Raw genomic sequence first — 56,025 nt, forward strand, 5'->3', positions numbered from 1 at the left:
ACCGCGAGTCGGTCTTCTTGTTGCGCGCGACTATGAGCTCGACGTGAGGCTCGGGGTCTGAGGGGTCCCAGCCGTCCTCGTCGAGGTCGGGGATATACAGCCTGCCCTCGTACCGCCGGATGGCGACTATCAGGTCGGCGGTGAAGTTGTCGCCGCCTGGCTGGATAGGCTCCATGAAGTTGACCCTGATGGCCCGGTGCCCCCCGGTGAAGAAGCTTACCTTCGGGTATTTTTCTTTCAGCCGGGTCCGGAGCACGCCCCTAACCGTTTCCACCATCGCGCGAGGCCCCTCCCCGTCGGGACCCAGGTCTTCGTAGACCCTCCGGTCGAGGACCACCCCTGCGTCGGCATCGTTGAGGGGGTCGTTCTGGGTGGCGTGCGCCAGGGAACCCGAACCGAAGGTCCGCAGGGTGTCGAATTCTTCCTCGACTATCACCCAGAGCTCGTCCCGCCGCTTTCGGCCTCCTTGAGTACCCCGTCCGGCACGGCGATGCGCCCGCGGGCCCCTTCGAACAGTTCGTTTACGGTCATATGACCCTCCAGGTACTAGGTTTCAACACAACTCTTCCATAAATGTTCATTTATGGTACCATAGGGAAGCGGAAGACGAGAGTGGCGGAAACGGGAGGCACGGGATGGCGAAGACGCCGAAGAACCACGGCAAGGACTGGACGAAGAGCGAGGTGAGTCAGCTTCAGAAGCTCGCCAAGGGGAACACCCCAACCGGGCTGGCGGCTTACAAGCTCGGCCGTACGGAGGACGCCGTCAGGTCGAAGGCCAGCGACGAAAACATCTCGCTTAAGCCGACCAATCAATCGCCGTACAACAGGCGCAAGAAATAAGCCGGCTATCTAAGCCTTTCACCACAACTTACGGCAAATCCACAGCCCTGTAGCGGGCTCGCCCGAACAATGGCGAGGCCACACCGCGGTGCCCACGGGTCCGATGCTGGATCGGGTTTGACTGCGGGGTAGACGGGGCACCAGCAAACGCACGAAAGGAGGGTAGGTCGTGGCCATCACGCACGAGGAGCTTGCCGGGCGGCTCAAGGCGGCCCGGGAGAACGCCGGGCTGACGCAGCAGGAGGTCGCCGAGGAGGTTGGGATGACCCGACTCGCGGTGGTGCGCATCGAGGCCGGCAGGCGCGCCGTGAACAGCCTCGAACTGGCGGAGATGGCGCGGCTCTACGGGCGCGGCATCTCCGAGTTCCTCGAAGAGGGGGTATTCGAGGAGGACCCGCTGGCCGCCCTGTTCAGGGCGGCCCCCGGCTACGCGGAGGACCCCAAGCTCAAGAGGGAACTGCTGCGGTGCGTCGAACTGTGCCGCGAGGCCACGAATTTGGAGGGGCTTCTGGGGCTCTCCTCCTCGTCCGCCTCCCTCGTTGGGTACGAGTTCAAGGGCCTTTCTAGTCGCTGGGACGCCGTCAACCAGGGGCGGTACATCGCGGAGCAGGAGAGGAACCGCCTGGACCTGGGGACGTCGCCCACTTGGGAGGTGGCCGAGATCGTCGCCCGTCAGGGAGTGCGGGTGACCGAGTACGATATGCCGGACGCCGTGTCCGGGCTCTTCTTTCACAGCGAGGACACGGGGTTCGCGATCGTTATCAACCGGGGGCATTCCCGGAGCCGCAGGCTGTTCTCCTACGCCCACGAGTACTGTCACCTGCTCGCCGACCGCGACCGCTTCGGCGGCATAAGCCACGCGGGGAACAGGAGCGAGCTGGCGGAAGTGCGCGCCAACGCGTTCGCGGCACATTTCCTGATGCCCGAGGCCGGCGTGAGATCCTTCCTCAAGACGCTCGGCAAGGGCGAGGGAACCCGGCAGAACCTCGAGATCTACGACGAGTGGGAAGGGGTGCCGGCGCAGAGGCGGACGCCCACAGGCAGCCAGGAGGTGCGGGTCCACGACGTCGTCGGCCTGTCCCACCACTTTGGCACGAGCTACGAGGCTGCGCTCTACCACCTCCTCAATCTGGGCATCATCAGGAAGGACACCTTCGATGCCCTCTGGGAGAGCAAGGGAGCCCAAGGGCCCATCCGTCGGGCCTTCCGCATACCGGAGTGGGACGAGGCGTTCCGCTTCGACCTCGCCGAACAGCTGCTGTCGCTGGGTTTCGAGGCCTACAGGCGGGAGGAGATCTCGCGCGGCAAGCTCATGGAGCTGGCAGAGAAGACGGGGGTGGAACGCGAAGAGATAGAGGAGGCGCTCTACGACGCCCAGCCGCGGCCGGAGCCGATCGAAGCGATACTCCCGGGCGAATAGCAGGCGTGGGGCCTGCCTCGGACGAGCGAGTGCTGGTCGTCGCCGACGCCAACGTGCTCATCAATTTCTTGCGGGCGGGGCGCCTGGACCTGCTGCGCCACCACGGAGGCTACAAGATCGTCGTCACCGAACACGTGCGCGGGGAGGTGGCCTATCCCGACCAGGCGGCCGAGTTGGCGGCGGCGCTCTCGGCGGGGGACATCGGGGAGATCCAGGTGACCGACCCCGTCGAGCTGGAGATCTTCGCCGAGCTGAACGCCGTCTTGGGACGCGGAGAGTCGGCCTCCATCGCCGTGGCGTCGAACCGCGGCTGGGTGATCGCGATGGACGAACTCGGCCGCGCAAGGCGGGAAGTCCACGAGCGGGTCGGAAGAAACCGCCTCATCAACACGCCCGGCCTCATCCTCAGTTGCGTCCGCGACGGCGCCATCACCGTGCCCGAGGCGGACGGCATCAAGGAGAGGCTCGAGTCCCAGGGGCAGTCCTTTGCCGTTAACTTCGGGAGCTTCGGCGACCTGCTGTGAATTCTGAGTTCGTCCTGCGAGGCTACAAGCGCCTCGACCCGAGGCGTCTCACCCGTCGCCATCTTCGGCCGGATACCCGTACAAGGTGGACCTGTCTACCCAGAGCATCTCGCCCACCGCCGTCGGGGAATACGCTCCCTCCCCCTTGAGCCTGCCGGCCAAGCTCACCTTGTACTCGCCGAGCATCCTGGGCCCCGCCGTGGCGCTCCTGCCGAAACGCAAGTCGGAGCGAATATCGGGCCCAAGCGATCGAGACGTAGTTTCGGGACCGCTACCCGGAGTTGCGAGACGTCTTACCGAGAGAAATACTTTCCGTCCTAATACTCTCCCCCTAATATTGACATCGAAACTCTAAAGGATTCGGACGTCGGCATAATCCGGTCGTAGAGGATCTCGTAGGTTCGGCGGTCCATCCCGAGCGTCTGGGGGTCTCGACCTCTAGGCAGATCCCGCCGTCGGCGGCCTCCACGAACCGACCCACGTCATCGGACATGTACACCGCGCCGCCGCCGGAGGGTATCTTGCCGATCGTGTGTTCAACGGCCGACGCTTTGTCCCGCCGGTAATCGGGGACCGGCTTGGACAAAGAGGACTCGCCCGCCGGCAGCGGGCGGAGGAGATCACGCGCTCCCTCTGACCCACCAAGTCTTCGGCTCCGAAAGGGGCTCTATCGGGCCGGCCGTGACGAGGGAGGTCGCCACCGATTCGAGGATGTCGCCAACCCAGGCGACGTCGAAATGGATCAGGCGACGCACCCGCCGATCGGGCGGCCTGATGAAGTTGACGTAGCTCACCCGCGCCGGCCAACTCGTCTGCGCGAACTCGCTTGCGGGCTCCGAGAGATGGTACTCGTGGGTGTAGGCCGACCGGACGTGCTCGTAGAACACCCGCCCGTAGCTTAAACGCCTGAGCCCCTTGGTAGCGAGATCGGGGTCTAGCGCGACTAGTTCGGCCTCGGCCTGGTCGATCTCGTCGCCTACGAGCACCCGCGAGTCGTTGCCCGGAGCGAAAATGCCGGGGCGGCTGGCCCGCACCTTCTCGATGATTGCCGTCTCCCCCTCCTCCCGCAGAGCGTCGAGGAGGAGCGGCACGCTGACCCTCCCCGCGTTCAGCGCCGGATCGGAGAGGGTGAACCAGGCCTCCACGAAGCGGACCATGTCCCGTCCCTTGCCTGGCGAGGCGTCCGAGGCGAAGCCGCTGAGCACCGCCGAGAGGACGAGGATGGCGTCGGCGTAGGTGCCGCCGCACTCGTCGGCGTCCAGGCGCTTGGCAAGCTCGACGCGGCCGTTCACCCACTCGTGGAACTCGGCGATCCGGTCTGCTTGGGACATGCCTGCTGATTATATAGCCCCGCGTTGCGCTGCCCGACGCCTAGTTTGAACCACCGACACGATTCTCTTTCGCCCGCGAACGGCCGCGGGTGCTACGCTTCCTGGACGGGACAGCGCGCCGGAGACCGTTTCGGACCCGGCAGGGCAGAGGAGGATCAAGGATGCCGATGAGGGCTATTTACCGTGAGGGAAGGTTCTACCCCTCGGCGGTCTGCGACCATTGCGACGCGGAGATCGAGGACGCGGGCAAGGCTACCGCCCTCTGGGACCCGGACTCCGGGGAGGCTTTCTTCGTCCACAAGCCATGCAACCGGGCCTTCGAGTCCTCCTTCGGCGGGCGCTTGTGGTGGGAGCCCCTGGACTCGTTCTTGCAGCGAGTCCTGCGCAACTCCGGGTTCCGGCCCGACAAGGCGAAGGAGAAGGCGGAAATGCTGGGGCAATTGCCGTGAGGGGAGGAGCGTCGTCTTGAGCGAATCGTCGGGTGACAACAGGCCATTGGTGCGCAAGCGGTGGCGGGTGGTGTTCGAGGTGGAGGCGACCGGGCGCGAGCTCACCGACGAGGTGGCGCGCGAGCACGCCCGCTCGTACTCGAACGCCGAAGAGGTATTAAGCCGTGACAGCTACTGGGAGGACGTCGAGCGCCAGCGCAGGCTGCTCCGGGCGATGCTCGCCGATCCTGGGATGATCGACGCGTGGCTCGGGCACGAATCCTACGCCCTCTTCGAGGGCGGCGACGCCGCGCGGGCGCTCGAAGAGTCGGACACCTTCATAAGAAGCGGCGGGCTCGACGGCGACTGGGAGATCCTCCGGAACGCGCTCGGACGGTTGTCCGACGAGGACCGGGCGGTCCTCGAGCGGGCGAAGGACGCGGAACTGGTCTACGAGAGCACCGACGTGCTCTCGGAGTGCTTCGACGCGAGGATCGTCGGCGTCGAGGTCGAGGAGGGGACGGACGGGACTTGACCTGGCTCTACGACAGGTTGCTCGCGGAGGAGACGCGCACCATAGTCGCGGGGTACGACTCCGCCGAAGACCGCGCGGAGTCGGGGCTGCTCCCCGACCTCGTGGTGCTGCGCGCGCCGAGGGACGTGGCCGGACTGGTCGTGTCCGATGGCGAGAGAGGACCCGACTTTCAACCTCCCGACGAGGAGCGACAGAGGGCGCAACCGATGCGGTTCGCCTGCGCCGACGACGCGCCCCCTTTCGCCCCGCCGCTAGCGGAGGCAAGTGTCTACTTCGTAGAGCACCTCGACGAAGACGGCACCGCGGGCGGCCACCTGGTCGCCTTCACCGACTTCGCGCGCCACGCCTCACCCGGCTACCTGCGCGGACAGATCGGTCAGGCGGGAGCGGAGGGGGTAAGCGAGGAGGACGCGAGGAGCGCGCTTTCGGCGGTCGTCGCCGGGGCCGAGGGCGCCGCGGAGCTGGACGCCCCCGATGGTAGCCCGTTCCCGGGCGTCGAGGCGGCCACGGAGGAGATAGCGCGGCTGGACGACGAAGGGTTGGCCGAGCGCGCAGGACGCCTCGCCCGGGCGGTCCGCTGGACCGCGCTTCTGAGCACCTACACGGAGACCGAGAGCAACGTCCTGGGGCCGGTCTACTCCTGGCAGGCCTACCTGGCGCCCGACGGCAGGATAGCGAGGGTCGGGGAGGGCGATGACGCGCATTTCTTGATGAGGGGGTTCCCGGTGGGCGGCCTGTCGGGGGCCGGAGAAGATGCCGCGGAGGCCGAAGAGATGCTGGAGACGGTGGCCAGCTGGAACCTCACGCCGACGCTCTTCACGCTGGGACTCTACAACTGCGAGAACGTGGTCGCGCGGGCCGCCGCGCCGGACCACGCCGAAGGGCAGGCGTTCTTCGAGCGCTACGGGCGGCGCGCGTCCGCGTACTTCCGGCCGGAGGTGCGTGCGGTCGCCGGGCAGGAACGCTACTCGAGGCCACGCGGCGAGGCCCTGATCGCGTCGCCGTTGGCGGGCGGGGAGTTCTGGCGCCGCCCGCTGGCGGACGACGAGTACGAGGCCTCGGGCACGGTCTGGGTGCCACGCGCGCGGGAACGGGCCGGTAGTAGCGCCGCGCGAGGCGAGATGACGTGAGCCGGCTCTACGACAGGGTCGTTACGGCCGCGGGAAGCCGGGACCTAGGGGACCTCGACGCCGCGGAGATGGACTCCCTGGAGCGGGCCAGGGGGAAGGTGGTGCGCGCCGACGAGATCGCCGAGTACATGCGGGGCCTCGCCGGCGGCAAGGGTTGGGACCTCTTCGGCGACTTCCCCCGCGTCGTGCCGCCCTTCGACAGGACCTTCATCGAGTTCCGCCACCGCCAGGACGGCCAGGTGTGGGCGCTCGGGCTTCTGTTCGAGCGGGAAGACCTCTTCCACGGGGTCCCGTTCGAGGAGGCGCTGGCCACCGTCGGGGAGGGGCGCCTCGACAGCGTCGTGAGCTGGGCGAGGGCGCGACTCTCGGGGGGCATCGAGACCGTGGAGGACCTCGAACGGATCGCCTCCCACGGGAGGCCGTCCGGCCTGTCGGCGACCGCGGCGGGCGCCGAGCAGGACGGGCCCTCGGGGAGCGGCGGGGCGCCGCGGGGGCTCAGGCGCCGCTACGAGGACGTCGCGGCCCGTGCCCGGTGGGCGTGCCGGGCGAGCCTCTTCTTCGAGCAGCACAAGGGCAAGCCGGCGGGCCCGATGCTGCGGTGGAGGATGCTCGTCGCGCCTGACCAACGCGCCGTCGGGCGCGACGACGGGGAGCCCGCGCTGGACTCGGAAGCCGCGACGGGCGGCGAGGGGGCCAAAGACGGTCTCGGCGCGGCCATTCTCCCCGCGCTTTTCGCCATAAGCCTCATGCAATGCGACAACGTCGTCGAGCGCGCCCACGAGCCGCCCAATAAGCTCTCCAAAAAGTTCGAGAAGCGGACGGGCAGGCCCCTCACCCGCTACTACACCCTCGAGATAGAGCCCATGAAACGCGTCCTGAGGCACGAAGGCCGGGTGGAGGACCTTGGCCTGAGGAGGGCGCTGCACATATGCCGCGGACACTTCAAGACGTACACAGAGGAGAGACCGCTCTTTGGCAGGTACGCGGGCACCTTCTTCTTCCGGGACCACGCCAGGGGCGCCAAGGAGAGCGGCGAGGTCGAGAAGGACTACGACGTAAAGACCCCATAACGGCCCGTTACGGGAGCGTCAGGGGCACCGCGGCCGTGAATGTTTATTCGCCCTCGTAACACCGCCCCGAAACCGGCCCCGGATCACGCGCTGGCGACGGCAAGATGGAGGCCATCAGCGCCCTGCGGGTGGCCCGCCGCTCGGCGGTGAAGGCCAGGACCCAGGCGGCAAACTAGCTCAAGGCGCTGCGCGTCACCGCCCCGGACGAGCTGCGCGACCGGCTGCCCGTCCTCCGGGTGGCGGACCTCGTGAGGATGGCCTCCCGCTTCCGGCCCGACGGGGATCCCGAGGGCGCGGCCGAAGCGACCAAGTTCGCCATGAGGTCGGTGGCCCGCCGCTGCCGGGAGGCTACCCGCCCACGCCGACCCTGTGCGTTCGCCGAACGAGGCGTTGGTCTTCGAGCCACCCTGGCCCGGCGGAAGGTTCGAGACGCCTCTGACTCAACGCCTCCCGTTTCGTGCTCCTCGGACGATCAAGACCGGGCAACGGGCGTTCCGGACCACTCTGTCGGAGACGCCGCCCGTCAAGGCGCGCCGTAGCTTACCCCGCCGTCGGCCGCCCAGGACGATGAAGCCGGCACCGATCTCCTCGCTCACCTCCAGAATCGCGTCGGCGGGACGACCGCTCATTCTGAGGTGGGTCCTGGCGACGATCCCACCGGCGTCCTCGATCTTCGCGACCTGTTGATCGAGGCATCCCTGCGCCTCTTGCCTTAGCCATTCGACCAGGCCCTCGTGACGTTCAAACCAGGGCGGGTGCCCCCGCCCGACGTGGACCACGTGCAGCGCCGAGTCGGTCGACGCGGCGAGGGTCATCGCCACCAGGGGAGCCGCGTCCGATTCCCTCGAACCACCGGCGGCCAGGAGGACCCTCCCGGGTGAGACCGCCATCCCGTCTTTGCCCTTCCCCTCGAGCACCTCAACCGGTGGACGACGGAGAGTCGTTGCGGTGCCAACGCCCCGGTGGCCGTGACGCGGGAAGCCCGTGTGCTTGGGGCGCACGCCGGCGGGCCCACGGGTGGCCGAAACGGCGCGCGCGAAAGGGGCGCCGTTTCCGCCAACACCTTTGTCGCCCTTCGCGTCTCTCTCGTCCCTCACCCGTGCCTCCTACCTGACCCAAAATGTCATCTCGCCGTCCCCCGCGCTGTAGGACCAGTGGGCGGGGTGCAATGCCGTCTCGTGCATCCCGGGGTCGGCGAACCTGACCAGCAGCGTGTGACGTCTCTCCTCGCGCGAGAAGAACCCCAAGCTCCACAGGTCCTCGGCCTGGGGCGAGGTTGCGGACTCCACGAAGCGGTACCGCACGATGTACGCGCCCGCCTTCGCGAAGTGCCGCACCGCCTCCCTCAGCAGCGAGCGGGCGACGTCGCGGCGTCCCGGCCGCACCGTGAGGTCGAGCACGTGGCCGTCCCCGCCCTCCCGGGTGACCCGCAGCACGGCGTAGCCGAGCAGGGCCTCCCCCGCCCTTACGCCGAGGACGGTCACGGGGACGGCGGGCGAGCCGGGACCGTAGCGCCACCGCAGGAACGCCGCGTCCTTCTCCGCGAGGCAGGGGATGGCGGCGGCGACCCCCTCGAAGAGGTCGTCGAACGACCCGTCGAACCCGCCCAGGGCATCGACCTCGTGCTTGCCCGCGAAGACCCCGCCCAGGACGCCGTCGAGCGCCCGAAGCCCCCGGGTGGCGGACCCTAGCAAGGGCCGGAGCCGCGCGGGGGCTCTCGGCACCCTCGAGAGGTCCAGCAGCTTCGCGTCGTACCGCAGCCTGCCCGCCTTCTCGGCCCCGAGCCGCGTCTCGACGGCCATGGCCTCCCCCACCTGGTCCAAGGAGACACGGTTCTCGGCGACGCGGAAGAAGCGGCGCATCAGCGAGATGGCGTGGAAGCCGTACCCCGGCAAGACCTGGAAGTCCGCCGGGGTGTGGGCGACGACCCGCTCCCCGTTCACGCGGTAGTATTGGGGCACCGCCGCGAGGTGTCCGACCACCTCGTCTTCCTCCGTCGCCACCACCCAGCGGCGCATGTGCTCGTCCGCCAGCGGGTGGCTCGCCAACCACCCCCAAACGGAGCGGTGCCACGCGGTATCGTGGGCCTCGGGATGGTCGGGGTAGACGAGCGTGCGCAGCCTGTCCACGCCGCGCAGGAGGTCCTCGCCCTCGAGCGGCCTGACGGTCGCCTTCATCGTCCTGCCCCCCTCACCCGCGCGCCTTCCCGTCCCCCACCCTCGACCTCGGCCCTGCCGACGGGCTCGGCCCGCGCCATGAGCCCGTCGGTGTAGTAGTCCGGCGGCGCGCAGTCCCGCGGCGCGCAGGTCCGCAACCCAGGCCCGCGCCCGCCACCTCCGGCCCACCGTCTTTTTCGCGTCCTCGAGTCCCAAGCTGTCACACCCGCTGTCGGTGGTACGGTCTTCTCTTGCCGCGGGACCCGCCGGTTCTGGCGGGGGGCCGTCACGCCTTCTCCTTCGTCTCGGCCAACTCTGCCCGGACGACCAGCCGCTCCGAGTAGTCCGGGAGGGTGCAGGTCTGCAGGCTCACTATGTTCTTTCCGGGGATGGGCTTCTTGACGGAGACCCTGTCCGGCGGCACCACCATCCTATCGAAGACCCGGTAGACGTAGCGCGTGCCCTTCGAGTCCTCGAGCAACACGCTGTCGCCGCGTCTGAGGGTGTTCAGGTCCCAGAAGACGAGGAAGCTCCTCGTGCGCGGGTAGCCCAGGCGGTGACCGGCGATGTACACGTTGGCCTCCTCCCACGGGAAGCCGGTGTCCTCGACGTGGAGGGCGCCGCCCCGAAGGGCCACCTCGTCGTCCGCGGCGGCGTCGGAGACTGGCACGTCGCGCACCCGGTCCATCTTGGGGACCGTCAGGGTGAGGGCCTTGTCCCGGGAGACTTCCGCTGCGGCGGCGCCCCCGCCCGGTTCGGCGGGGCCCCGCAGCTGGGAGAGCGTCGCGAAGAGGGCCGAGATCACGAGGGCAGACCCGAGGGTAAGGAGCGCGATGCGGCCGAGGTCGCGCCCTCCGGGGCGCCGCCGCTTAGGCCGCCGGGTGTTCTCCGAGAAGGACGCCGGGTTCCGGGCGGACTGGCGACCCGCCCTCACCCTTCCCCGCATCCCTCTTCGGATTGCCGCTCGGGTTCCGGGGCGGATTCCGGGTCGGGCGCTCGCACTGGTTCTCCGCCGCTGCTCCCCGCGATTGCGCGAGGCTGTTGCCCGGCCGAGCCCGGAACGTCCCCGACGGCCTCCAGCACCACGGAATCTTCCGCGACCTTCACGGTCACAGACTCCACCCCCGCCCAGTGCTCGAGCCAGATCGGGTCCTCGAGGATCGCAGGGTCGAGCCAGAGTCCCCACCCGTCACGCTCGCCGTGGTCGAGGTTGCCCTCGAAGACGCTCTCGGGCTCGCCGGGCCCGCTGCGGTGGATGCCGTTGCGGGAGCGGAACGATTGCACGGAGGAGGGGCTCGTCCCGAGTGCGTCGGCGATCCACTCGTCCGTTTTGTTCGCCGTCACCCACTCCTGTATCCGCCCTGCGTGTGGCTTCAACGCTACGCGCTTCTTGGGAGCCGTCATGACGTCGCCCTCGCCTCCTCGACTTGCGGTGTTCGTTGCTGGGATTGCCCCGGGTCCGCCCCCGTGCGTCCCTGATCGGACGGCCCGCCCCGCGCGTCGACGGTCTGTACGAGCTCGGCCTGGACGATCAGGCGCCGGGAGTAGTCCGGCAGCGTGCAGGTCTGGAGGGTGAGAATGTTCTTGCCGGGTTCGGTGTCGGTGACGGAGGTGTCGGAGGGTCCGACCGTGAACTCCTTGAAGACCTTGTAGGTGTACTCGGTACCTTCGGCGTCGGTGACGAAGACCTCGTCGCCCACGGCCACCTCGTTCATGTCCCAGAAGGTCAGCCAGCTCTCGGTGTTGGGGTAGCCGAGGCGGTGGCCGGCGATGTAGACGTTCGCCTCGTCCTGCCAGGGGAAGCCCGTGCCCTCGAGGTGGATGGCGGCGTACTTCTTCAGAGAGGCCTCGTCGTCCCCCGTCGTAGTGGGGATCTCGTCGTCGTCAATGCGGCTCATCGCGGAGACGGTCAGCTTCAGGGTCTTGTCCTCGGGCCCCGCCTCGGTTGTCTCCTCGTTGCCCTGCGTGGTCTCGAGCCTGGGGACGTTGAAGCCGCCGGGGTCCTCGCTGTTGGTCGCCGTGCTGTCCAGGCGACCGGCCAAGAAGAACGAGGCGACGAGGGCGATCCCGGCGAGGAGCATGACCGGGCTGAGCACCCAGAGGATTATCTTGCCGACCCGAGATCCGCTTCGCGATCCGCGCCCGGCCCGCCCTTCCTCGGCCGTCTGCGCCGCCATCCTGCCGTCGCCGCTCATGCGGGGGCCTTTGCCATGCCGTCGGCCCGCGCCACGCGGCGGTCGCGCCGCGCGGACGTGCCGCGTCCGCCGTTCTCCGCCGGACCGCCGCGCGGCGGTCTATCCGACGGCCGTAGCTGGAGGGACGGCCCGTGGATCACGCGACCGACGCCGCGATCCGCGCCCGCCACGAGCGTCCTCTGTCGATGCCCTCTTGCCGGTACGAATTTCTTGCCCCCGCGGGCAACCCGCCCGCCGCGATTTTTGCCCAACGCGCGCACCTCTCTTTCTGGGTTTCGGTGGTCGACCGGCGCCCGGGCGCGACGACCGCGCCCCAGGGCTATGCCGACGGCTCAGGGATCCTTGCTTGGAGAGCCTTGCCTAGCGGCTCAAGAGAGCACGGGGGAGCCGCGGCGGCGGCGGCTCGGGGGGGAGGTAAGCCTCGAGGGGCCTCCGTTGACGCGAGGCCCGCCGGCAGCCGACGAACGCGAAGAAGGCGGGCGCCGCGGCGCCCGCGGCCGCCAGCACGGCGGCCGGGCAGCTCGACGACGGCTCCGCGTGGGTGGCGTGGGACAACTGGGTGGCAGGCGGGCACCCGCCGTCGTCGCACAGGCCCGCCCCTTCCAGGTAGGGATGCGAGACCAGGAACACGAAGACCAAAAGCACCGAGGCCGCCAGCAGCGCGGGCCGGACGAACGACGTCCGTGCCAAAGGGGCTCCAAGGGGGATTCGTGCGGGCGACATAACGGGACGGATTATACAGGTCGTGCGGGTGCGGAGTGGCCGGCGCGGGCCCGCGGACTCTACGCGGGGCGGATCTCCGAGGTGGTGGCCGCCGCGTCGTCGTGGGCGACAGCCCCTCCGAAGTGACACCATCGCGTCAGTCGGCGCGGGGGCGCAACCCGGTCACGGTAACCGCGACGAGCCGGCGGACCGCGGCCTCGGACGGCATGCTGCCTGCCGCCCCGAGGGCGTGGAGGCAGTAGCTCGCGAGCTCCTCGGGCGCGACATCGTTTCGGACGTCGCCGGTCTCCGCGCCCTCGCTCAGCAGGTCTCTGATCAAGTCGCGGAGTTGCTGCCGCGTCCCGGCGACGTGCTGGCCCCGATGCAGGAACGCCGCGAGTTCGCCGGCGTGGTGCCCGTGGGACTCGCTGGAGATGAGGGCGTAGGCCCCGAGCACCGCTTCGAGCCGCCCGCCGGCGTCGACGGCTTGGTCCCGGACCTCGGTGAGGTGTCCGAGGTGGCCGGCGACCTGGCGCTCGTGCCAGGCGAGCAGGATCGCCTCGACGTCCGGGAAGTACTTGTACAGCGTGGCGCGTCCGATGCCGGTCTCCTCGGCGATCCGCGACATCGTCACCGATAGCAGCCCGCGCTCGGCCACCAGCGCCGCCGTGGCGTCCAGGGTCGCCTCGCGCACCGCCCGACGGTGCGCCTCGATCGTCTCGTTCCACAGCTTCGGCACCACCCCATTATACATAACGACGATATTAAGACAATATGAATTGACATAGACGAATTGTCTCGTTAAGCTGCGCCCCCACGGAAACCTTGACGTCCACGCGCTACGGAGGACATGAACATGGACGACCCAACCCGCTACCCCGACACCGGCGACGACACCGGCGTAAGGCCAGATCGCGGATCGACCACCGGCACACCGCGCTGGGTGAAGGTGGTTGGGATCGTCGCCCTCGTCCTGGTCGTGCTGGTCGTCGTGATGCTCCTCGCCGGCGGTGGCAGCCACGGTCCTGGTATTCACACACCGGGATGACCATGAAGCCCCGCGTCCGCAAGTTCGCGCTCACCGCGCACGTCGCCTCCTCGGTCGGCTGGCTGGGCGCGGTCGTCGTCTTCCTCGCCCTCGCCGTGGTCGGGTTGACCGGCCGGGATGCCCAGACGGTGCGTGGCGCCTACCTCGTGATGGAGCCGGCCGCCTGGTTCGTCCTCGTCCCGTTGGCCTTCGCCACGCTCACGACCGGGATCGTCCAGTCGCTGGGCACCAAGTGGGGCTTGTTCCGGCACTACTGGGTCCTGTTCAAACTCCTGATAACCGTCTTTGCCACCGTCGTGTTGCTGGTGTACATGGAGACATTTGGCTACCTGGCGGGCGTCGCGGCAGATCCGACTGCCGATCTCGGCGTGGTGCGCAACCCATCTCCCGGGCTCCACGCTGCACTCGCCCTGCTGGTGTTGCTCGTGGCCACGGTGCTTGCGGTGTACAAGCCGCGGGGCATGACCCCGTACGGGCGGCGTAAGCAGCATGAGGATGGCCACGAAGGCCGCTCCCGCTAGCTTCGAGACCCGGCTGCACGACGACGGGCCCGCCCCTAGCCCCACCTCTGCCACGGAGGCTACGAACCTTATCTCCCCTACCGCTCCCAGTAGGCCTCGCAGATCAGCGACAAACGCGGGAAGTGGGAAGACACCTCTCCCGTGATCCCTACCCGGAGGTCTCCGGCGGCGAGGGCGGCATCACGGTACTCGTCGCCGAGCGTTTCCGAAGTCAGAGTGGCGCCGTGGCATCGTTGTGACGGACGCTGACGGGCGCCGGATGCCTTTTCCGGACGACGGCTTCGATGTGGTCTTCCTCGTCGACGTGGTCGGTGAGATACCGGACAAGCCAGCGTTTTTCGGGGAGTGTGCGCGGGTGCTCAAACCGGGCGGCGTCCTGGCAGTTACCGAGCAGATCAGCGATCCGGACTTCCATCTGCCGAGTTCCGTTCGGACGCTCGCCGCCGCCGCGGGGTTGATGGAGGATGGCCTGGAGGGGCTCCCCTGGTGGACATACACCGCACGTTTTCGCAAGTAGACCGAACGCGGGGCCTGGTCGGGCATGGACACTGGCCGCTTCGCCCAAGCCCCCTTTTCCTAGCCTACTCACCCGACGTAGCCGTAGTGGGGTTCTCGCTTGTTGGGCTGATGATTATTTGTTTGGGTGGACGGCTATGCGAGTTTCGGGGCCTCCGACGGAGCGTTCGGCCGAGATCCGGGACCGGATTTCGGAGTGGTGTTACAGGGTCGCATAAAGATTCAGCGACGCCAGAGACCTGCTCGGCGTTCTCGGCCGACCAGCACCCGAGCGCTTTGGAGACTGTAAACCTCTAACAAAGGGCGTCGTTACTGCCAGGCTGATGGCACGCATACGCCGGGCCATCGATGGCGAGATCTGGTACGGGCGGCGTAAGCAGCGCGAGCGGTGTCGCGGCCGTAGGTGCAACGATTCCTGTCCTGACCTTGCTGAGGCGACGGCGGCACGGGGGCGCAATCGGTTGTCTCCGAGACTGTGTGAAAACCCTCGAAGGGGGAAAGTCCCGGGCGTCCTGCTACTTCTCCCGGCGCATAATCGTATACTCTGGCGTCGTGTTGCGGACGGTTCACAGGCGGGCTGGCGTCGGGGCGCGGGCGGGCGTTGCCCTTCTACCGACGCTCCTGATCACCGCCCTGCTGCTCTGTCCCGGCGCCTTGGGTTTCGCGCACGGGCTCTCCCCCTGCGGCCCGTGCGAGCCCACGGACGCTCCTGACTTTCTGCTAAAGCATCACGCCCCGGCGGACGAGGCGGCGTTGGGGGGGGGTGACTCCGGGTACTACGCCGCCGTGATCGAGCTTGCTGGGGCGACGCTTTTGGTGCTGCTCCTCGGCGTGCCGCCTCGGCGCGAGGCCCCGTATCGCGGACCACCCCTCCAGCGAACGCACCCGCGGGCGGTCGCCCACTACGCTCGGGGGCCATCGCCCCCCCTCTTGCAAGCGTTCCGGCTGTAGCGCTCTGCGGCCCCGCGCCACCGCGGAGCCGCGGCGAACGGTCGGGCTTCGGCTCTCTCGGCCCCCTTTGGTAGTCCCGCTACCGCCTGCCCCCATCGGGCCCGCCACAGGCCGGAGACCGCGACGGCAGAAGTTGCCTTGAAAAGGCGAAAACGAGGAAATCGCGGGGCCACGGTGGGACGAGGAGGGATGAAACGGGTGCGTATCTCGGGAGGCTCGGGGACAGTGGGCGGGCGGCGGAGTACTGCCTACCTGCCCGCCAACCCGGGCGATGACGTAGTCGAGGCGAGCGAGGAGGGAACGACGTTTTGAGCGAGAAGATCACGCGGCTGGGGTTGCTGCGGGCGGCGGCCGGTGGCGCGGCGCTGGTCGCGGTGGGGGGCGCTTTGGGTTGCGGTGCGGCCCCGCGTATCAGGGCGTCCGCCTCTCCCGCGCGACCGGGGCAGACGTGGGAGTTCCGCTCGCGTCCTGACCTTGCCATGCCCCCGGTTGAGGTGACCACACCGGCGCGCGGCGTGGCCCCCGGCTACCTCTTCGCCGCCGCGAAGAACGGTCCCGGGGAGTCGTACCCTGCCCAGGACGGGCCGATGATCCTCGGCAACGACGGCCGGCCCGTGTGGCTGCGCCCCGTGCGAAACGAGGAAGAGGATGCCATGGACTTCAAGGTGCAGCGTTACCGTGGGGAGCCGGTGCTCACCTGGTGGCAGGGCACCCACGGCGGTTTCGGGCGGGGAGAGTTCCTGATCCTCGACGGATCCTACCGCGAGGTTGCCCGGGTCCGCGCGGGCAACGGCTACGCCGCGGACCACCACGAGTTCCTCATCACCGAAAGGGACACCGCGCTTATCGGTATCTACGGCGAGGCGACCAGAGACCTCTCGTCCCTGGGGGGGCGCACGGACGGCGTCGTATTGGAGGGGGTCGTCCAAGAGATCGACATAAGGAGCGGCGAGGTCCTCTTCGAGTGGCACAGCCTGGAGCACGTTGGCTTCGACGAGTACGCTTACGAGCTGTCGCCCGAAAACGAGGACGCCTTCGACTACTTCCACATAAACTCCGTAGACGTGGACCGCGACGAGAACCTCCTCATTTCCGCCCGCAGGACCTCCGCCGTCTACAAGATCGACCGCGAGACGGGCGAGGTGATCTGGCGCCTCGGCGGCGAGAAGAGCGACTTCGAGATGGGCGAGGGCGCCAGGTTCGCCTACCAGCACGACGCCCGCCGCCGATCTGACGGCACCATCACCCTCTTCGACAACAGGGGCGAGAGGATGAACGAGCCCTCCCGCGGCGTCGCGCTAGAGCTCGACGAGGACGCGATGACCGCGACCCTCGTTCGCGAGTACACCCACCCGACCGATACGTTCGCCATCTTTCAGGGCAACGTGCAGGCTTTGCCGAACGGCAACGCCTTCGTCGGCTGGGGCAGCTCACCCTACCTCTCCGAGTTCTCCCGCGACGGGGAGCTGCTCTTCGACGCCCGCTTCCCCGACGAGGCCGAGTCCTACAGGGCCTTCCGCTCCCCGTGGAAGGGCCAGCCAGCGGACGTCCCCGCCGTCGCCGCCGAGTCCGGGCCCGAAGACCAGGTTACCCTCTACGCCAGCTGGAACGGGGCGACGGAGATCGCCTCCTGGGAGATGCTCGCCGGGCCAAACCCCGACGGGCTGGAGCCCGTGGGCTCGGCCCCCCGCAAGGGCTTCGAGACCGCCATCTCCTTCAGAACCGGCGAACCTTTCGTTGCCGCGAGGGCAAAGGATCGCTCCGGGCGGGTGCTCGGCACGTCCGAAGCCGTCAGGCCGGGGGGCTGAGGATGGCGGGATCCGAAGGCTCGGCGAACACCGATAAACTTCGCAGGAGTTAACACGGCACATAGCCTTGCCCCCCTAGGGTAATAGCGTATAAACTCTCGCCATGGTTCTTAAAGAGAAGCGATCAAGCGGGCGGCGGAGCAACCAACGGGGCGACCGACGGGCGGGCATGCGCGTGTACGGCCGCAGGTACAGGAGGAGGCGACGGGGCGGCCTTCTTCTGCTCTCGATGCTCACCATTCTGGCCCTGGCCAGCGTGGGGGCCGGCGCCTTTCTCGACGGCTCCCCATTGGCTGGGGGCGGCGCCCCGGTGGGACGGATCGACGCACCCCGCGTCGGCGCGGCCCCCGAGGCCGCGGACGAGCCTGCCGGGCAGCGGGCGGACGGCGGCCTGACCGCAGCGCAAACCGGACAGACGGCCGCGAGGCCCGAGGCCGGCGGCACCGAGGAGGCAGAGGACGCGTCCAGCGCGACCGGATCGGGCGCTTCGGGCTTCGACGGCGAGAAGGCAGGAGAGCGGCCGGCCGAGAAGAGCGCGGAGGGGAGCCAACGGGAGCAGGCTGATGCGGGGCCCACGGTTCCCACGCCCGCGACGAACGATTTGTGGATGTCCATCCCGAAGATGGACCTCTACGACGACTACGTGGCAAACTCCGACTCGCTGGCGGCCATGGACCAGGGGGCCATAAAGCTTCCCTCCACGGCCTTCCCGTGGCAGGAGGGCGCCAACACCTACATCGCGGCGCACAGGATCGGCTACCCTGGCACCGAAAGCGACTACCAGTTCTACGACCTCCCGAACCTGGCCTTGGGCGACACGATCTACCTCGGCGACTCCAACGGGACCACCTACACTTACGAGGTGACCGGCTTCAAGGAAGTGCTGCCCAGCGAAACATACGTCACGGCGCCACAGGCGGGCCGGGACATGATCTCCTTGCAGACCTGCATCGAGGACTACGGCGACTACTGGACCATGGGCCCCAACTGGTACGTCCGCTACGTCGTCCAGGCTGACCGCGTGGCCGTAGACCCAGCATAGATAGGCAAGGGATTGCAGCACCATGGGGTGGTCTGGCGACCCTCACGGACCGCTTCCTGCCGGAAACCGTCTCGCTTGCGGCCGAGGTGGCTATTGGGTGACGAAGTCCGAACGAGCGAGGAGCACGGACTGCTATCGCGATACTGCGGATCTTCGCGTGCCGAACCCGGGTATCGCTCGGACGGCTCGGTGAGGCCGCAATGGATCCTTACAAGGCGCAGGCGACGACCACCGCCTCCGGTTTTCGGTTGGGGCGCGCTGGGCAAAGCCCCGTCGCCTCCGGCGGTCCCGCTTCGAATTCCTCCTTCCCCTGGTCTGATCGTTCCTCTGCATCCATATTCCAAGCGAGTATCTTCCGCGTCTCGCAGTCGATTACGGCCTTGCCGAAGTAGAGGAAGCCGCCCGATTCGGCACGGCGCGCGTCTGCGAGTACCGGTCCCAGGTCGTCGGCGCTCCGGGCCACAAGGTAGGTAACTTCCGCCGTGTCTTCCCGCCCGCTGGCGGTCACACCTACCTGGAACAGCCGCAGCCGCTCCCCATCCCGGTGCCTGTCGGCGAAGTAGCGGAGGAGCTCCTCTCGTCGATTGGCGCCGAACGCGCCACGTCCGTGCTCACCGGTGCCGACGCCGTACAGGGGCGGGGAGGAGTTCCCAGGCGCAAAAGTTCGGCGCAGCTCGGGACCGTTCCCAGCGTTGAAGGCCCGAAAGAAGTCAGCGATCAGTCCGGCCACCTGCCCCGGCCCGCAACCGTCGGGCAGCGAGCCATCGTTGCGGCTCACGGCGACGTCCGCGGGCGGCCCGTCTGGTTGGGCCTCGGTCTGAGGGCTTTCTCCTCTGTCTCCCTTTGGCGGAGACGCGGGAGTGTCGCCGCCGCACCCCGCGAGCGCCAAAGCCATCGCCAGGAGCACTAGTAGGGTCAGCGCCGCGCGGTCCGGCTTTCGGTCGCGGGCTGTAGTTTTGGCCTCCACGTGGGCAGTGTACGATGGCGGTTGGCACATGGCCAGAGCCCCTCGCACTTGACCGTCCGCGGAGGATCAAGCCTTTTCGGCCTCCTATCCACTCCCGAAAGCCGGACCAAGTAGAGTACCTCCTCCACCCTTTTCGTCGGCAACCTCAGCAGCCATCGGTGCATCTTCAGGTTCTCCTTCAGGTTCTCCTTCCCTGCCAAGATGCACTCCTTTCCAGTCCTCGACGAAGAGCCGCACCCACCTATCCGTGGGCCGCAACAGCCGGTGATTAGCTTGAGCAGCGTCGTCTTGCCGACTCCATTCGGTCCCAGGAGCTCTAACGCCGAGCCCGACTCTACCCTGACATCCAGCAACCTCACGGCTACCTGCCTGCCGAAACGCTTGCTCAATCCGATCGTCTCCACAATCGCTCTCGTCACGCTTGCCTCCGCCCCGTTCTCATGTCCGGCCTCTATCGTGAGCGAGCCTATACCACGTCTCCGAACGGATTCCAAACAAAGCGGACGAGGCTCAAAACTCCCCATAAATTTCTCCGAAACCTCTTATGCTCCTGCGCTGCTCCCGGCAGATCATTGTTGGGTCGAAGGACTCACAAACCTTTCGAGGCATAAGCCAGGAGCCGGCTGTATCGTCTTCTCGTGAACATTTCTGGGCGTGGGCGCTACTAAGCTTGTAGATGGATGAGACGCACGCACTGCACACGGCGACGGGGTACGTACTTCGGGTGAAGAGCTCGGCCGACGAGGCAAGAACGGTCGTCGCACGGCTCGCGCGCGGGGACGTTCGGGCGCTGGACGAGCTCTATGCCAGCTTCGGGGCGGCGGTCTTTCGCTACCTGCTGACGTTCGTCCCGGACCGGCGGCTCGCTGAGGAAGTCTTGCAGGACACGTTCGTCGCGGCCTGGCGCGGCGCAGATGGCTACGGGGGACGCTCCGGGGTGAAGACTTGGCTGTTCGGCATCGCCCGCCGACGCGCTCACGACTCCCTGCGTCGGCGCGGGCTGGAGTTGGTCGCCGAGAACGAGCTCGTGGCGCTGGTGGACCCGGAGCCGAGACCCGAGGAGTCTCTTCTGGCCGCTGGGAGGAGGGACGAGCTGAACTCTTGCGTGGAACATCTGGCGCCGATGCACCGGGAGGTGGTGGCCCTGATCTTCTTCCATGGCCTCTCCTACGCGGAGGCGGCGGAGGTACTCGAAGTCCCTGTCGGTACGGTCAAGAGCCGCCTCTACGGCGCCCGGCGGGCACTGAAGGCGATGTTGGAAGATTCGGAGTACGGAAGATGAGCGACCTGGCCAGAGATCATGTAACGAGGCTCCTGCCGGCTTATGTGGCCGACACGATCGGACCAACGGGCCGACGGCGCGTGCGCGAGCACCTGAAAAACTGCGCCGCCTGCCGGGCCGAGCTGGCTTCCTGGGAGGCGATGGCGGAGGCAGTCGCCGCCGCCTCGGAGCGGATGCCGGCGCCCCCGGCGGACACCATGGAGAGGGTGCGGACGCGCATAGAACGGGAAGGAGCGACCATCCGGCCCGGATCCCAACCCCTCTCCTCGAAGCTCTCGCTGGCCTGGCAACTGCTCGTCGGGCAGTTGCCGCTGGTGCGCAAGAAGATATGGGCCGCCTCGACCGTGACGATGGCGCTCGGCCTGGCGGTCTCCCTGTTGCTCTCCACGGGCGCCTCCGCCGCCGAGGCCACCTTCGCTCTCTTCGCGCCCGTGGTAGCCGCCGTCGGCGTAGCGTTCGTCTACGGTCCTGAGAACGACCCCTCGCTGGAGATCGCGCTCTCCACGCCCACCCCTCCGAGGCTGGTCCTCCTGGCGCGCCTTACGCTCGTCTACGGCTACGACCTCGCGCTGGCGCTCGCGGCGACCGCCGTTCTGGCTGTGGTCAACGGGACCATAAACTTGTGGCCCCTGATCTCGCTGTGGGCAGGGCCGATGCTCTTCTTCTCGGCGCTGGCCCTCCTGCTCTCGCTGCTCTTCGGCTCGTCGGCAGCCGTGCTGACCGCGATGGCGCTGTGGGGAGTAAGGCTCGCGGCCGCCACCTACTCCGCTCCGGGCCTGGACAAGCCCGCCTGGGCGCAGACGGTGGAGACCCTGTGGCGGGCCAACGCAACGCTCCTTCCGCTGGCGGCCTTGCTGCTTGCCGCGGCCCTCCTCCTGGCGCCGTACCGGTCGGTGCTCGCTCGGAGCCGGACGATCTGATGTCGCTCGCCCGTTACGAGCTGCGCCTGCTCGGAAGGTTCGGGCTCGCGACGCCGGTCCTCGCCCTGCTCCTCTTCGGGGGCATGGCGCTCCTGATGGCCTTCCTCGGGGCGAACGACGGGCAGGTGGCGCGGGTGCTCGTCGCCGCGCTGGAGCTCGGGCTTCCGCTCGCCGCCGGGGTGATCGCCGCAACCATCGTGAATGACGACCCGGCCATCGGCCTACAGCTCTCTCTCAAGACTCGCTACCCGAGAACGCTTGTTAGGAGGCTCGTCGTGCTCACCCTCTGGACGGCGCTCATCGCGTTTCTGTGGACCTCGTCCCTGCACCTGAGCGGTCTGTGGGAGTTCTGGGTGCCGGAGCCGTTCCTAGTAGGGCAACTGGTGTGGCTCTCGCCGCTGTTGTGGTTCGTGGCCGCGGGGGCGCTCCTGGCGCTCCTGCTCGGTGGCCGCGCGACCAGCGGGGCGATCATCGGCGGCCTGTGGGCCTTCGAGAACTTGATGCGCGGGCTGTTCCTGACCAAAGAGTGGCTCAGGCCGGAGTTCCTCTTCGCCACCACCTATGCCGCAGGCGCGGACTTCTGGCTTACCAACCGGCTCGCCCTGATCTCGACCGCCCTCGTAATGGGCGCCGTCGTCTGGGTTCTGTCTTCGAGGATCGAATCCCTCGCCAAAGGAGGCGAAGCGTGAGAAAGGAGACACCTTCGGCGCTGGGGGGCGCCATGAGTTACGAGTTCCGCATGCAGCTAAGGCGCAAGGCGCTCTGGATCACCTTCATCGTCTTCAGCCTCGCGCTCCTCAACCTCACCTTCAGCCCGTGGACCCGCTGGAGCGAGGGGCTTTCGGTGCCGCACCTCGTCGCCAACTGGTCGCTGGCCGTACAGTTCTTTCACCCCATAGCCTTCGGCATCCTGCTCGCGGACCGCTTGCCGAGAGACAGGCACACCAGGGTCGAAGAGCTACTCGACACCCTGCCGGCCTCACTGGGAAGCCGCTTTCTGGGCAAGTACCTCGGCACCACCCTGGCGACGCTCGTGCCCATCTTCCTGATCTACGCGGCGGGAGTAGCCTACATAGCGGCGGGCCGCGGCGACCTCTCGGCCATACCGCTCGCCCTCGGGGCCTTCGCCACGATCAACCTACCGGGGCTCTTGTTCGTGGCGGCCTTCTCCGTCTCCTCCACCGCCGTCCTGTGGGTGCCGCTCTACCAATTCCTCTTCGTCGGCTACTGGTTCTGGGGGAACCTCATCCCGACGGACCCGACGGGCGGCAACATGATGCCCACCCTGAGCCGCACCATCCTCACGCCCTTCGGCGAGTACATGGCCAACGGCTTCTTCGGCACCGAGCAGACCACCGTACGCGCCACGGCGTTGGAAGGGATGGCGAGCATGAGCTTGCTCTTGGGTCTCGGAGCCCTGGCGCTCTACAGCGGTTACCGGGTCTTACTCTGGCAAAGAGACAAACAGTGACGCATGGATACCCCTGAAACGGACTCGAGGAGGAATAGGCGGGAAGGACATCCCCCGGTGAAAAGGAAGGCTTTAGAGTTGAAGAGCACGATCGGCCCGGAATGGCTCCCCTACGAGCTGAGGCAGCTCGGAAAGGTCGGATTGGCAATGCCGATTTTCGTGGCGCTCGGGTTCGTGGGAATAGCGGTCGCGATGGCCCTCACCGGGACTGGGACGGAGCAGATCGCCCGACGGCTCACGTCCGGCCTAGAGATAGCCCTGCCCTTCGTCGCCGGTTTGGCGGCGGCCTTCGTGGTGGCCGACGAGCCTGCGCTGGACCTGCAACTCACCGTCCTGACCCGCTACAGGACCACCGTACTAAGGAGATTGGCGCTGATCGTCGGGTGGACGGCCCTGGTCGCGATCCTGTGGGCTGTGGCGTTGCGCCTTCTCGGCTTGTGGGCCTGGCCCGAACCGTTCCTATTGATGCAGCTCGGCTGGCTCTCGCCCTTGCTGTGGTACGTCTCCTTCGGGGTGCTCCTAGCGCTCTTGCTTCGCAGCCGGATGGCCAGTGGTGCCGTCCTAGGCGGCATCTGGGTGTTCCAGTACGTGCTCGGGGGAGCACTCGGTTTCAACTACTGGACATCGCTGCTCCTGAGCCTATCCACAACCACCTACCAACTCCCGTTCTTCGGTATCGAACAGTGGCTGTACAATCGGCTCGTCTTAATCGCTACGGCACTCCTGATGACGCTCGGTGCAGCTCTGATCCTGCGCAACAACGAGACCCTCGTTCGCGGAGGTGACGGATGAACGGGAAAACCTACGGTGAGACGTGGTCAGCGATAACAGGCGCTACCCGCTACGAGTTCCTGATGCAGTTGAGGCGCCGGGCCGTCTGGACCGTGGTCGGTCTGTTCGTTGCGTGGGGCTTCGCAGCCTTCCGCTTCTACGTTGCCTTGGGCGGAGACGAAGCGGAAACGCTGTCGCTCGCTCAGTGGATGGCTTCGTGGTCCCTCGTGGCCCAGTACTTCGCGCCCATAGGCTTCGGCATCCTCGTCGCCGACCGCCTGCCCCGTGACGGGGGCACCTGGGTGGGAGAACTGCTGGAGACCTTGCCGGGTTCTGCCGGCGGACGATTCTTTGGGAAATACCTGGGTAGCGTGGCCGCGACACTGGTGCCACTGCTCCTGATCTATCTCGCGGGTGTCGCCTACCTGGTGTTCGAGCGCGGTAACTTGATGGCGATACCGCTCGGGCTGTTGACCTTCGCGGCGATCAACCTGTCCGGGCTCCTGTTCGTGGCCGCGTTCTCCATCTCTTGTCCTGCAGTCTTATGGGTGCCGCTCTACCAGACTTTGTTCGTGGGCTACTGGTTCTGGGGAAACCTTCTGAGTCCGGACTCGACCATACCCACCATCAGCGGCACGATCCTTACGCCGGTCGGCTGGTACCCGGCCGCCGGTTTCTTCGATCTAAAGGGTACGAACGCTGGGGACGCTACGGCATGGGAGGCGGTCGTGAGTATCGCGTCGCTGCTCGCCCTGGCCGCGCTCGCGCTGTACGGTGCGCACCGCTACCTGCGTTGGCAGCGGGCAAGACAATAAAGAATGACGGAAAAGGAGAGAAGAATGGAAATAACTATCGAAAGGCTGACCAAAGTCTATGGCGGCAAGGTGAAGGCGCTCGACAGCGTGGACCTGGAGATCCCCACCGGCATGTTCGGGCTTCTGGGACCGAACGGAGCGGGCAAGACCACCCTGATGCGTATACTGGCCGGCATCCTCAGGCCCACCTCCGGTTCGGCGCGCGTCGGCGGCAACGACCTCTCGACCGAAGCGGGACGGCTGGCCGTCAAGAGGGCGCTGGGGTACCTGCCACAGGAGCTCGGGCTCTACCCGGACCTCTCGGCCCACGAGTTCCTGGATTACATAGGTATCTTGAAAGGATTGGAGGATAAGCAAACCCGACGCCGGCGGATCGAGGAACTCCTGGACGTAGTGGGCTTGAGAGACGTCAGCAAACGAAAGCTAAAAGGCTTCTCGGGCGGGATGAAGCGGCGGGTGGGGATCGCGCAGGCTCTGTTAAACGACCCGCGATTACTAATCGTGGACGAGCCGACGGCGGGCCTCGATCCCGAGGAGCGCATCCGCTTTCGGAACCTCCTCTCGGATCTGGGCGGCAACCGGACGGTGCTTCTCAGCACCCACATAGTCGAGGACGTCGCCCAGACCAGCCGCAACCTGGCGGTGATGAACAAGGGGACGGTGCTCTACCAGGGGACGGCCGCTGACCTGATCCGGGCATCACAGGATAAGGTGTGGACGATAGAGACCGAAGGTCCAAAGCCGGACGGTGGGCTCACCGTTGTCTCTACGCTGCACCTCGGAGATTCCGTGCAGTACCGCGTTGTGGGAGAACCTTCTGCAAACCTCAACGCGAAGCCCACCCCCCCCAGCCTGGAGGACGGATACGTGTGGCTGATGCGCGAGAATCGGGTGGTAGAGGCAGCCTGAACGAAACGCGAAGTCTCGTCTCCACTCTCGAACAGTGAGGTTCCATGCTCCAGCGACCGGTTACCCCCTCCTTCGGTCGCTGGAGCATGGAACCCACAGAAAGGTCTGCGCGTCCCCGAGATCTCCCGTACCCCTTCCGAAGGAGGGCAGAGTCTCGGAAGGTGCCCCCTGTGCCACTGTGTTTGTAGCTGTCTGCTTCTGGGCGTAGGTCCTCCCCGGGTGCAAACTAGGGCGCTCCTATAATTTGTCTGGGGTAGCCCGTCTTCGGGTCACGGCTCAATGTTCGTGCTGCTCATCTCCCCTCTTATTGCGCCACAGGAGACGCCTAGGCGGCGCCTCGCGGGCGGAGGCAGCCCACCTTCGGAGGAGGCAATCTGTTTCCCGAAGCCCCGCGAGATCCTTTTGGCAGTCGGGGCATCGCCGCGCATGGCGCTCCAGCGAACGCTCATCCTCGGCCGCCAGCTCCCCGAGCACGTAGAGGACCAGGAGCTGCCGGAAACGGTCGTCAGCCACGACGTGTCTCCCCTGCCGGGGCTTCTCCGGTCTCGGGCCGTCCACCCTCGGCGGCGCGGCAGTTGTCCGTCTCGCACTGGTTCAGGACGGCGAGTTTGGCTTCCAGCCAGCGGGTTAGTTTCTCGGGGGCGGAATCGTAGATGTTGTCGAGCTGGTAGGGGTCTTTTCTGAGGTCGTAGAGTTCTCTCTCGCCCGTCCTGTAGAAGACGTAGAGGTAGTTTTCGGTTCTGAGGGCTTTCAGCCAGGGGCGACCCCACTCCTCGCTCGAATCGGCCCTGCCGGAGGAGGTCTTGCGCCAGTCGTTCGGCAAAGGGTCGCCGGTGAGCGCCGGCGCCACCTGGCTCTCGTCGACGAACGGGGGCCTGGGCACGTTACCCCTCTCGGCCACCGCCTCGACGAGGAACCTTTGTCGCCAGTCTTCTTCGGGGGTCGGGGTCTCGTCCAGCAGGGGCGCCAGCGAGCGGCCGTCCACGAAGTCCGGGGGGTCGACCCCGGCGAGGTCGGTGAAAGTCGGCGCGAGGTCGTTGTTGAGGACCATGTGGGGGAGCTTCTTGCCCTCGGGCACGCCGGGGCCGCGCACCATCAGGGGAACCCTGATGTCCTCCTCGTAGGCCGTCCACTTGCCCGCGCCGAGCCTGTGCTGGCCGAGGTGGAAGCCGTTGTCTGAGGTGAAGAAGATGTAGGTGTTGTCTAGTTCCCCGCTTCGGCGCAACGAGTCCGTGAGGTCCCCCACCATGTCGTCCACGGCGAGCATGGACTGGAGACGTTTGCGGTGGAGCTCCTGCATGTAGGCTACCTGGTCCGGACCAAGAGGTTGATTGTCCTGCACCCAGCGGGGCTTGTCCCTGACGTCTTCCTCGTTGAAGGAGGGCGACCTCGGGAGCTCGAGGTCCTTCAGCTCGTCCGCGTGACGGGGGGCAGGGGTGGCGGGCTGGTGGGGGGCCTTCGTGCCGAGCCACATCAAGAACGGGCGGTCGGTGGTGAAGAACGGCGGGTCGGCGCCAGCGGTGCGCTCGACGTAGTCCGAGGCCTTGTCCGATAGGACGTCGTCGAGGTGGTAGCGGTCGGGATCGTAGCCGATCGTGACGCCGTTCTCGTTGAGGCTGTTGCTCAGGAAGTTGCCGTTTATCCCGTACCACTCGTCCCAGCCGGGCGGGACGAGGTCGCCGTAGTACCCGTTTAGGTATTTGCCGAAGAAGGCCGTTCGGTAACCGTCCTCTTGCAGCCAGGTTGCGAAGGTGGAGTCCTCATGGCCCAGGAACCGGAACTTCTCGGCACCCCCTAGCGGCGGCCCGTTGGAGAGTACCTGGTGGTTGTGGGCGTACTGGCCGCGCAGGGTCGTAGCCCGGCTCGGGCAGCACAGCGAGTTCGTAACGAAGGAGTTCTCGAAGGTCGTGCCCCCCTCGACCAGTTCCCTCCTCAGGTTCGGCATCTGCTCCAGCATGGCCGGGGAGAGGTCATCGTAAGCGAGGTCGTCGGTGAGGATCAGGACCACGTTCGGGCGGTCGGCATCTTTCGCCGTTCCGAAGCCCGCCGGTCCTTCGTTGTCCGCCTTTTCGGCTCCGTCTGCCGTCACCGCGCATCCCACCAGCAGGAACGCCGCGAGCAGCGCGAGAACCGAGAGGGCACCGCCCGCGGACGGAAGTCGAAGTCCCCCGCCTGCTCCCGCGCCGGTCGTCAATTCCCGGGACCCCGTTCGGGATTCTCGGGCCTGGCGCCCCCGGCCGGCCTGGAATGGCGAAGCATCAAGACCATCGCGAAGCCGAGCGCGAGCACCGTGGCGACGAGCAGGTTGCCGCGTATGGCGCCACCGATCAGGAACGCCGGGTCGATCCTCAAGAGCTCCATAAACAAACGCCCCGTCGAATACAGGCTGACGTAGAGCAGGAACACGTCCCCGTCCTTGAGCCATCCGGCGAAGCGGCGTCCGACCCAGAGCAGCACCAGGCACACGAGCGCGTTCCAGATGCTCTCGTAGAGGAAAGTCGGGTGAAAAGTAGCGGCGTCGGCGAACCCGTCCGGCCTGTTCTCCGGGGAGATCCTTATGGCCCACGGAAGCTCGGACGGCCTGCCGAAGAGCTCCTGGTTGAAGTAGTTGCCCCACCGTCCTATGGCCTGGGCGAGCACGAGGCCCGGGGCCACGGCGTCGGCGAAGGCCAGCGGGCTGATACCCCTGATGCGGCAGAAGACGAGTAGGCCTATGAAGCCCCCGATCACGCCCCCGTAGATGCCGAGTCCCCCGTTCCACACGGCGACGACGCCGGGCCAGGGGTCGCCGGCGTAGAGGTCGTAGTCGGTGATGACGTGGTAGGCCCTAGCACCTATGAAACCGGGCGGTATTATGAAGAACAGGGAGTCGAGGGCGAGCTCGCCCTCGTAGCCCTTGCGGACGAGCTCCCGGCCCGAGAGCCAGGTGGCGACGACGATGCCGAGGGCTATGCAGAGGCCGTAGTAGCGAAGGGCGAAGGGCCCCGCCTCGAACATGATCGGGGACGGCGGGCTCGGCAGGGAGGCCAGAATCAACTGGATGGATCTCCCATGGGAAGGGACTGCAAGCGCAAGTAGGGCGCGGAGAATCCGGTCCGAAGCCCACAGCGCAAGCCATCGAGAAAGGACGCCGAATCGAACGTTTTAAGGCGCTGGCGCGGGAGCCCGGCAAGGGTCAGCACCGCAGCACCGTATGATCTGCGGAGGCCGCGCGAGGGTCGTCGAAGGCAGGGATGACCGACAGCCCATCGCCGAGGTCCCACGCCGCGCTCTCCTATCATCCGCACGGCGGCTCTCCAGGGAGACGTCGGATGGAGAGTGCCTTCGCACTCTCCGCGAGGATCCTCTCACCTTCGTCCCTCGTCGGGGTTCCCGCTGTGGCCGTACCCGGGTCGCGCCACCCCAGCCGCGCGAGGAACCGCAGGGAGTCGGGATCCCGACCATGCACCGGGGCGGACACCTCTTTGAGTCCGGCCCTGCGGGCCTGGATCTCGTATGCCCGCACCAGGGCGGTGCCGACACCGAGTCCTCGCCAATAACGGTCCACCACCACACACGCCAGGCTGCCCATACGCACTCCGCGTCCGTATATACGGTCTGGCGACCAGATCCCCGGGTTCAGGTCATCCGGCACCGCGCGAGTCGGGTACGCGCCCTGCCCCCCGCCTGCCTTCGAGCCGCGGACCGCGTTGACGAGTGCCTGTCCCGCGATGCGCAGACCGTGACGCCGGAGCACATACGAGCGGTGGCCCGCCGCATTCAGCGAACCCAGCAAGAACCCTACGACGTTCGCCTCGCGGTCCTCCACGGCCACGAGCGCCGTGGCGTGGGGACTCTTCAAGAAGAGGCGATGGTAGCGCGCGACAGACCGACCGGTGTCCCGGCCAGTGTGACCGTCCCGCGTCAGCTCCTGCGTATGCAAGCCGCAGGCGGCGGAGGCTTCCCCCGGGGCAGGCGGGCGAAGGCTTAGCGTTAGCGGGCGCGTGGCGCTCCCAATCCCATCCCACCCCGCCCTGGTCGTTTCTCCCATCGTCCTAAGCCCCCTCGATACCCTTAAGCTCGGCCTTCACGATCAGGCGCTTGGTGTAGTCGGGCAGCGTGCAGGTCTGGAGCGTGAGGATGTTCTTGCCCTCCACGCGCTTGAGGACGGAGAGGTCGGTGGGCTCCACGATCTTCTTCTCGAAGACCTCGTAGGTGTAGCGCCTGCCGTCGGAGTCCTCCACGTAGACCTTGTCACCGTTGCCCACCTTGTCCAGATCGTAGAAAGCGAGGTCGCTGTTGGTGCCGGGGAAGCCGATGCGGTGGCCGGCGATGTAGATGTTTGCCTCCTCCTGCCACGGGAAGCCCGTGTAAGGGAGCCGGATGGCCGCGTTGTCGCGGAGCAACGCCTCGTTTGTGCCCTTGCCGGTGGGGATCTCGTCGTTCTTGATCTCCGCCATCTTCGGCACGGTGAGCCTGAGGGTCTTATCCTTGGCCGGCTCCAGCTTGTTGCCCTCGTTCTCCGCATCGCCGCCGGTGCCTACCTCGGGCGCGACCTGCTGGTCCTTGGCCTCCTCGGTCATCTTCTTATCTTCGGGCTGCTTCTCGGCCTGCTCCGGGGTCTCCTGTCTCTGGGAACCCTGTCCTCCTGAAGCCTGTCCGGCACCACCGGAGTTATCTGCGGAGCCCGCGGCGCCGCAGGCCGACAGTGCCGCCGCCGCAACGAATACCGCGAAGATCAAAAACAATCTCTTTACGCGCACGCTCTACCCCTCTCTTTTGGGAACGGTTCTCTCACTCTGGAACTTCGGCCCAGCCGGTGGTGTTGCCGGGGTCGTCCCAGCCGGCCACCCGCGGGGCCGAGGTGTCGTAGTGAGGCCCGTCCTCCGGCGGGGGCGGGTTGTACGAGTAGGTGTAGGTGTGGATCATGTCGTCGTAGGTAACCTCGCCGTTCTCGGTCACCTTCTTGTACGTGTCCCACCGGATACCGCGGGTTGTGTCCTCGAAGATTTTCTCGGTAGTCATCTGGACCTTCTTGCCCGTGGGCTGGCCGAGGATCTGGGCGTTCAAGAAGCCCTCGTCGTCCACCCACTCGCGGATGAGGATCGGGGCCTCCGTGGTGTTCTTGAACCGCACGTCGATGGCCCCATTGCCGTACTCGTCACCGAACCACACCGTTGCGTCGAATCCGGGCTTGATGTAGGGCAAAACAGCATAGTGTGGTTCTCGCTCGACGATCTCGAGCCCGGCGTACTGGGCCGCCATGTAAAGCGTCGAGGAGACCTGGCAGAGCCCGCCGCCGTTGTCGATGCCGACGCCGCCGTTGGAGAAGGTCTTGGCCTCTTTGTAGTCGAGCTCCGCCGCCAACTCGTTGAAGGAGAAGACTTCGCCGGGCTTGACGACCGTGTTGTCCACGGCGCCCGCCGCGAGCTTCATGTTCTCTTTGCGGTTGGGGTTGGAGTCCCAGCGAAAGTCCGTCTGGTACTCGCCTATGACCTGCTCGGGCTTGCTCTTCTGGATCTCGGCGGTCGTGATCTCGGGCTCGGGTGCCGGCCCCTCGGCCAGCGGCACCCGGCCGCTCATGTTCTGGAGCGCCCCTTCGAGGTTCGCGAGCGTCGCCTGCTCGTCGAGCATCCGCCCGTTTTTCGCCTCCTGCACCACGACGTCTCCGCTATCGGCAACGGTGAACGTGGCGTCTTTGGGCTCCCGGTTGAAGTCGCCGGCGATCCTGTCGACAGTCGCCTGGGCCGCCTCCCTGTCATAGCCGGCCTCGAGGTCTACCTGAGTCGTCCCGAAGTAGGAGCCGATCTTCTCAAAGAGGCCGCCACGTCCGACAGCGTAGGCCTCGTTTGCGGCTGCATCCGTGTTCACCCTGACGCCCAGATCCTCGGCGTTCATGGAAACGGCGTCCGGGCCCGTTCCGAAGGAGATCTCCTCGAAAGTCTCGGAGGCGTTTCGTTCCACGGCACCGCGGGCTTCGTCCTTGCTCATCCCGCCGACGTCGACGTCCCCGATCCGGACGCCGCGCTGGATGTCACCCTCGCTGCCCAAGAGATCGACCAAGAGGAAACCGACCAGCAGGAAGCAGGCCACCATCGTCACGACCGCGAACCCGCGCCTCCGGGCGTACCGCGACCTGCGGCTATAGGCGTACCGGGAGCCGCGGCCGCGCAACTCGCGCTCGCCCGAAGCGCGAGTTGACCTGTCGCTTCGGCCCGGGCCAGGGCGCGTTTTATCCGTCTTGTACGAACTCTTCATGCTTGCTCTCTCCTTCCTCTCTCGCCAGCCGGACGCTCCTTCACGAGTTCCGCCCGCACGACGAGGCGCCTGGAGTAATCCGGCAGTGTGCAGGTCTGGAGGCTCACTATGCTCTTGCCTTCGACCGGCTCCTTGACGGAGGTCCGGTCGGGCGGCACGACTCTCTTGTCGAATACCTCGTAGAGGTAACGCGTGCCGTCGGAGTTTTCGAGGATCACCCTGTCACCACGCTTCAGGACGTTCAGGTCCCAGAAGACGAGGAAGCTTCTGGTGCGCGGGTAGCCTAATCGATGGCCCGCGATGTAGACGTTGGCACCCGCTTCCCAGGGCATGCCCGTGTCCTCGGAGTGGAGCACGCCACGCCTCAGGGCCGACTCGTCGTCGTCAGCCGCGTCGAAGACCGGCACCTCCCGAACCCTCTCCATGGCGGGGACCGTGAGCTTCAGGGACCGCTCCGTCAGGGGCCGGTCCGCGGGGGCGGTGGTGGCGGCGCCGCTCTCCGGGGCCCTCAGCTGGAGAAGCACGGCGGCGATGGCGACGGCGATGAGGACGACCCCCGCCAACAAGAGCGCGCCGCGGCCGGGACCCCGGCTACGGCGAGGCCTCGATGTCCGCCAGGCATCTCTGGGGGATGAGGCCGCTCCCGGTGTGGTCCTGCTTCTCACGCCTGTCCCAACTCCCCGGCCGCTTGCCGCGCGCCTTTCGCGCCGACCGCGGTCTTCTCGACGAGCTCCGCCTGCACGATGAGGCGCCTAGAGTAGTCCGGCAGCGTGCAAGTCTGCAGCGTGACGACGCTCTTGCCGGGTACGGGCCTGGTCACCGAGAGGTCCGTGGGTGGGACGACCGACTCCCTGAAAACCTCGTAGGTGTACTCCGTTCCATCGGCATCCGTGAGGAAGATCCGGTCGCCGTCTTCCAGCTTGTCGAGGTCCCAGAACGTGAGCCAGCTCTCGGTGTTCGGGTAGCCGAGGCGGTGTCCGGCGATGTAGACGTTGGCGTCCTCCTGCCACGGAAACCCCGTGCCTTCGAGGTGAATGGCGGCGTACTTCTTCAGGGACGCTTCGTCACCGCCGTCGGTGCTCGGGATCTCATCGTCTTCGATCCTGGCCATCCCGGGGACGGTGAGCTTGAGGGTCTTGTCCTCGGGACCCGTTCCACCGTCTGCCGCGGCGCTCCCCGAGGTCTCTCCCCCGGTCTCCAGCCTGGGGACGTTGAAGCCGCTCGGGTCATCGCTGTTCGTGGCAGTGTCGCCGGCTGCCAGTCCCAGAAAGAAATACCCTATGAGGGCCACGCCGGCCACGAGCATGGCCAGCCCCACAAACCCGGACACCAGGCCTCTCGCGTTCGACACAGGTTCACCTCCCCCTTATGGGACCGCGTGAGTCCTCAGCTCTGCCCGTACCACTGCTCGCGCCATCCTTCCATCTGCCCTATTTCGCGCCTCTGGGCTTCCACGATGTCGCGGGCGATCCCCTTTATCTCAGAGTTGTCGCTCTCCTTGAGGGCGACCTTCGCCATCGCTATGGCGGAGCGGTGGTGCGGGATCATGGCGTCTATGAAGGCCTTGTCGAAGGGCCTTTTGTTAGCGAGCTCTTGCGGGTCGGTCATGCCCATCATCTGCATGTCCATGTCGGACATCTCTTCTGAGGACTCGGCCGAACCGAACTCCCGCTTTCGGATCTCGCCGAGCTCCTTTATCTCGGCCTCCTGGGCGCCGACGATGTCCTCGGCGAGGTTCCTTATCTCGTCGTGCTCGGCGTTGTCGAGGGCGACCTCGGCCATGTCGACGGCGCCCCGGTGGTGAGGAACCATCGAATCGATGAAAGCCCGGTCGGAGTACTCGCCGTTCTCCATGACCATCTCCCGCGACATCGCCGCCATGCCTCCTGCGCCCATCTGGCCGTGATCCATGCCTTCCATGCCTTGCATGCCGGTCGTCTCCCCCGCGCCCATCATCGTGGTGCCGCCGGGCATGCCGCCGGTGGACTCTCCACCGGACGCGACGGTCGTTTCCTGCTGGCCGCCACTGTTGTTGCCGTGGTTCATGCCCTGCATGCCCCCGCCATCGCCCTGCTGCTGGCCGTCGGAGCCTGAGCCCTGTCCCCCGCACGCGCCCAGCGTAAGCGCCGCCACGGTCAAGAGCACGGGCATGGCAAGCTTTCTGTGCCTCTCCAAGGTTTCCTCCTGCTTTCGAAGCCTTGCATTGATGCGTCGTCCTTGAGCGTGCGCCTTCAAGACGTAGCTCTAAAGGATTACGGCTCTACGCCCCCGATTCCCGGGGAGCGGTCGTTTAGAGCCGGAAGACCTGCAGGGAGGAAGTCGTTGGCGGTCGGCCGGGCAAGAAGGCGGCGGGCGGGGGCCTTCGGACGGCCCAGGAGGCCAGGGCGGAGGGCGGCACCGCGCCACGCGAGGCCGGCCAGAAGATCAACGCAAGAAAGACTACCAGCAACGCGGCCATGTAGAAACTCGGCGGGAGAGATGGCGCCGGGTGTCCTTCCTCATGCCCGGCCTGGCGCTCCCCGTCGGTCCCCGACTCGGGCGACGCGGAAGCGTGGTCCGCGTGCCCGTGAGATATGGGCCCCGAAGCGGGCGCCAGCTGGTGGAAGCCCCCCATGGCACCGTGGCAAAGGAGCAGGGCCAGTATCAGTAGAGACGCGAGCAGCGTCGTCTGGGCCTTGCCCCCCGCCCACCGGCGGGCCGGGAAGAACGCGTTGTAGGCTGCGCTTACCATAAAGCGTCCAGATTCTAACCCATGCGCGCCGAACCGTTGCGGGAACCCACCGGCCGCCCGGCCCAGAAGGTCGCCTCGCCGTCGCCAGCGCTGTAGGACCAGTTGGCGACGTCCAGGGCCGTCACGTGCAGGTCCGGGTCAGCGAACCTGACCAGCATCGTGTGCCGCCTGCCCTCCCGGAAAAAGAACCCCAGGCGCCGGAGGTCCTCCGGGCGGGGGGAGGTGGGCGACTCGGCGAAGCGGTACCTGACGATGTACGCCCCCGCCCGCGCGAAGAAGCGGACCGCCTCGCGCAGCAGGGAGCGGGCCGCATCCCGGCGCCTGGGGCGCGTCGTGAGGTCGAGCAGGTAACCGTCGCCGCCTTCCTCATTCACCCAGAGCACGGCGTAGCCGAGAAGATCCCCGCCCTCCACGGCGCCCAGGACGGTCACCGGGTTGGGGGGCGAGCCCGGACCGTAGCGCCATTTCAGGAATGCCGCGTCTTTCTCCACCGCACACGGAACCTCGGCGGACACCTCCTCGGAGAGCCCGTCGAAGAGCTTGCCGGAGCCGCCCCCGAAACCGAACAAAGGCTCGACGGCCGGCCCCCGCCCGAAGGCGGCCCCGAGGGCCCGATCCACGGCCCTGAGTCCCAAGGTCGGCACTTTCATCGCGGGCCTGAGCGGGGCGGGGACCCTCGTGGGCCGGGAGAAGTCTAGCCCCTTGGCCGCGTAGTGCAGTCTCCCCGCCTTCTCGGCCCCCATCCGCTCCTCGATCGCGATGGCCTCCGCGACCTGGTCCACGCACACGCAGTTCTCGGCCACGCCGAAGAAGCGGCGCATGAGCGAGAGGGCGTAGAAGCCGTACCCCGGCAGGATCTGGAAATCCGCGGGCGTGTGGGCGACGACGCGCGTGCCGAGTATCCGGTAGTGCTGGGGAACGGCCGCGAGGTGCCCGACAACCTCACCGTTCTCCGCGACCGCGACCCACCGGTGCATCTCCGCGGCAAGCGGGTGTCTCGCCAGCCAATCCCAGACGGCGGCGTGCCGTCGCGGTTCGTGGGCTTCCGGATACTCAGGGTAGACGAGCGTGCGTAGCCTGTCCGTACCCCGCAGGAGATCCGCGCCCCGGAGCGGCCTGACGGTGGCCCTCACGCCGCGCGCCCGTCTCGTCCCATGCCGCGCGCGACGTGCGCGCCCTGGCGCTGCCGCCACCCGGTCGCCGCGCTCTGTGCCCCTTTTCGGGACGATTCTGTCTTTCGACGAAGCATAGTCTGGTCCCCCTCTGTGCCGGCTTTCGTTCAGCGTCTCCGCGCCGGAGGCCGCCGACGGCCGCGTTCCGGCCGCCGCGTCTCCCCGAACGCGCCGCGAGGTCCGGGCCTCCGGCCCACCCACGCACGCAACGGTCGGGCCGCCAGGGCGCATCCACGCCCTGGTGGCCCCGATCACCGGAGAATCAGTTGAGGAAGACCTGCAGAGTTCGCCGAAGAGGGACGGCCGGGGGCCGTGTCGCCACCCGGCGTGTGGGACACCCCACGGGCGGGGTTAGGGGGACGCGACCGATCGTGAGTGCCGGTCGGCGTGGCCGCCGGGCGACCGCGACGAAGAGGGCGGCCGCGGTGGCGGCGCAGAGCCCGAGCCCCGCGTCGTGGGCGCTTTCTGAATCCAGGCCCGCGTGCTGGGGGAGAAAAACGACTCCGCCCAGGACTGCGAACGCCAGCCACAACACGACCAGGGGGGGCAGTAGTTTCGCCACCGATCTGCGCACCGCAAAAATCACGGCCGGGATGGTACACCACCGGCCCGTCGCCGTCCAAGGGCGCCCCCGACCCGGCTTCCTCACGCCCCTTCGAGTCGGAAGCCGGCCGCCTCCCAGGCCTCCATGCCCCCCGCAAGGTCCCACACGTTCTCGTAGCCGAGCCCGACCAGCGTCTCCGCGGCGGAGGCGCTCATCGACCCGCTGCGGCAGTAGACCGCGATCCTGGCGCCCTTATCGGCGGGGAGGCGCTCGAGGTTCCCCTCTATCTCGTCGTACGGAATGGAGAGGTCCGTGCCGGTAATGTCGCCCGCGAAAGGCACGTGAGTGTTCACGAGCAGGAGGTCCCCGCCCCGCAACGCGTCCCTCAACTCCTCCGGCGAGAGGCGAGTATAGGATCCATCAGCGACCGCCACCTTCTCCCCCGCCCCGCTTGCGGAACTCCCGGCGGTATTCCGGGCGACGCCGTCTCCGCCGCTCCCGCCTTCGGATCCGGCGGACGGGGTGTCGGGGGTCCCGCACCCGAAGACGAGGAGCGCGAAGGCGATAACGAAGGGCAAAATCACCCATTTTTTGATCCTCGTTGCTTGTCTTGCTCCCACGCCGGCCACCTAACTCGCCGCCCGGCAGGACCGCTCCGCCGCGAGCCGGACGCGGAGGGCGTAGCCGAGGAGCACCAATGAGAGGAAGCCCAGGAGAGGCTGGATGGGGGCGAAGTAGGAGAGGGCGCCTCCGGTCCCGAGCGCCAGCACCACGAGCTTGTTGCACACGGGGCATCCTATGGCGAACACGGAGAGCAGGCCGCCCCCGAAGAACTTCCCGCCCTGGGCACCATCCGGCTCTTCGGGTGCGGCGACGTAGGTGGCGGCGAGGAGGCCCACGAGCGCGGCCCCCGCCACCCAGAACGGGTAGTCCCACCATCGCACGGGCGTCATGCGCACGAAGAGCGGCGTGTCGAGCATCTCCGTGGGCAGGCCCGAGAGAAAGAGCCAACCAAGACCCGCGACGAGGGCAACCAGGTAGCGCCGTCTCCCCCAGCCGCCTATGCCCGCCAATGCCTCCACGGGCCCAGTATAGCCGATGTTGTGGCCTACCCCCCTACCCCACATTTCGGGCTCTGCTAAACTCCCCGCCATCCTATGCGACGCGACGATGACATCCACGCCGCGGTCGGGCCCCGGCATTCGCCGGAGCCCCCGCGCTTCCTGCTCGGTCGCGCGGACTGGGCTCGGGTGCTCGCCCTCCTAGTGCCCCTAATCGCCTACGTTCTGACGCTGAAGTCCGTTCGCGTGGCGCGGTTGCCCGACGAACACGGGTTCTTCGCGGCGCTAGAGCTGATGAGGAGCGACCTCCTCTTCAACGCGGGGTACGCGCTGCTCTGGGTGGGGCTCTTCTCCGTCGCCCGGCGCGGCCCCGGGCGCGCCGTCGTGGCCTTCCTGTTCCACTCGACAGCGATCATCGTCGCCCTCGTGGCGACCGGCGCGCACCAGTTCTACGAGGTCACGGGCTCGACTTTGGGATTTGACGCCGTGCTGTACTTTGTGCTCGCCCCGAGGGAGGTGGGCGCCGTGGCAGCGAGCGAGGCCAGCCCCGCCCTGCTAGCCGTAGTCTCCGCGGCCCTCCTATATGCCGTGTTCGGCCCCGCCCTGCTCACGCGGACGCTCGGCCGGCTGCGCGGTTGGGATGCCGCACCCGCCGGGGCGGGCGGCGCACCGTGGCTCGGCTTCACGGGAGCGGTCCTCGTCTCTTTCGGCCTCGTCGCTCTCTCCGTGCTGCCAGCCGGGGGCCCCGCGGGCGCAAGCGAGTCCTTCGCCAAAGACCCGGTCGTGAACGCGGCGATGACGGGGCTAGAGGAGATCGAGGGCGATGGCCCAACGGTTGACGGCGAAGCCGTACGCGAACGTCTACCGCTCGAGACGAGCCTCTCCCAGACGGCGCGCACCGAGAAGCGCAACGTCGTGATCGTCCACCTCGAGTCCACGCGGGCCGGCTCGGTGACGCCCTACGGCGGTGATGAGGGGCTCACGCCTTACCTGAACGAGCTGGCCGGGAAGAGCCTCCTCGCGGAGCGCGCCTACGCCTCCGTGCCGCACACGACGAACGCGCTCGTGGCGACGATGTGCGGCATCGTGCCCCCCTCGGGCCGCCTGCAAACGAACTCCCTGGGGGACCGCATCCCTTCCCGGTGCCTGGCTGATCTCCTCGGGCAGCAGGGCTACCGCTCCGCCTACTTCACCTCCGCCGAGAGGACCTTCGAGAGGCGCCCGGAGGTGGTGGAGAACCTGGGCTACGAGGACTTCTACTCCGTGGAAGACATGGACACGGAGGGCTTCCAGCGGGCCAACTACTTCGGCTACGAGGACGACGTCATGCTCGAGCCCAGCAAGAGATGGCTCGAAGAGAACGCCGAGGATGGGCCCTTCGTGGCGGCCTACGAGACCATAACGCCCCATCACCAATACCTGGCCCCGAACCGGTACGGGAGGAAAGACTTCGTCGAGAAGGACGGCCTGGACCGCTACCTCAACTCGGTACGCTACGTGGACTTCTTCGTGAAGAACCTCATCGACCAGTACAAGGAGATGGGCCTCTACGAGGACACGGTCTTCGTGTTCTACGGCGACCACGGCGAGGCTTTCGGCGAGCACGGCCGCTACCAGCACGACAACGTGCCCTACGAGGAGGGCCTGCGCATACCCTTGATGATCCTCGACCCCGGCCGCTTCGAGAACGGCGAGCGCGTCGAATCCCCGGTGGGCCAGATCGACGTCCTGCCGACCGTCCTCGACTTGCTCGGCTACGAGGTCGAGGGTGGAGAGTATCCGGGCGTCTCGCTGCTGGACCCCGTCCCCGAAGATCGCACCCTCAAGGCCGCCTGCTGGTACGAGGACGAGTGCCTGGCGAGCATCAAGGGCGACAGGAAGTTCATCTACAACTACGGAGACCGTCCTGACGAAGCCTACGACCTCTCGGCGGACCCGGATGAGAAAAACAACCTCGCCGACGGGCGCGACGCCGGGTGGCTCAAGGAGCGGCGCGATGAGCTTCTGCGGTGGGCCGCGGAGGTGGAGGCCGCCTACGAGGCGTCCAGCGGCCCCTAGGTTACGCCCGTCACGCTAGAACCGTACGATCCCCAGCGCCCAGAGCGTCGCGATCAGGACGGGCTGGTGGACAAGATAGATGAAGAGGGTATGCCTTCCGATAAAAGCTAAAGGCGCCGCGAGCGGCGGTGGCGCGGCGGGGGACCCTTTCCGGGCCAGGTAGAAGGCGTTGCCGAAGAAGAGGCCGAGGAGCACTACTCCGAACCAGGGCAAAAGCGGCCTGTAGTCTGGCATGGGGAGACTCTCGGGCAGGACGCCCAGCGGGGAGAGCAGGACGCCGGTGGCACCCCCGACCACGAACCCCTCGCCCCGCACGTAGAGGCCGGCGGCGATCACGGCGAGGCCGACGATCAGGTTAGAGTAACGCAGCCCCAAGAACGGGTAGGCCAGAACGATGGAGAGCCCGATGAGGTGGAGAATGCCAAAGAGTACGTACCCATAGTCCAGCGCCAGAAAGACGGCGGTGATCAGCATCCCGTCGGCGAAGATCCTCGCCCCGCGGCGCAGGTACTTGCCGAAAGGGCTGCGCCCGGACTCCCGCTCCCTCGCGTGGCTGATTGAGAGCGAGAGGCCCGCCAGGAAGACGAACGAGAACGCGCTCGCGTCGGCGAAGACGGCCCAGAAACCGCCCGTGGAATCCACCGGGTAGCCGCCGAAGTTGTCCAGATCGAACACGAGGTGGTACAGCGCGACCATCGCCATCGCCACACCCCGCGCGACGTCGACGTCCCAGTGCCTGGCGGCAGATTTTCCGCGCTCCGCCACCATTAGCAGTCCGGCGCGGGTCCCGACCTGGGAGCGGTGCTCACGGGTCGACGGGGGCCACGGGCACGGTGTCGGCCGGGATGGGCTTGCCCTTCTTGTCCTTCAGGGCCTCGTAGGTGTCCCTGTGCAGGACCCCGTCGTAGAGGACCTTGCCACCCTCCCTGTAGGTCTGGTAGGTGACCCATCGGGCCGAGTCGGCATTCCTATAGACGGGCTCCGACCACGTCTGCACATCGACGTCGTCGGGGACGCCCCACACCTCGGCGTAGATGTAGCCGTCGTCGGCCACGTACTCCCTGAGAAGCACGTACCCCTTGGAGGTGTTCTCGAACTCCATGTCCAGCTCGCCGTTGCCCTGCTCGTCGCCGAACCACACGGTCGCGTCGAGGCCCGGCCTTATGTACGGGAGCTGCGCGTAGTGGGGGGAGCGCTCCGTGACGTCGAGTCCCGCCTCGTTGACGGCGTTGTATAGGGTGGAGGTGACCTGGCAGAGCCCGCCGCCGTCGGCGAGGGCCTCCTGGCCGTCCACGATGACCTTGGTGGCGTTGTAGTCGAGGCCAGAGACGGTGTCGTTCATCGAGAAGGTCTCGCCCGGCGCCAGGAGCGTGCCGGTTATCGCTCCCGAAGACATGGCGAGGTTGTCCACCCTGGCGCCCGAGTCCTGGACTATCGAGTAGTTGGTGCGGTACGAGCCGAGCTTCTGCGTCGGCCTCATCTTCCGGGCCTCGGCGGTGGTGAACTCCGGCTCGGACACGACCGTCGTGACCGCGTAGCGGCGCTCGCCGTCGGAGAGGCCATCCTCCAGGGCGCCGAAGAGCTTCTCCTCCTCGATCCGTCGACCCTCCCGCCCCGGCGTGACCGTCACGGCGGTGCCGTTCACCTCATAGTCGGCCTCGACGGGCCGCTCCTCGAGCGCAGCGTAGACGGCGCTTAGATTCTCCTTGAGGGCATCCCGGTCCACGGTAACCCGGAGGGCGCCGTCCGCGGGCGCGAAGTCCAGGGAACGTCCGATCTCGGCGGGCGAGAGCTCCCAGCGCCGCCCGCCCGACGTCAGGAGGACCTCTTCCGACATCGCGCGGCGTGCCTGCGCGGCGGCCGCCTCGGCCTCCGACGTTGAAACCTCCGGCTCCAGCACCTCTCCTGCCAAGCGGGCCTCGTCACGGAGGTTCCCGATGGCTTGTCCGACGTTCTCCGCCGTGGCCCCGACATCGGGACTATAGCCTTCCCTGGCCGCGACGACCTCCACCTCAGAATTCCGAACCTCCACAGAGGCGGGCCGGGGTTCGCGGGCCAGCCTCGCCGACGCGTCCTCCACCGCCGCGCGGACGGAGCCCGGGTCGTACGCCACCGCGGGCTCGACTGCCGTACCGAAGAACGCCCTGCCCCGGTCGCCGAGGCGCTCGAAGAAGCCGCCCGTTCGTCCCACGGCGTACGCCCTATCCGCCGTCTGGGCGACGTCGAGCCTCGCGCCCATCTGCCCGGCCTCGAGGACGATCTCCCCCGGCCCGACGAGCCGAATCCCCGCCGACCCGACGGCGCGCGTCCCGAGGAGCTTCTCGGCCTCCCCGGGCGTCATGCCGCCCAGATCCACGCTTCCGGCGAACACGCCTGGGTAGATCTCACCCCCGCTCGACCAGGTGTCCGCCGCCACCAGCACGGCGAAGATGGCGCACAGCACGATCGTGGGCCCCGCCACCGCCCGCGCCACCGCGGCTCTGCGACGGCATGGGACCGCCCCGCCCCTCCGGCCGGATCGCCCCTTCTTGTCCGCCCGAACTGTCCGATGCTTCAGCCCCAAATCCCACCTCCGGTACGTCGTCCACGGCGGCCGCTTGCCGGAGCGCCTCCGCCCCGCCGACCGCGCGGTTACAGGACGGATTGTACAACCCGTCTCCGAGGTCCGAGCGTTCTCGCGCTACACTGCGACAATATTTTGTTAAGATTAGTTAAGAAATTGTTGCGGGAGGCAAACCGTCAAGTACCTGCAAACAGAGCTTTTTTCTGACAGCGAGAGTCATATATTTAGCGGCAAAGGGTTGCATAGGGTTGGGGGGCTACCCTAAAGTGCCGGACTTGGAGGGGGGTCCACCGGGTCCCCGAACGCGAATACGTGATCACTTACCTCGGAAAGGGGGGTGTGTACGCATGTGCCCAAGGGCAAGCTTGGTGTTTCTCTCTGGCCTTGTCGCCGTCATGGTACTTTCGTTCGGCCTCTCGGCCAGCGCGGCGCAGGAGGGCAGCGTGGAGGCCAAGAAGGCGGAGGTGGCAGACGCGCGGGACCGCCTGATGGACATCCGCACCGAGGAGGAAGCGGCCTCTTCGGTCTACAGCAACGCGCTCTCGCGCATGAACCAGTTGAACGGCCAGATCGCCCAGGCCACGGAGGACCTCGACGCCGCCAGGAAGCGGCTCGCCGAAGCCCAGGCCGAGCTCGAGGAGCGCGCCTCCCAGGTGTACAAGAGCGGCAACGTGGCGTTCATGGACGTACTCGTCGGCGTCGACGACTTCTCGGAGTTCGCGACCCGTCTCGATCTATGGGTGAGGCTTCTAGGCGAGGAGCGGGCCAAGGTAGAGGCCGTGGAGAAGGCCAAGGACGAGTTGGCCGCGCGCAAGAGGGACCTCGAAAAGCAGCGCACGCAGCGGGTTGAAGCCGTCGAGAAGGCGATCGAGCAGAAGGAGCGGGCGGAAGAGGCGGAGAAGGAGGCCGAGGAGTACCTCGCCTCTCTGAACTCTGACTTGAGGGCGGCGATCCAGGCAGAGCAGAACCGTCAAGTCGAGGCCTCTCTAGCCGCTGCCAAAGAGTTCAAGGCCGGGGAAGCAGAGCCCGTCCCCGCGCCCGACGAGCCGGCCCCCATCCCCGAGGTCGAGGTCGCGGAGATCAAGCAGGTCCCCGTGGAGCAGCCGGACCTGCAGGACGAGCAGGCCGCAGCCGACCGCGCCGCCGCCGCCGAGGCAGCCGCGGCCGAGGCCGAGCGCCTCGCCGAGAAGCGGGCCGCGGAGAGGCAGGCCGCCAGGGAGGCCGCAGAGCAGGCCGCCGCCGAGCAGGCCGCGGCTGAGAGGGCCGCCGCCAGGGAGGCCCGCCAGAACACCAAAGCCGCGGCCGAGCGTGAGGCCGAGCTCGCCGCCCAGCGGGCCGCAGAGAGGCAGGCGGCCAGTGAGGCGGTCGAGCGTGAGGCCGAGATCGCAGCCCAGCGCGCGGCAGCCGAGCGCGCCGCAGCCCAGCAGGCCGCCGACGAGCGCGAGGCCGCCAGGCTCGCCGCCCAGCGGCGCGCGGAGCGCCAGGCGGAGAGGCAGGCGGCCGCTGAAGCAGCCGCCGAGGCCTCCGCTTCCGCCGCGGCCGCCGAAGAGGAGCAGGCAGCCCAGGAGGCCGCCGAGCAGGCCGAGGCCAGCGCATCGGCGAGCGCCGCCGCGCAGGAGGAGACCACCGCTGGCAACAGGCCATCGCAGGAGACCACGACCGGCAGCGCCTCGGCGAGCGCGTCCGCTTCCGCCGCGCCCGTAGGTGGCGGCGGCGCCAGCGGCTCGGGCAGCGACGTGCTTGCGGTGGCGCAGGAGCACATGGGAACTCCCTACGTGCTTTCGCCCCCTGGGCCGTGCGCGGCTTTCGAGGCGGAGGACTGCTCGTGCTTCACGATGCTGGTCTATGCCGAGCTCGGTATCGCCCTGCCCGACGATCCCAACGCGCTCCTGGGCTACGGCACCCCGGTCTCCGGGGCTCCCATGGCGGGCGACCTCCTCTTCTGGAGCGAAGATGGCAGTGGATACGTGACGCACGTCGGCATCGCGATGGGGGACGGCACCACCATCCACGCCTCCACCTACACCGGCGAGGTCACCATAACCGACATGGGCTACATCAACGGGTACATGGGTGCCAGGAGGGTGCTCTGAACCCGCAACGCCGGGGCGTCGCCAAACGGCGTGCCCCGGTGGTCTCTTTATCTCTCCAGAGCGAGAGCGCCGGTGGACGGGCGGGGCCTTCCAACTATCACGTACGAGTAGTCAACCCTCACGTCGTCCTTAGGGCGGCATCTATGCTCCGAAAGGGGACGTTATGAATCGTTGCCGTTCTTCCCTTACGTCGGCCGCGGTCGTCTTCGCCGCCGTCCTCGCCGCCTCTGTTCTCCTGTTTGCGGTGCCAGAGGCTCGGTCGCAAGACACCTCATCCGGTTCCGCCCCCTACTTCCAGGTAGTGGACAACTCCGACGAGGAGCGCTTCCGGGCCAGCGGATGGGAGAGGCGGGGACAAAACGCGCAGGCCTACGGCGAGGACTTCGTCCGCGCGGGTTCCTCGGCCGGGGCCGCCGGCTTCAAGGTCAAGATACCCAAGACCCGCTACTACACCGTCTACGCGCGCTGGCCCGGCGACGGGGGTAACCTCTCGGCTGCGCGGGTCCGCGTACCGACGGCCTCAGGCACGAAGTGGGAAGAGATAGACCAGCGGTCCGACGCGGGACTCTGGGTGAGCGTCGGGGTCTACAAGATGAAGAGGGGCGAACGCGTCGTTGAGGTCGAGGGCCAAGACGGCGCCGTCGCCGACGCCGTCATGGTGGCGGCCGATGCCATGGTTGCGCCCGAGGGAAGGACCGCGAGCTACGCGAACCCGGACGAACTCGCCGGTGAAGACCCGGAGGGGAAAGAGAGCACTGCCGCCCGTTCCGGGGAAACCGATGCTCAAACGCGCACCTACGCCAATCCCACCCGCGCCGACGTGGTTCGGCAGGCAAAGAGGCACCTCGGCACGCCCTACCGCTACGGCGGCCTGAGCGCCTGCAGGGCCTTCAGGACGGAGGACTGCTCCTGCCTGACGCGGCTCGTCTACAAACAATTCGGCCGGACCCTGCCCGACCACCCTGGCCAGCAGTGGCAGGGCCGCTACGGCAAGAAGATCTACAGCAAGTCCGGGCTCCGTGCCGGAGACCTCGTCTTCTTCGACTACTCGAGGGACGGCCAGCTGAACGATCCCCACGACGCCGTAGCCGTCTATGCCGGGAACGGGTCGGTCATAATCGCCTCGAGCTACTGGGGCAAGGTGGCCAGAGTCGAGATGAGATACCTGAACGGCTTCTGGGGCGGTAAGAGGCTCGCGCTCCGGTAAACGCGTCCAACAACCGCTGACTCGGAGGCGGCACTGCACGTTCGTGTCGCTCCCGACCCCACGTGCATGAGAAGGGACGTGGGCAACCCTACGCTGTAGCCGGTCGCAGGCTATGCCCCCGCAGCACTAATACAGACGCCCGGAGAAGGTAAACCGTGCGGCGAAGCGCCTGACCTTTTCGGCGCCGCGGTTGTACCGTCGCTCCGCCCTGCCCACGGCCTGCGGGTCGAGCGTCCCCCGGTCTACGCGAACGATGGTGCGGTAGAGGTGTTTGACGTCCTCCAGGGCGTGGAGGAGATCGTCCCTGCGGGCCTTTGCCTCCGACGAGAGATCTTGGGGCACCCCCAACGCCTCCTTGAACTCGTCGATGTACTCCAGCGCCTCCGGCATCAGAGGTGCCGCGTCCGACAGCCCCGCCTCGATCTCGCGCATGACCCGCGCCATGTAAGCGTGGGCTGTGGCGCAGCCCATGCCGAAGCCGAGCTCCGTCAGCTTCTCCTCGTCCGACCGCTCCGGCAGGGCGGCGGAGCTGGTGACCGTGGAAAACAGGAAGCGGAGGGTTCGCGGGACCGCGAGGTGCTCTGGCGTTGCGTCGAAGAAGGCGAGCTTGTCGGCGGGGACGCGCAAGGAGCAGTGCCACTCGCCGAGCCAGCGGACCTCGAGCTCCAATTCTTCCGCCTCCGGGTAGAAACCCCTGATAAAGAAGAAGGTCTTGACGTACTCGGCGAGCTCGGCCGGGGGCTGGTACGGTGGCACGCTGGCGCGGACGGCGAGTGTTCCTCCCTCCTCGGAGATCTCCGGCTCCAGCAACCCCGTCGCGGCGAGGACCATCTCGAGGTAGAGCCGCCTGAGGGAGTCCGGGGTCTCGACCCCAAACAGCTCGCCGGAGATCTCGCGAATGTTGTCCACCTGGAAGAGCTGGGCGCCGACAGAGAGGCTCAGGACCGTCCGCATCAGGTCCTCGACGAGGCGGCCCAGTTCCTCGTCGGTGAGGATCTTCTCCTCCTTGGTGCGGGTGCGGAAGTTGGTCTGAACAAACCGGACGCCGTCCTCCAGAAAATGCACGTCGGAGTGCGCGTCCGAGTTACGCACTTTCGCCTCCACGCCCTCCAGGGCGGCCACGAACGCCGGCTCGTCGCCGGCGTCGGCCAGCCACTGGTGCTTCTCCCCGAAACCCGCCCAGTCGGAGACGTCCTCCCACTCCTTGGGGGATCCCTTCGCTGCGAACATGGCGAAGAGCAGCAGGTTGGTCACGCGCCTGAAGCAGCCTTCGGTGAGCCGCCCGTAGACCTGCACGACGAAGTCCTCCAGGACCTCACCTACGCCCTCCAAGAGGTGCAACTTTCGGGGACGGCCGCCGCCACGCCAGGAGAAGAGGGCGCGACCGGGTTGCGGGAGGCCGAGGCGGCCCTGACCCGGTCCGTCCGTGGCCTGAGGAGCGCCGTCCACGACCTCAGCCTGGAGCCGGAGGCGGGAGGGCCGTTCCACCGCTCCGTGGAGGCCCTGGTCGAGCTCAACCGGCAGATGAACCCAGGCTGCCGGTTGGATCTGGAGGTGGACGAAAGCTTCCCGGACGAGCTGCCCACCAAGACCTCCAAAGAACTTCTGCGCGTGGTGCAGGAGGCCCTGGCAAACGCCCGCCGGCACTCGGAGGCGGACAGGGTCCGGGTCGTCGCCAGAGTCGTCCAGAACGAGAGACTGAGGATAGAGATCTCCGACGACGGTAAGGGCTTCGACCCGGAGGAGGTTCCCGCGGGCGTGGGGACCAGAGGGATGCGTGAAAGGGTGCGCGCCCTGGGCGGTGACCTGGAGGTGGCGGGCGTGCCCGACGGCGGCGCGCGGGTAACGGTGGAGGTGCCTAACGACGCGGTCGGTGACGGCGTCCCCGTCCCTCCCACGGAACGGGCCAGGGTGCTGCTCGTGGACGACCACGCCTCTTTCCGGCAGGGCGTCGCCTCGGCGCTGGAGGCGGAACCGGACCTCGTCGTCGTGGGCCAGGCGGGGTCCCTGGCGGAGGCGCGGGAGACGCTAGCGGGGGAACAGGCGGTCGCCGTGGCCGTCATCGACCTGGGGCTCCCCGATGGTCACGGCGCGGAGCTCATAGCCAGCCTACGCGCCGCCAACCCGCGGGCGCAGGCCCTCGTCCTGAGCGCCTCCCTCGACCGGGCCGAGATCGCCCGGGCCGTCGAACTCGGGGCGTCGGGGCTGCTCCACAAGGCGTCGAGCATGGCCGAGATAGTGGACGCCGTCAGGCGTCTCGGCGCCGGCGAGACGATCCTGCCGCTCGGGGAGGTCGTCGAGCTGTTGCGTTTCGCCGGAACCCATAAGGAGCAGGAGCAGGAGGCGCACCGGGCGCTCGATAGCCTCACGGACCGCGAGCGGGAGATACTCACCCTATTGGCCGAGGGCCTGGACGCCGCGGAGATCTCCTCCCAGCTCCACATCAGCGCCAAGACGGAGCGCAACCACGTGGCGCGCATCCTATCCAAGCTGGGCGCCCACTCCCGGCTGCAGGCCGTCATCTTCGCCGCCCGCCACGGCGCGGTCGAAATATCTTAGAGCGGTCAGCGATCAGCCCGCTGCGGCTTCGCCTCCGCTTCCATCGGCCGGCTTTTGCTGATAGCTGACCGCTGGGGTCGTGGTTTCACCGCCTGCGTCCGAACGCGAAGTAGGAGATGGGGCCCACGAAGTTGACGAACGAGATGGCGGTCCACGCCCATTTGTTGCCCCGGATCTCCTCCACCGGACGCCGGTAGATGTCCGCGAGGGCCATCAGGAGCAGCGAGATCTGGACCGATCCCACCGTCAGGACCACGGTTTTCTCTCTGTCGCTCAGTTCGCTCCACCTGGTCTTCGCCACGGCCGTATCCCCTTCTGCCAGGTTACCTACCCACTCCTTGACCGCCGCATCGGGCGTCCCTCTATTCCGGCTCTTCGAACACCAGCCACGAGCCCTTGATGCCCTCGATACCCCGCCCGCCGCCGAAGTCGCCCTTTCCGGGCACCACCTTCACCAGGCGATCACCCTCGCCTGCGAAGTCTTCCAGCGTGCCGGTAAGGTCTTCCCTGTGCAGGACGAAGACTACCCGCTGCTGCTTGGTCATCTCTTCGATGGACGCCCGGTCGCCTTCGCCCTCGGCGACGGCCTCGGCGAGGAGCCGTTGCCGCTCGGCCGCCTCTTCCCACAACTCGGCCCTGCGGGCGTCCACCTCGGCCTGACGGGTCTTCTCCTGCGCGCGGTAGTCCTCCACGTGGTCCTCGATCTTCTTCAGGATCCTCTCGATGACGGGCCTCCGATTCTCGTCCATCTCGCACCTCCTCGTCCTTTTTTTTGACAACGCCGCCTGCTGGGGCGGCACAACACCACTTAACTACGAACCACGAGGGTGCGCGCCGCCATGTCCCCCAAGCGCTGGTTCTTGCCCGAGACCAGCACGGTCACGAAGGCCACCCCGTAGCCCAGGAGGCCATCTACCATGCGGAGCGCCGTCCTTATAACAGCGGCCCGCAGACTGGGTGCCCGACCCCCGGCCCCTTCCCGTAAGACCTTTATGCCGAAGAGCATCTTCCCGACGGTCTGACCCACGTACCCTTCGAGAAGCACGTAGTAGAAGACCACGAGAAGGACGTAGACTACGGTCGGGATGGCCGGCATCGAGGCGTCCCAGCCAAAGGCGTCCGTCTTGGTGATCGTCCCGAAGAGCGCGGCCATGACGGCGAACAGCAACCCCAGCAGCAGCCCGTCCACGATCGTTGCCAAGATCCTGCGCCCCGTGACGTGTACGTCTTCGCGCGTGCCGGCAACCGGCGGAACGGCAGAACCTTCGACGATCATACTCGCCTCACCTCCTACCAACGGGCGAGGCCACAGGCCCCGCGGTTCTTACAGCGTCCGAAGTATGCGGTTGGGCGAACGGCAAGAGCTTGCCGAAAACTGCCCGGTTGTCTGGGCCAAATTGACCAATTGCGGTGTCATCCGAGAGGGGCTACCCTTCGATAACCGGTGCGGTCCACACAACTAGTCTCTGGTGCCGATCAGCTTGTTTCTGACCGCTACTCATCCCGCTCGCTTCGTGGATCACGACTACCCCAGGCCACGGCCCCCTCCAACGGCGTGGCTACGTAGGCCGACAGCCCACCGCAGGGGTGGGAATCTCGACTTCCTGTTACCGTCCTTGCCGTATCGAAACGCCCACCGACCAGAAGCAGCGGGACCGGCTCGCCTTGCCCCGACCCACCACGCGTATCCTCGGCCGGCCGGCATCTCAGCCCCGGCTAGATGCGCCCCGGTTCCGTTCGCCTGGACGATCGTCACCATCGCTTTGGGCCGATCTGACCACGCGGGGCACGTTGCCATTGCTTGCCCTTTCGGAAGCCGTCGGAGAAAGGTTCCAGACTCGACAGTCGTCTGGTCAGGGTCAATTCTGGTTATGGAGATAGTTGATCCGCGTCAGGACGGAGGGCGTCCCTTACCCTAGAGTGAGTTGGACGGCCTCGCGTGAAGACGGGGGGCCGCAGGGACCCACGAGGCCACACGCGCGAAACGGTTGTCGCGACCCGAAGGGAGCAACGTGAAACGCCGACGCGAACACACGAAGAGTTGGCTGTTGCTGACCGCGCCCATCGCCGTTCTCGTGACGTTCGCGGCCGGGGGAGAACTGCTCTTCGACGTTTTTCGCGGCGACTCACCGTATTTCGTCGCCCAGGCGATAGGCCAGGACATCGTTACGCTGGTGGTCGCGCTCCCAGCGCTCATGATCGGGGCAGTCCTGGCAGCGCGCGGTTCTGACCGCGCCCGGCTGGTCTGGTTTGGTGTCCTGGTCTACTTGGTGTACACGTACGTGATCTACGCTTTCCACGTGCGCTTCAACCCCCTCTTCCTCGTCTACGTGGCGCTGCTGGGGTTCTCGCTCTACGCCCTAATCGGAGGCCTCGCGACCACGGACTTCGAAAGGATCAAAGCGCGCCACACCCGCGAGAGATCCGCGAAGACGGCCGGCACGTTTCTCCTGGTGGTGTCCATCCTCTTCTACATCGTGTGGCTGGGCGAAGTGATACCGGCCCTGTTCTCCGGCGATGTCCCCCGGAGCGTAGCGGACAACGGTACGCCGACCAGCGGCGTCCACGTGCTCGACATGGCCTGGATACTCCCCGCCCTCGCGATGACAGGACTCTGGCTGCGGCGAAAGCGGGCCGTGGGTTACGCGCTGGCGGGAGCCCTTCTTACGTTCCTGGCGCTGCTCGCTCTGGCCATCGTGTTCATGGTAGTGTCCATGGCCCTGTACGGTCAGGCCGCCTCCGTGGTACCGGCGGCGATCTTCGGCCTCCTCGGAGCGGCGAGCCTGTGGATGCTCCTCCGGTACATGGGAGGCATGAAGGCGGGGTGAAGGTCGCTGATCGTCCCACCGGAGAGGATCTCCTCCACAAAACCATCGCGTGCCGTCGTCACGCTCTCGTCCCCGATCTCCGTGCCGGCGCTGGTCGGCGCCCGGCCCACGCTCGGGTTCTTTCGCGCCATCTCGGACCCGGTGCCGGCGGCGCCCGCTTGAGGTCCTAATACCCGCGCGCTACTTTCGAACAGCGCTTTGTAGCACGATGGGGAGGGCGGACAGGAAGATCGAGGCCAGTTGCCGCGGCGGGAGTTGTTCGTCTATGAAACCCAGCGACCGGGCGAGCGGAACGGCACGCATGACGTTGCCAAGCAACGCCAACGGCAGACGAGGATCCTTTCCGACGAGTTGCAGGAACCCCGTGTCGAGCAGTGCCCACGGCCGGGAGTCCCGCCGGCTCGGCGCCAGCGGACGGTGTTCACGCCACAGGCGGGCCAACTCCTCGCTTTCTTTGACGATGCGGACTATTCCGTAGCCGGCGCTGGGTTTCACGAGGCCGCGCTTCGTGCCAAGGAGCACGTGCCGGGGTCCGGCGGTCCGCAGAGGCGGGAAGCCCAAGGGTATGGATCCGCTCTCCTCGTGGGGCGCGACGAAACTTGCCCCCGGATAACGGTCCATGAGGTACCGCAGGAGTGGCGCCGCGTCCGTCTTTTCCGCGACCGGGCCGAACGTGGCGGACTCCAGCAGGGCCTCGTCGGGGCCAAGCGGCAGCAGGTACGCGAAGGACCGTTCGTCGAGCGGGTCGAACAGCGTCGCGGTCGCAGCATCGAACGCCGGTCGGTCCGAGGTGACGCGGATGCCGGTACCGTTGAGGACAGCCCCCGGCCGGTGCGGCGTAGGAAAAGCGGGGCCGATATCGCAGGCGCTGTCGAACACCCAGCAGGCGCGCAAGACGCCAGCGTCGGTGGAGACCTCGTACATTCCGTCGTCACGGCTTCCGATCGAACGTGCCGAGGTGCGGAGCCAGTCCACGGGTGCGGACTCCAGTCGTGCCGCCAGGTCGGCGAAGACGTCGCCAGAGCGTACCAGGCTCATCGTGTACGGGGCGATGGACTCCGGCGGCATGTCCCCCACCTTGGCCCGCTGCCACGCGCCGATGGCGAACCGGTCATAGGGGGTTCGCTCGTGGCTCCAGTAGCTCCAGTGGACGCTCGGTTGCGTCGGAAGCGGAGACGGATCGACAACCGCGACCCGCCCAGGCAGTTCCTTTCGCAACTCCTTCAGGAGCAATGAGGCGGCCAGGCCGCCGCCAACAAAAACCACATCGTACTCTCGAACGGACATCGGCGACCATTCTACGCCGGATTCTCCTGCTTCGGCAGGAAGATCCGGCGGCGAGTCCTTGGGCAGACTCGACGATGTTCTCCCACTTCTGACCATCACTCCGCGTGGCCATCGACCTCCGCGCGACAACTACCGCCCGACGTGTCGAGGTGAGGGATCGGCGGTGCCTTCGAGCCAGGACGCCGCCCGCGAGCGATGCACAGCCGGGTGTTTGGTCAACGTTGACCACGAGAACGGTCAAAGCGGGTCATCCGTGGGTCCGCCGGCCTCGGTAGGGTGAGGGCACGTCGAACGGACAGAGGAGCAGCTCGTGAAAGCAGCCGTCGTGCGCGACTTCGGTCGGCCCCTGAGCGTGGAGGATGTGCCCAAGCCCGAGCCCGGCCGAGCGAGATCCTGGTAAAGATCGAGGCTTCGGAGCTCTGCCATACCGACATCCACGCCGCTCACGGTGACTGGCCCGTGAAGCCGAAGCTCCCGCTCATACCCGGCCACGAGGGCGTGGGCATCGTGGAGAGCGTCGGAGAGGGTGTCACGGAGGTCGAGGAGGGCGAGCGGGTGTCGGTCCCCTGGCTCGGCTACGCCTGCGGGGCGTACGAGTACTGCGCCTCCGGCCGGGAGACTTTGTGCGAGCACCAGCTCAACACCGGCTACTTCCTCGACGGCGGCCACGCCGAGTACGCCAAAGCCAACGCCAAGTACGTCGGCCGGGTCCCGGAGGGCGTGAGCCCGCTGGAGGCCGCCCCCCTGACCTGCGCCGGGGTGACCACCTACAAGGCGGTCAAGGTCTCTGGCGCCCGGTCGTCGGACCTGGTTGCGATTTTCGGCGTCGGTGGACTTGGTCATATGGCCTTGCAGTACGCGAAGATAGCGGGCGCGTCGGTGGTGGCGGTGGACCTCTCCGAGGAGAAGCTGAAGCTGGCGCGGAAGCTGGGGGCAGACCATGCCGTCAACGCCCGCGAGCAGGACCCGGTCGAGGAGATAAAGAGGCTCGGCGGAGCGGACGCGGCCATAGACACCGCGGTCTCGCCGAGGGCCTCCGAGCAGGCGTTCGGCTCCCTGAAACGCGGAGGCACGCTCGTGTTGGTGGGGCTGCCCAAAGACGGCCACGTCAGGCTCCCCGTCTCCGGGACGCTGCTGAACGAGATAACGTTGAAGGGCTCCATCGTGGGCACGCGAGTGGACCTCAGGGAGGTCTTCGAGCTGCACGCTGCGGGCCGGACCCGCGTGATCTACGAGACCCGGGATCTCGCCTCCGTCAACGACGCCATAGGGGAGGTCGAGAGGGGCGAGGTGGACGCCCGGCTGGTGTTCGACTTCGGCGTCGGTGAACCCGCGAAGCAGACCGCTGGCGTGTTCACCGAAGAACGGAAGCGCCCAACGGAGCAGCCCACCGGCGAGGCCGGGGAGCATGGGGGGCCGCTGCCGGGATAGATGGCTCTGGAGGATCGGAGGTGAGTGGTCGATGGAGCTGTTGGTAACGGTGCTGGTGTTCTAGCTGCTGGTTCTCGTCCTCTTCCTGGCAAGGCCCAACGCGGGACGCATATTCGTCGGGCTCTTCTTCCTCGTAATGGCGCTCGGCATCAACCTCGTCCTGGTCTTCGTCGCCGGTGTCATCGCCATGCGCGACGACCGAAACGACGCCCAGCGCATAAAGGCGGGTAGGCTCTGGCAGAGGATGCACCTGTGGGCCACCGTAAAGGGACTGGCGATGCAGCCTTTGAATCAGATAAACGAGCGCGTCGACCGGGAGGCGCAGTTGGGTATGAAGCCCAGGTTCGGCAAGGAACTGGAAGAGCTACTGGGTGGTCCGGGCTGGCGGGGGGTCTTCACTTTCAGGCTGGGATACCCGACGAACGACGCGCCGGAAAGCCCACGGCGTTCGGTCGAAGAGATACTGGTTTAGCCATGGGAATGGAGAAGCACTCACGGCGTTGCCGCGTTGGGGAGCATCGGGGTGGCGCTCGTGATCTTGGCGGGCTCGTCGAGATAACCGTCGGTGCGTCGATCTGTGAGGTGTCGGGCGATTAGACCTGACTCATCCAGAGTGCTCTCTGCCACCGAGGTTGCCTTTGGGTCGTTCCGCTGGGGTGCGCAAGAGGGCGATGGCCAGCACCACGACCCATAGCATGTAGGCGTAGATGTTGACGCGCTCCCAGACCCCCATCCACGGCGTGGGCAGGTTCGCCGCAAGCTGCGGAGCGTCCAAACCCGTCAGGGTGCCACCCACGACGAGCATCAGGATTGTCGCGATCGAATAGAGGCGGAAGCGCTTTCCGAATGCCGCAGCCCCGAACCCCAGGGCGAGCAGCATGAAGAGAACGCCCGCAAACGTTAGAACTCCGTGCATCGTATCGGTGAGCGTTGCCTCGACCCCACGCAGGTGCATCGGGAAGAAGAGCGTTACCATCAGGCCGAGGACCTCCTTTCCGACCATCCCGACCGCCGCGAAGCGCAGGGCGCGCTTTCGACCGGCCGATCCCCAGACGCCTAATCCGAACGTGATCACGAGGACGCTGTACGCGGCGAAGAGCGGAACGACTAGTGTTCTCGTCGGAGCGCCGATGGCGATCAGCTCGCTGACGGTTTGGGAGGTGGAGCTGTAGCTCTCCCATCGCATGGGCGAGAGCACGACGGTGGCGACGTAGAGCAGCGAAGAAACGATACCGCAAACGAGCAAGACCTTTCGTACCATTCTTAGCTCTCTCTTGGCTTCGGGTCTTCGGTGACAGTGTGCTTGGCTACCCCTTTCAAACCACCCGCCTCCGGAGCGGTTGCCGCGAGGAGAGCTGCCCGCCGTTGGCCACGGCGACCGTCGCAACGACGACCCACAGCGCGACGGCCAACACGAGGTACGAGGTCAGGAGGGGCACCCCCGTCGCCGGAGGCATGAGGATCATGGGCAAGCTGGCCGTGAGACTCGCGTGCATGAGCATCGCCACGGGCAGGCTCCCGGTACGGTCGTAGACCCACACCATGAGCACCCTGTAGGCCGGCAGTACCCCCACGTAGAAGAGGAACTGGGGCATGAAGAGGAGCAGGGAGAACGCCCCGGTGGAACTGCCGCTTCCCCAGACGTTCACGAGGAAGTGCCACGCTCCCCACAGCACGCCCACGATGAGCCCAGTGGCAAGGACACCGTAACGCGGCCTCAGCCCGGGCACAGCGAACCCCGTCCAGCCCAGCTCCTCGAAGAGACCCGCCGCCAGCCCTCCCGCGACACCGACCAGCAGAAGGGTGGCCTTCTCGTCTGACGTGAGAATGCCGGGGAGGAACATCGAGGAGGTCAGCGAGAGCGCAAGGAGTACCGCCGTTGCCAGGAGCGGGGCGGTCAGGAGCGCCACCGCGTACCAGCGAGCACCCACCCGCCACCCGAGCAACCGGGACAGAAGCTCGCGAAGACCCGCCCTTCCATGGACGAAGCCGGTCAACAGGATGCCTGCCACGCTGGGGCCGACGAGCATCGCCACGACCACGAACGGGAGCAGTGTCTCGGTTTGCTCCGGGGTAGCCGGGATTCCGCCGGGACCGACCAGGATGAGAATGCCGCCCCATGAGGTGACGAACGCTAGGGCGAAGTAGGTCGCCACCGGGTGCTTCTCTATGAAAGCCTCGATGATCGTCACGATGTCCTCCTTCCGGCCAGAGATACCTTCAGTATCAGTGTGCTACAAGGGGGATGCCCTGCCATGATTCACCTTGATGCTTCCATTGGTCAACCCTGATCAAGTCTTATTACAAGGCCGGATAAAGATTCAGGGCCGCAAAGCGCGGCTCGAATGACTGTCGCCGAACCAGGATCGCCGCCATGAGTAGTGCCCAAAGCAGCATGACAACCAGCACGAACGGCACGTCAGCCTCTCACCCTCCTGCAATCCTGTCCCCGTCCACAACGCTACGGACCTACCATTCGCCGGTGCCGTCAAACAGCGCCCCGCCTGGCACGCTGGTGCTGCGACGGTAGCGACCGTGCCGCGACTCCTGCATGGGCAGGTTTGACCAGTGGAACGGTACGGATTGCTCAGGCGCGCGGCCTGCCCTCCCAAGTAGGGTGAGAGGCGCGTCAATCGGTGCAAGTGTTCGGTGACGGCAGGAAGAAAAGGAGCAGGCATGGCTGGACGAATCGAAGGCAAGGTGGCGGTCGTAACCGGGGGCGGGGCGGGGATAGGCAGGGCCTCGTGCCTGCGGCTCGCCGAGGAGGGCGCGAGGGTCGTCGTCACCGACATAAGCGAGGAGCGCGGGCGGGAGACCGTCCGGGAGATAGAAGGCAAGGGCGGCGAGGCGCTGTTCCTCCGCCACGACGTGGCCCGGGAGGATCAGTGGAGGTCGGTCGT

General features: G+C 67.1%; 63 protein-coding genes and 1 pseudogene (2 of these 64 only partly in view). 28 read left to right on the forward strand and 36 right to left on the reverse strand.

The window, feature by feature from the left end; all coding sequences use genetic code 11:
- Positions 1-436: the beginning of a hypothetical protein gene (locus GBA63_RS19290; RefSeq protein WP_166178751.1), read on the reverse strand. It extends 512 nt beyond the left edge of the window; 436 of the gene's 948 nt are visible here — the first part of the coding sequence; it begins with the start codon at positions 434-436; its stop codon lies beyond the left edge, outside the window.
- Between the two features lie 199 nt (positions 437-635).
- On the opposite strand from GBA63_RS19290, the gene GBA63_RS19295 reads away from it, so the two are divergent.
- From GBA63_RS19295 to GBA63_RS19305, 3 genes are all read left to right on the forward strand, one after another.
- On the forward strand, positions 636-842 hold the full coding sequence (locus GBA63_RS19295; RefSeq protein ID WP_166178753.1) for a hypothetical protein: 207 nt from the start codon (positions 636-638) through the stop codon (positions 840-842).
- A 169-nt stretch (positions 843-1,011) separates the two neighbouring features.
- Complete coding sequence (locus GBA63_RS19300; RefSeq protein ID WP_166178755.1) at positions 1,012-2,262, forward strand: helix-turn-helix domain-containing protein; 1,251 nt, start codon at positions 1,012-1,014, stop codon at positions 2,260-2,262.
- Positions 2,263-2,267: 5 nt separating this feature from the next.
- Positions 2,268-2,786, forward strand: coding sequence for a hypothetical protein (locus GBA63_RS19305; protein WP_166178757.1), 519 nt, complete (start codon positions 2,268-2,270; stop codon positions 2,784-2,786).
- A 48-nt stretch (positions 2,787-2,834) separates the two neighbouring features.
- On the opposite strand, the gene GBA63_RS19310 is transcribed toward GBA63_RS19305, so the two are convergent.
- Both GBA63_RS19310 and GBA63_RS19315 read right to left on the reverse strand, forming a co-directional pair.
- Complete coding sequence (locus tag GBA63_RS19310) at positions 2,835-3,008, reverse strand: hypothetical protein (protein WP_166178759.1); 174 nt, start codon at positions 3,006-3,008, stop codon at positions 2,835-2,837.
- Positions 3,009-3,406: 398 nt separating this feature from the next.
- Entirely contained in the window at positions 3,407-4,117 is a 711-nt protein-coding gene (locus tag GBA63_RS19315; RefSeq protein WP_166178761.1) for a hypothetical protein, read from the reverse strand.
- Between the two features lie 167 nt (positions 4,118-4,284).
- On the opposite strand from GBA63_RS19315, the gene GBA63_RS19320 reads away from it, so the two are divergent.
- From GBA63_RS19320 to GBA63_RS19335, 4 genes are read left to right on the forward strand one after another with little or no spacing between them, the layout of a single operon-like run.
- The gene (locus GBA63_RS19320; protein ID WP_166178763.1) at positions 4,285-4,566 is read left to right on the forward strand and encodes a hypothetical protein; all 282 of its coding nucleotides are present in this window, start codon (positions 4,285-4,287) and stop codon (positions 4,564-4,566) included.
- Between the two features lie 16 nt (positions 4,567-4,582).
- Positions 4,583-5,080 carry a hypothetical protein gene (locus GBA63_RS19325; RefSeq protein WP_166178765.1) on the forward strand — a complete coding sequence of 166 codons (498 nt, stop codon included), beginning with the start codon at positions 4,583-4,585 and terminating at the stop codon, positions 5,078-5,080.
- A complete protein-coding gene (locus GBA63_RS19330; protein ID WP_166178767.1) occupies positions 5,077-6,210 on the forward strand; it encodes a hypothetical protein in 1,134 nt (377 codons plus the stop codon). Before GBA63_RS19325 ends, GBA63_RS19330 begins: the two co-directional genes overlap by 4 nt.
- Positions 6,207-7,280, forward strand: a complete 1,074-nt coding sequence (locus GBA63_RS19335; protein ID WP_166178769.1) for a hypothetical protein — start codon at positions 6,207-6,209, stop codon at positions 7,278-7,280. Before GBA63_RS19330 ends, GBA63_RS19335 begins: the two co-directional genes overlap by 4 nt.
- Before the next feature lie 440 nt (positions 7,281-7,720).
- Here the strand turns inward: GBA63_RS19335 and GBA63_RS19340 are convergent, their stop codons facing one another.
- From GBA63_RS19340 to GBA63_RS19380, 9 genes are all read right to left on the reverse strand, one after another.
- Positions 7,721-8,377 carry a universal stress protein gene (locus tag GBA63_RS19340; RefSeq protein WP_228282180.1) on the reverse strand — a complete coding sequence of 219 codons (657 nt, stop codon included), beginning with the start codon at positions 8,375-8,377 and terminating at the stop codon, positions 7,721-7,723.
- 9 nt (positions 8,378-8,386) lie between these two features.
- Positions 8,387-9,457, reverse strand: coding sequence for an N-acetyltransferase (locus tag GBA63_RS24100; RefSeq protein ID WP_166178771.1), 1,071 nt, complete (start codon positions 9,455-9,457; stop codon positions 8,387-8,389).
- A complete protein-coding gene (locus tag GBA63_RS19350; protein WP_166178773.1) occupies positions 9,454-9,594 on the reverse strand; it encodes a hypothetical protein in 141 nt (46 codons plus the stop codon). Before GBA63_RS19350 ends, GBA63_RS24100 begins: the two co-directional genes overlap by 4 nt.
- Positions 9,595-9,722: 128 nt before the next feature.
- Positions 9,723-10,370 carry a class E sortase gene (locus GBA63_RS19355; RefSeq protein WP_228282181.1) on the reverse strand — a complete coding sequence of 216 codons (648 nt, stop codon included), beginning with the start codon at positions 10,368-10,370 and terminating at the stop codon, positions 9,723-9,725.
- On the reverse strand, positions 10,367-10,780 hold the full coding sequence (locus GBA63_RS19360) for a hypothetical protein (RefSeq protein WP_166178777.1): 414 nt from the start codon (positions 10,778-10,780) through the stop codon (positions 10,367-10,369). Before GBA63_RS19360 ends, GBA63_RS19355 begins: the two co-directional genes overlap by 4 nt.
- Before the next feature lie 56 nt (positions 10,781-10,836).
- Positions 10,837-11,631, reverse strand: a complete 795-nt coding sequence (locus GBA63_RS19365) for a class E sortase (protein ID WP_228282183.1) — start codon at positions 11,629-11,631, stop codon at positions 10,837-10,839.
- A complete protein-coding gene (locus tag GBA63_RS19370) occupies positions 11,628-11,801 on the reverse strand; it encodes a hypothetical protein (RefSeq protein ID WP_166178779.1) in 174 nt (57 codons plus the stop codon). Before GBA63_RS19370 ends, GBA63_RS19365 begins: the two co-directional genes overlap by 4 nt.
- 190 nt (positions 11,802-11,991) lie before the next feature.
- Entirely contained in the window at positions 11,992-12,321 is a 330-nt protein-coding gene (locus tag GBA63_RS19375) for a hypothetical protein (protein ID WP_166178781.1), read from the reverse strand.
- A 169-nt stretch (positions 12,322-12,490) separates the two neighbouring features.
- Positions 12,491-13,072 (reverse strand): TetR/AcrR family transcriptional regulator, encoded by a 582-nt coding sequence (locus GBA63_RS19380; RefSeq protein ID WP_166180421.1) that lies wholly within the window; start codon positions 13,070-13,072, stop codon positions 12,491-12,493.
- Positions 13,073-13,189: 117 nt separating this feature from the next.
- On the opposite strand from GBA63_RS19380, the gene GBA63_RS19385 reads away from it, so the two are divergent.
- The 6 genes from GBA63_RS19385 to GBA63_RS19410 all read left to right on the forward strand — a co-directional run bounded on the left by GBA63_RS19385 (position 13,190) and on the right by GBA63_RS19410 (position 18,219).
- Entirely contained in the window at positions 13,190-13,381 is a 192-nt protein-coding gene (locus tag GBA63_RS19385) for a hypothetical protein (protein WP_166172286.1), read from the forward strand.
- A 2-nt stretch (positions 13,382-13,383) separates the two neighbouring features.
- A complete protein-coding gene (locus GBA63_RS19390; RefSeq protein ID WP_166178783.1) occupies positions 13,384-13,902 on the forward strand; it encodes a DUF2269 domain-containing protein in 519 nt (172 codons plus the stop codon).
- A gap of 229 nt (positions 13,903-14,131) precedes the next feature.
- On the forward strand, positions 14,132-14,419 hold the full coding sequence (locus GBA63_RS19395; RefSeq protein WP_323127050.1) for a class I SAM-dependent methyltransferase: 288 nt from the start codon (positions 14,132-14,134) through the stop codon (positions 14,417-14,419).
- Between the two features lie 476 nt (positions 14,420-14,895).
- Positions 14,896-15,369, forward strand: a complete 474-nt coding sequence (locus tag GBA63_RS19400; RefSeq protein ID WP_166178786.1) for a hypothetical protein — start codon at positions 14,896-14,898, stop codon at positions 15,367-15,369.
- 308 nt (positions 15,370-15,677) lie between these two features.
- The gene (locus tag GBA63_RS19405; RefSeq protein ID WP_166178788.1) at positions 15,678-17,177 is read left to right on the forward strand and encodes an arylsulfotransferase family protein; all 1,500 of its coding nucleotides are present in this window, start codon (positions 15,678-15,680) and stop codon (positions 17,175-17,177) included.
- 175 nt (positions 17,178-17,352) lie between these two features.
- Positions 17,353-18,219 carry a class E sortase gene (locus GBA63_RS19410; protein WP_166178790.1) on the forward strand — a complete coding sequence of 289 codons (867 nt, stop codon included), beginning with the start codon at positions 17,353-17,355 and terminating at the stop codon, positions 18,217-18,219.
- A 208-nt stretch (positions 18,220-18,427) separates the two neighbouring features.
- On the opposite strand, the gene GBA63_RS19415 is transcribed toward GBA63_RS19410, so the two are convergent.
- Both GBA63_RS19415 and GBA63_RS19420 read right to left on the reverse strand, forming a co-directional pair.
- The gene (locus GBA63_RS19415; RefSeq protein WP_166178792.1) at positions 18,428-18,949 is read right to left on the reverse strand and encodes a hypothetical protein; all 522 of its coding nucleotides are present in this window, start codon (positions 18,947-18,949) and stop codon (positions 18,428-18,430) included.
- A gap of 185 nt (positions 18,950-19,134) precedes the next feature.
- A complete protein-coding gene (locus GBA63_RS19420) occupies positions 19,135-19,605 on the reverse strand; it encodes an ATP-binding cassette domain-containing protein (protein ID WP_166178794.1) in 471 nt (156 codons plus the stop codon).
- A gap of 257 nt (positions 19,606-19,862) precedes the next feature.
- Here GBA63_RS19420 and GBA63_RS19425 point away from each other — a divergent pair, with 257 nt between their 5' ends.
- The 7 genes from GBA63_RS19425 (at position 19,863) to GBA63_RS19455 (ending at position 25,354) form a co-directional block, all read left to right on the forward strand.
- Positions 19,863-20,468: an RNA polymerase sigma factor gene (locus GBA63_RS19425; protein WP_166178796.1), complete on the forward strand. Its 606-nt coding sequence runs from the start codon at positions 19,863-19,865 to the stop codon at positions 20,466-20,468.
- Complete coding sequence (locus GBA63_RS19430; RefSeq protein ID WP_166178798.1) at positions 20,465-21,388, forward strand: zf-HC2 domain-containing protein; 924 nt, start codon at positions 20,465-20,467, stop codon at positions 21,386-21,388. Before GBA63_RS19425 ends, GBA63_RS19430 begins: the two co-directional genes overlap by 4 nt.
- Positions 21,388-22,077: a hypothetical protein gene (locus GBA63_RS19435; protein WP_166178800.1), complete on the forward strand. Its 690-nt coding sequence runs from the start codon at positions 21,388-21,390 to the stop codon at positions 22,075-22,077. Before GBA63_RS19430 ends, GBA63_RS19435 begins: the two co-directional genes overlap by 1 nt.
- Positions 22,074-22,859, forward strand: coding sequence for an ABC transporter permease (locus GBA63_RS19440; RefSeq protein WP_166178802.1), 786 nt, complete (start codon positions 22,074-22,076; stop codon positions 22,857-22,859). Before GBA63_RS19435 ends, GBA63_RS19440 begins: the two co-directional genes overlap by 4 nt.
- Before the next feature lie 78 nt (positions 22,860-22,937).
- Positions 22,938-23,651: a hypothetical protein gene (locus GBA63_RS19445; protein ID WP_166178804.1), complete on the forward strand. Its 714-nt coding sequence runs from the start codon at positions 22,938-22,940 to the stop codon at positions 23,649-23,651.
- The gene (locus GBA63_RS19450; RefSeq protein WP_166178806.1) at positions 23,648-24,445 is read left to right on the forward strand and encodes a hypothetical protein; all 798 of its coding nucleotides are present in this window, start codon (positions 23,648-23,650) and stop codon (positions 24,443-24,445) included. Before GBA63_RS19445 ends, GBA63_RS19450 begins: the two co-directional genes overlap by 4 nt.
- 24 nt (positions 24,446-24,469) lie before the next feature.
- Positions 24,470-25,354: an ABC transporter ATP-binding protein gene (locus GBA63_RS19455; protein ID WP_166178808.1), complete on the forward strand. Its 885-nt coding sequence runs from the start codon at positions 24,470-24,472 to the stop codon at positions 25,352-25,354.
- 276 nt (positions 25,355-25,630) lie between these two features.
- On the opposite strand, the gene GBA63_RS24545 is transcribed toward GBA63_RS19455, so the two are convergent.
- The 13 genes from GBA63_RS24545 to GBA63_RS19520 all read right to left on the reverse strand — a co-directional run bounded on the left by GBA63_RS24545 (position 25,631) and on the right by GBA63_RS19520 (position 37,165).
- Positions 25,631-25,912, reverse strand: a complete 282-nt coding sequence (locus tag GBA63_RS24545; protein WP_407690821.1) for an anti-sigma factor family protein — start codon at positions 25,910-25,912, stop codon at positions 25,631-25,633.
- On the reverse strand, positions 25,860-27,443 hold the full coding sequence (locus tag GBA63_RS19465; RefSeq protein WP_228282187.1) for a sulfatase family protein: 1,584 nt from the start codon (positions 27,441-27,443) through the stop codon (positions 25,860-25,862). Before GBA63_RS19465 ends, GBA63_RS24545 begins: the two co-directional genes overlap by 53 nt.
- Positions 27,444-27,544: 101 nt before the next feature.
- Positions 27,545-28,390: a prolipoprotein diacylglyceryl transferase gene (gene lgt / locus GBA63_RS19470; protein WP_166178812.1), complete on the reverse strand. Its 846-nt coding sequence runs from the start codon at positions 28,388-28,390 to the stop codon at positions 27,545-27,547.
- A 241-nt stretch (positions 28,391-28,631) separates the two neighbouring features.
- On the reverse strand, positions 28,632-29,195 hold the full coding sequence (locus tag GBA63_RS19475; protein ID WP_166178814.1) for a GNAT family N-acetyltransferase: 564 nt from the start codon (positions 29,193-29,195) through the stop codon (positions 28,632-28,634).
- Between the two features lie 193 nt (positions 29,196-29,388).
- Positions 29,389-30,096: a class E sortase gene (locus GBA63_RS19480; protein WP_228282190.1), complete on the reverse strand. Its 708-nt coding sequence runs from the start codon at positions 30,094-30,096 to the stop codon at positions 29,389-29,391.
- 31 nt (positions 30,097-30,127) lie between these two features.
- A complete protein-coding gene (locus tag GBA63_RS19485; RefSeq protein WP_166178816.1) occupies positions 30,128-31,507 on the reverse strand; it encodes a VanW family protein in 1,380 nt (459 codons plus the stop codon).
- A gap of 80 nt (positions 31,508-31,587) precedes the next feature.
- Positions 31,588-32,154 carry a sortase gene (locus GBA63_RS19490; RefSeq protein ID WP_228282192.1) on the reverse strand — a complete coding sequence of 189 codons (567 nt, stop codon included), beginning with the start codon at positions 32,152-32,154 and terminating at the stop codon, positions 31,588-31,590.
- Positions 32,155-32,252: 98 nt separating this feature from the next.
- Positions 32,253-32,942 carry a class E sortase gene (locus GBA63_RS19495; RefSeq protein ID WP_228282194.1) on the reverse strand — a complete coding sequence of 230 codons (690 nt, stop codon included), beginning with the start codon at positions 32,940-32,942 and terminating at the stop codon, positions 32,253-32,255.
- Positions 32,943-32,977: 35 nt separating this feature from the next.
- Entirely contained in the window at positions 32,978-33,766 is a 789-nt protein-coding gene (locus tag GBA63_RS19500) for a DUF305 domain-containing protein (protein WP_166178818.1), read from the reverse strand.
- Between the two features lie 115 nt (positions 33,767-33,881).
- The gene (locus GBA63_RS19505) at positions 33,882-34,322 is read right to left on the reverse strand and encodes a hypothetical protein (RefSeq protein ID WP_166178820.1); all 441 of its coding nucleotides are present in this window, start codon (positions 34,320-34,322) and stop codon (positions 33,882-33,884) included.
- A gap of 14 nt (positions 34,323-34,336) precedes the next feature.
- A complete protein-coding gene (locus GBA63_RS19510) occupies positions 34,337-35,455 on the reverse strand; it encodes a GNAT family N-acetyltransferase (RefSeq protein ID WP_166178822.1) in 1,119 nt (372 codons plus the stop codon).
- Between the two features lie 684 nt (positions 35,456-36,139).
- Complete coding sequence (locus GBA63_RS19515; protein ID WP_207956930.1) at positions 36,140-36,616, reverse strand: rhodanese-like domain-containing protein; 477 nt, start codon at positions 36,614-36,616, stop codon at positions 36,140-36,142.
- Between the two features lie 51 nt (positions 36,617-36,667).
- Positions 36,668-37,165, reverse strand: a complete 498-nt coding sequence (locus tag GBA63_RS19520; protein WP_166178824.1) for a hypothetical protein — start codon at positions 37,163-37,165, stop codon at positions 36,668-36,670.
- A gap of 30 nt (positions 37,166-37,195) precedes the next feature.
- Between GBA63_RS19520 and GBA63_RS19525 the strand changes: the two genes are divergently transcribed.
- On the forward strand, positions 37,196-39,157 hold the full coding sequence (locus tag GBA63_RS19525) for an LTA synthase family protein (RefSeq protein WP_166178826.1): 1,962 nt from the start codon (positions 37,196-37,198) through the stop codon (positions 39,155-39,157).
- A gap of 15 nt (positions 39,158-39,172) precedes the next feature.
- Here GBA63_RS19525 and GBA63_RS19530 read toward each other — a convergent pair whose 3' ends face one another.
- Both GBA63_RS19530 and GBA63_RS19535 read right to left on the reverse strand, forming a co-directional pair.
- Positions 39,173-39,922, reverse strand: coding sequence for a heparan-alpha-glucosaminide N-acetyltransferase (locus tag GBA63_RS19530; protein WP_207956931.1), 750 nt, complete (start codon positions 39,920-39,922; stop codon positions 39,173-39,175).
- Positions 39,923-39,962: 40 nt separating this feature from the next.
- Positions 39,963-41,630, reverse strand: coding sequence for a VanW family protein (locus GBA63_RS19535; RefSeq protein ID WP_166178830.1), 1,668 nt, complete (start codon positions 41,628-41,630; stop codon positions 39,963-39,965).
- Positions 41,631-42,088: 458 nt separating this feature from the next.
- On the opposite strand from GBA63_RS19535, the gene GBA63_RS19540 reads away from it, so the two are divergent.
- Both GBA63_RS19540 and GBA63_RS19545 read left to right on the forward strand, forming a co-directional pair.
- Complete coding sequence (locus GBA63_RS19540) at positions 42,089-43,813, forward strand: C40 family peptidase (RefSeq protein ID WP_166178832.1); 1,725 nt, start codon at positions 42,089-42,091, stop codon at positions 43,811-43,813.
- Between the two features lie 163 nt (positions 43,814-43,976).
- Positions 43,977-45,020: a golvesin C-terminal-like domain-containing protein gene (locus tag GBA63_RS19545; protein ID WP_166178834.1), complete on the forward strand. Its 1,044-nt coding sequence runs from the start codon at positions 43,977-43,979 to the stop codon at positions 45,018-45,020.
- Between the two features lie 126 nt (positions 45,021-45,146).
- On the opposite strand, the gene GBA63_RS19550 is transcribed toward GBA63_RS19545, so the two are convergent.
- A complete protein-coding gene (locus tag GBA63_RS19550) occupies positions 45,147-46,352 on the reverse strand; it encodes a hypothetical protein (protein WP_228282649.1) in 1,206 nt (401 codons plus the stop codon).
- A gap of 57 nt (positions 46,353-46,409) precedes the next feature.
- Here GBA63_RS19550 and GBA63_RS19555 point away from each other — a divergent pair, with 57 nt between their 5' ends.
- Positions 46,410-47,579, forward strand: coding sequence for a LuxR C-terminal-related transcriptional regulator (locus tag GBA63_RS19555; RefSeq protein ID WP_323127019.1), 1,170 nt, complete (start codon positions 46,410-46,412; stop codon positions 47,577-47,579).
- An 85-nt stretch (positions 47,580-47,664) separates the two neighbouring features.
- Here GBA63_RS19555 and GBA63_RS19560 read toward each other — a convergent pair whose 3' ends face one another.
- The 3 genes from GBA63_RS19560 to GBA63_RS19570 all read right to left on the reverse strand — a co-directional run bounded on the left by GBA63_RS19560 (position 47,665) and on the right by GBA63_RS19570 (position 48,855).
- Complete coding sequence (locus GBA63_RS19560) at positions 47,665-47,880, reverse strand: PLD nuclease N-terminal domain-containing protein (protein WP_166178840.1); 216 nt, start codon at positions 47,878-47,880, stop codon at positions 47,665-47,667.
- Positions 47,881-47,941: 61 nt separating this feature from the next.
- A complete protein-coding gene (locus tag GBA63_RS19565; RefSeq protein ID WP_166178842.1) occupies positions 47,942-48,328 on the reverse strand; it encodes a hypothetical protein in 387 nt (128 codons plus the stop codon).
- A gap of 59 nt (positions 48,329-48,387) precedes the next feature.
- The gene (locus tag GBA63_RS19570) at positions 48,388-48,855 is read right to left on the reverse strand and encodes an RDD family protein (protein WP_166178844.1); all 468 of its coding nucleotides are present in this window, start codon (positions 48,853-48,855) and stop codon (positions 48,388-48,390) included.
- Between the two features lie 736 nt (positions 48,856-49,591).
- Here GBA63_RS19570 and GBA63_RS19575 point away from each other — a divergent pair.
- Complete coding sequence (locus tag GBA63_RS19575) at positions 49,592-50,407, forward strand: hypothetical protein (RefSeq protein ID WP_166178846.1); 816 nt, start codon at positions 49,592-49,594, stop codon at positions 50,405-50,407.
- 180 nt (positions 50,408-50,587) lie between these two features.
- Here the strand turns inward: GBA63_RS19575 and GBA63_RS19580 are convergent, their stop codons facing one another.
- Positions 50,588-51,694 carry a lycopene cyclase family protein gene (locus GBA63_RS19580; RefSeq protein ID WP_166178848.1) on the reverse strand — a complete coding sequence of 369 codons (1,107 nt, stop codon included), beginning with the start codon at positions 51,692-51,694 and terminating at the stop codon, positions 50,588-50,590.
- Between the two features lie 310 nt (positions 51,695-52,004).
- Between GBA63_RS19580 and GBA63_RS19585 the strand changes: the two are divergent.
- Both GBA63_RS19585 and GBA63_RS19590 read left to right on the forward strand, forming a co-directional pair.
- Positions 52,005-53,008: pseudogene (locus tag GBA63_RS19585) on the forward strand (zinc-dependent alcohol dehydrogenase); the annotation flags it as partial.
- A 253-nt stretch (positions 53,009-53,261) separates the two neighbouring features.
- Positions 53,262-53,597 (forward strand): hypothetical protein, encoded by a 336-nt coding sequence (locus GBA63_RS19590; protein ID WP_166178850.1) that lies wholly within the window; start codon positions 53,262-53,264, stop codon positions 53,595-53,597.
- 132 nt (positions 53,598-53,729) lie between these two features.
- On the opposite strand, the gene GBA63_RS19595 is transcribed toward GBA63_RS19590, so the two are convergent.
- Both GBA63_RS19595 and GBA63_RS19600 read right to left on the reverse strand, forming a co-directional pair.
- On the reverse strand, positions 53,730-54,386 hold the full coding sequence (locus tag GBA63_RS19595; protein WP_166178852.1) for a DUF998 domain-containing protein: 657 nt from the start codon (positions 54,384-54,386) through the stop codon (positions 53,730-53,732).
- A gap of 55 nt (positions 54,387-54,441) precedes the next feature.
- A complete protein-coding gene (locus tag GBA63_RS19600; RefSeq protein ID WP_166178854.1) occupies positions 54,442-55,317 on the reverse strand; it encodes a CPBP family intramembrane glutamic endopeptidase in 876 nt (291 codons plus the stop codon).
- A 484-nt stretch (positions 55,318-55,801) separates the two neighbouring features.
- Here GBA63_RS19600 and GBA63_RS19605 point away from each other — a divergent pair, with 484 nt between their 5' ends.
- On the forward strand, positions 55,802-56,025 hold the beginning of the coding sequence (locus tag GBA63_RS19605) for an SDR family NAD(P)-dependent oxidoreductase (RefSeq protein WP_166178856.1). Its footprint extends 553 nt past the window's final position; 224 of the gene's 777 nt are visible here — the first part of the coding sequence; the start codon lies at positions 55,802-55,804; its stop codon lies beyond the right edge, outside the window.

Origin of the sequence: Rubrobacter tropicus (assembly GCF_011492945.1) — a bacterium.
Taxonomy (GTDB): domain Bacteria; phylum Actinomycetota; class Rubrobacteria; order Rubrobacterales; family Rubrobacteraceae; genus Rubrobacter_D; species Rubrobacter_D tropicus.

What these genes read in the sequence shown, in the direction of transcription:
- GBA63_RS19295 (WP_166178753.1), top strand. Translation starts at nt 636, where the DNA reads ATGGCGAAGACGCCGAAGAACCACGGCAAGGACTGGACGAAGAGCGAG.
- GBA63_RS19315 (WP_166178761.1), bottom strand. Translation starts at nt 4,117, where the DNA reads ATGTCCCAAGCAGACCGGATCGCCGAGTTCCACGAGTGGGTGAACGGC.
- GBA63_RS19320 (WP_166178763.1), top strand. Translation starts at nt 4,285, where the DNA reads ATGAGGGCTATTTACCGTGAGGGAAGGTTCTACCCCTCGGCGGTCTGC.
- GBA63_RS24100 (WP_166178771.1), bottom strand. Translation starts at nt 9,457, where the DNA reads ATGAAGGCGACCGTCAGGCCGCTCGAGGGCGAGGACCTCCTGCGCGGC.
- GBA63_RS19365 (WP_228282183.1), bottom strand. Translation starts at nt 11,631, where the DNA reads ATGAGCGGCGACGGCAGGATGGCGGCGCAGACGGCCGAGGAAGGGCGG.
- GBA63_RS19385 (WP_166172286.1), top strand. Translation starts at nt 13,190, where the DNA reads ATGGACGACCCAACCCGCTACCCCGACACCGGCGACGACACCGGCGTA.
- GBA63_RS19390 (WP_166178783.1), top strand. Translation starts at nt 13,384, where the DNA reads ATGAAGCCCCGCGTCCGCAAGTTCGCGCTCACCGCGCACGTCGCCTCC.
- GBA63_RS19425 (WP_166178796.1), top strand. Translation starts at nt 19,863, where the DNA reads ATGGATGAGACGCACGCACTGCACACGGCGACGGGGTACGTACTTCGG.
- GBA63_RS19430 (WP_166178798.1), top strand. Translation starts at nt 20,465, where the DNA reads ATGAGCGACCTGGCCAGAGATCATGTAACGAGGCTCCTGCCGGCTTAT.
- GBA63_RS19435 (WP_166178800.1), top strand. Translation starts at nt 21,388, where the DNA reads ATGTCGCTCGCCCGTTACGAGCTGCGCCTGCTCGGAAGGTTCGGGCTC.
- GBA63_RS19450 (WP_166178806.1), top strand. Translation starts at nt 23,648, where the DNA reads ATGAACGGGAAAACCTACGGTGAGACGTGGTCAGCGATAACAGGCGCT.
- GBA63_RS19455 (WP_166178808.1), top strand. Translation starts at nt 24,470, where the DNA reads ATGGAAATAACTATCGAAAGGCTGACCAAAGTCTATGGCGGCAAGGTG.
- GBA63_RS19505 (WP_166178820.1), bottom strand. Translation starts at nt 34,322, where the DNA reads ATGGTAAGCGCAGCCTACAACGCGTTCTTCCCGGCCCGCCGGTGGGCG.
- GBA63_RS19520 (WP_166178824.1), bottom strand. Translation starts at nt 37,165, where the DNA reads ATGTGGGGTAGGGGGGTAGGCCACAACATCGGCTATACTGGGCCCGTG.
- GBA63_RS19525 (WP_166178826.1), top strand. Translation starts at nt 37,196, where the DNA reads ATGCGACGCGACGATGACATCCACGCCGCGGTCGGGCCCCGGCATTCG.
- GBA63_RS19545 (WP_166178834.1), top strand. Translation starts at nt 43,977, where the DNA reads ATGAATCGTTGCCGTTCTTCCCTTACGTCGGCCGCGGTCGTCTTCGCC.
- GBA63_RS19565 (WP_166178842.1), bottom strand. Translation starts at nt 48,328, where the DNA reads ATGGACGAGAATCGGAGGCCCGTCATCGAGAGGATCCTGAAGAAGATC.
- GBA63_RS19570 (WP_166178844.1), bottom strand. Translation starts at nt 48,855, where the DNA reads ATGATCGTCGAAGGTTCTGCCGTTCCGCCGGTTGCCGGCACGCGCGAA.
- GBA63_RS19580 (WP_166178848.1), bottom strand. Translation starts at nt 51,694, where the DNA reads ATGTCCGTTCGAGAGTACGATGTGGTTTTTGTTGGCGGCGGCCTGGCC.
- GBA63_RS19590 (WP_166178850.1), top strand. Translation starts at nt 53,262, where the DNA reads ATGGCGCTCGGCATCAACCTCGTCCTGGTCTTCGTCGCCGGTGTCATC.
- GBA63_RS19595 (WP_166178852.1), bottom strand. Translation starts at nt 54,386, where the DNA reads ATGGTACGAAAGGTCTTGCTCGTTTGCGGTATCGTTTCTTCGCTGCTC.